Raw genomic sequence first — 57671 nt, 5'->3', positions numbered from 1 at the left:
GCACATGACATCGATCGTTCCGACATGCGCATGTTCCTCCGGCGTCTCCATGCCGCCGCCGAATCGCACCATGATTCCGGTGCACGCCTGGATCAGATCGTCGTAGCCAAGGTAGTCGGTCCGCGGCCCGCGTCGAGGACCGCCGAAGCAGTCGAGCTGGCAGAAGATCACGCCGGGATTGATGGAACGGAGGCTCGCCTCGTCCAGCCCCAGCGGCTCAAGCTGACGATCCGGGGCATTCATGACGATCACATCGACAGCCCGGGCGAGTCGAGCGAACACCTCGCGTCCATCCGGATGGTTCAGATCGACGAGCACGCTCCGCTTCCCACGCGCCGACGACATCCCGAAGACCACGGTATTCCACGGATCATAATTCGGCACGACGGGGTCGAGTTTGATGACATCGGCGCCAAACCGGCCGAGAAACGACGCCGAATGGGGTCCGGCAATCACGTTCGTCAGGTCGAGCACACGCACCCCGTCGAGCCACCCCTGTGTTGGCGCCCCCGACGGAGCAGGCAGTTCAGTACGCTCCTGCGCATCCAGAATGGTTAACGCATCCCGGAAGGTCACCGGATGGCGGGACGCCGGCGAGAGCATGGATTCGGCACAGTCTTCAAGCCACGCGACCGGCCCGGGCTGTTTCATCACACCATATTCGAGATCGTCGACATTCACGACCAGGCCGGCAGTATTCGCGTGGTCGTCATGCAGCCACTCCCGCGTGGTCCGGTGTGCCGCTCCAGGGAAACCTCCTTCACCGAAAATCTTTTCCCATTCGGCTGCTGTTTTCGTACGAAAAACTTCCTTCATACGCGCGGAAATGCGCTTCGCCCACTCTTCAGGTAACGGATAAACCCCTAGCGACGCGTTCCCTTCCCATTCGGAAATCGGCAGGTACGGATCATCGACCCGTGGCAAACCGGCCTCCAGCATTTCCTCGTACAGTCCCATCGCCTGCAGACAGCGGCGTGCGTGCGAGCGATGTGACGGGCATACCGTATAAAACTTGCGGCCGTCGGCACACTCGTAGGTCCGGTAGAACGGATCCAGATATTCCTGCAGCGCTTCGTACGACAGATCCATCGGTAGATTGTTGGAGCGCCGCCGCTCGATTTCCTTTTCGCGCAGGGTCTTGTATCGCTCGGGGTAGTTCTCGATATGGATCGAGTTGTAGGAGAGCCCCTCCATCACAGCCGACGCCAGCGGGACCTCGATTTCATCTCCCATGCCGGTTCGTTGCCGTGCCTGCAACGCAAGCGCAACAGCCGAGACGGCCAGCATGGTGCCGTAGGCAGACGCGAGCGGCAACGGCGAGAAACTCGGGTTGATGCCCATCAGCACGCGGTTCTGCCCCATGTCCGTAAAAACGCCCGAAGCTGCCGCGATGATCGGCTCGAACGCGCGCCATTCGCGACGTAACTGGTCGTTGCTGGCAAAGCCGGGCATCGAGAGCGTGATTAGCTCCGGGCGTGCTTCACGCAACTTCGCGAAATCAAGGCCCAACCGCGCCATCACGCCCGGCCGGAAGTTCTCGATGACAACGTCCGCGCGGCGGATCAGATCTTTGGCTTCTTCCAGGCCTTTGTCGGTCTTCAGATCGATCTGCAGGCAATGCTTGCCGCGGTTGAGCACCGCATTGGCCGGGCTATCCCAAAGCGGCCCGGCTGGAGGATCGACGTGAACGACGGTCGCACCAAGATCCGCGAGGATCATCGCGACGGCTGGCCCCGCAATGTACTGGCCGAAATCGATGACTTTCACACCGCTGAACGGCAATTGATTGCTCTTTCCCATAATCCGCCGAGTCGCCTCCAGACTGGCCGCATCGCGCGACCGTCGATCATCATGTTGTGGACAATCCCCGTCACCGCCGGCCGTCCGCGTCGAGTCGCGGGTGGATGACTGTCAAACGGGATGGAAGCAACTTTCGGTGAGAAGCCGTGGCGGGTAAAGCAATAAAAAAAACGAGGATGGGTACGTTTTTTTTATGAATCGAGCAAATGATGGGCCGGTCGGAGATCGCGTCTCGGCAACGGGACTCGCATACCACGTGCGAGATCAGAATCTCGCGTGTGCCCCCTGAACCTGTGCACTGAGCCATTCGACGAACGCAGCCGCATGAGGATTGACGATGTTGTGCGGGGAATAGACGAGGTAGAACGCCTCACTGGTTGGAAGGCGTGGTTTCAGTGGCGCGATCAACTGGCCGGAGATCAGCATGTGCTCGACGAGGGACGACCTTGCAAGCGCAACGCCCTGACCGAGTTCAGCCGCCTTCAGGGCCGAAATCAGCGTGTCGAATTGCATTCCCTTCGACGAATCGACCTTCGACGCACCCGCTTTTTTGAGCCAGTATCCCCAACCTTCCTCGTAGCCGAGCACATGGAGAAGTTCGAAATGCGCGAGGTCCTTCGGCACCGAAAGCGGCGCTTTGGGAGACAGCAACCCGGGAGCACAGACCGGCAGCAGCGTGTCCCAGGTCAGTCGCTCAGCACGCAACCCCGTCCATTTCCCGTGCCCGTAGCGGATCTCCAGATCAGCTTCGACATCGGTGACGCTGCTATCGCCTCCCCAGATATTGCTCGTAATGCGTAGATTGACGTTCGGATACCGCTTGCGAAAGTCCGGTATGCGCCATGCGAGCCAATGCGTGAAAAACACCAGACTCACTCGCACCGTCAACACCTTCAGATGCCCTTGCCCGAAAATCTCGTCGGTGGCGGCAGCAAGCCGCTCTATCGCTTCATGCACGACTGGCAGGTAGGCGAGTCCGGCCTCGGTCAACTCGATGCCTCGCGGCAGGCGCTTGAATAACGCCGTACCGAGCTGAGCTTCAAGTCCTTTCACCTGCTGGCTGATCGCGGCCTGGGTCAGATTCAACTCGGTCGCCGCGTGTGTGAAACTCAGGTGCCGGGCTGACGATTCGAATGCACGTAGCCAATTGAGCGGTGGAAGTCGTTTCATCGTGCGAATCGTTGCAACAGATCGGGTGGGCAAACGAGAATACCGGCATTCTATTGCACCGATGCGATCAGAATCAGTCGCTGGGCGCCGCTGCGGATGTCGAGAGGCGACGACAAGCTAGTCTAGTCGCAAGCGCGACATCATTTGAGGGGTCGGCAATCCACATCGATCGCATTCCGGGCGCCAAGAATCGGGCGCCGCAGTGTCATCAGCATTGAGCCCGCTCTCGATCATCTTGATCGCGGAGAACGCCACCGACGTGCAACGCGATATCGACGCTCGTCTGGAACAACCGGTTGAAGCGGACCGGTTGCGGCGAATCGCTCCCACTCATATCGAAGGTATCAACTTGCGCAGCACCTTCAATTTCCCAGTGCCGCTCTATCCGAAGCGGATCCTGCCAAGTACCGCGGCCGACAACGCCATCGCATCAACAAGCCACCGAGCTTAACAAGGTGGCCGTTCGGGCCAAGTTGCACAGCTGGCGATGGTGGAATTTCGAGCCGACACTACCAACTGACAACGGCCAGCGACCTCCAAGCGAGGGGTAGACAGTATCGCTTTGATTTATATAGGTATTTATTTGGGGTCGCAAGGCAAGGCCTTACTGGGCTTAAAGGCGATTGACCGGAAAAATGGGTGGAAATCAAGGGCACCCCGCACAAAGATACCGTTGAACGGCCCGCCCGACCACGTCCGCATGCAGCGCCTCCTCGGTCACCAAATCGGCGGTCGGCCGAGCATCGCCGGAGAAGGCTCTAGCGTGACCGGCTTCGCGCCGGTGCGCACCGCGTCGATCAGCCGACACGCCAACGGCGGGTTCAGACGAGGCTAGAAATCAGGTGACACCCGCAGGTGGCGCGGTGGCCGTGTCGAGCGATCGGAACACCACCATCCGTCATCGACGCGTCGCCTTCCTCGATGATGTTCGGCGAGATATCGGGATGCTGGGGGCACGACACATGATCGCCCTTGCGGGCGACGTAGCGGCCGTCGAAGCGCATTGTCGTGGAACCAGTTTCGACCTTGCCTCCGTGGTCGGTGTTGTCACCGACGCGAATTAAATTCATCATATCAACCGGCTATTTCGCGAGAAGCGTTTTCAAATAATCAACTCGCTGCTTCGTGATCGTGACGAGACAGTCTTTCGTAATTAGACCGGGGCCGACACCTTGAGATTGCGAGGCCTCCGCCGCAATATAACCATTACACTGCTTCTCCCTATAGTTAAGCCACGCCTTCTGCGACTGCTCAAATTCATCCTTGTATTGCGTGGATGCGTATATTTTCTGGTAAATAGAGTTAAGTTCTTTTTTTGATTTATCCAAGGCGCGCTCAGCGCAAGATAAATCACTATACACATTCCCACCACCAATGCACGCATCGGCAAACGAACTCAGAGGAAGCAACATCAAAGATATGAAAATGATTTTCTTCATAAAACTCTCAATAGATCAGTGATTGTATGAATCAGGGAGCTCGATGGAATAGGGCTCTGGCCTAGAAGGCATTAGTCCCTGCGTTGTTCCATGCACGTGAACCGCGCGCCCCTTTCCATACCGATAACCAGTAATGCTTGCTTGATGGATGACATCCTCAACCCATACTCTAGTTGCGTCCGAAGCTTCATCTAACGCATATGGATTTGCGTAACTAAGGTTATTTCCAACTAGGGAATCCCCTCCATTAGCCCGATCTTGTAAATGAGCGATAACCAAGGATCTTACTCTCGGAGAAACGCGGCTCTCGGGCACATTTTGCACACTTCCATAAGCACTCGCCCTCGGGGCATTAATATCCGAAAATTGCCACCTCTCATTAATTACCCCTCTAATTGTGCTCCAATTTTTTAGACCAGTCATCCGGCGATTTAAAATCGTATCAACAACCGCGCCGGCTTGTTTTCCCAAATCGTCATCATCCAAGCTCAACGCAACCTCAGTTGCCGTAACTTTAATTAGGTCATCGACATCCTGCTCAGACAATCGAAGCATTTTTCCAACAACTTCCGAGTTAATGAAATTGCCGATAATCCCGATCGGATGGAAATGCCATGGACTCGGCTCATTCGGGAAGCCATCTACCTTTTTTTCGGCGACCTGCTCCCACCACTGCAATTTTCCGATCCGTTCGATCTCGGCCTTCCACAGCCACAGCAGTTTCTTCATGAGTGGCGACAACGCCTCCCACTTACCTATGCCGCCACCCCATTCGCTTTCGCAGCGTACTACGAGATGGGAGAGGGCGGTCTCAAGAATCAAGTGCAACGTTTAGCTAAGCCGGCTGCGGCCAGTTCCATGGCCATAGCCTCTTCCGGCGTTTTCCAATTCAGGGTTTGGCGAGGACGGCCATTCATCAATTTGGCGATGTCGTTCAACTGCATCTGTGTGACCCCAGACAGATCCATGCCCTTGGGCAGGAACTGGCGCAGCAGGCCATTGGTGTTCTCGTTGCTACCGCGTTGCCAAGGGGCATAGGGATCGGCAAACCAGATGTCCAGGTTCAGTCGCTCGGCCAGTTCTACATGACACGTCATTTCCGATCCGCGATCGTAGGTCAGGCTCTCGCGCAGAAAGGCCGGCACCTTTTTCATCTGGCGCGTGAAGCCTTCCAGCGCATCCTGGGCCGTGCAACCGTCCATCCGGCACAGCACCACGAAGCGCGTTTTGCGCTCGACCAGCGTGCCGACGCAGGAACGATTAAAGGCGCCCTTGATCAGGTCGCCCTCCCAATGACCCGGCCACTTTCGTGTTTCGATCTCTTCGGGACGATGGATGATGCGCAGTTCTTCCGGCACAAAGCTCTTGCGGGCCAGCGTCTTGCGCGTGTTGCCGCGCGCCGGCTTTTCCTGGCGAAGCGCTTCGATCATCGCCTGCTTCAAGCCACCGCGCGGGTGGGTATAAATCGACGCGTAGATCGTTTCGTGACTGACGCGTTGTTCCAGATTCTCGGGGTGCATGTCGCGAAGTCTGGCAGCAATTTGCTGTGGCGACCAGCGCCGATAAACCAGATCGTGATGCACCTGCCAGTACAACGCGTTTCCAGCCGCCAGCTTTCGTGGCCGCCGACTTCGTTCACGTCGCCTGCGATATCCCTGGGCCACCGCCGTGGCGTCATAACGGCACGACGACTCCCCGAGGTTGCGCGTCAGTTCGCGCGCAATGGTCGACGCACTGCGATTGAGCAGCCGGCCTATCGCTCGGACGCTTGTATTTCTGGCCCGCTCGATCATGATGGCCGCGCGCTCTTCGGCACTCAAATGCTTGTATTTCGTCATCACAACACCCTACCTCATGACGGGTGTTGCACTTGAAACTAGACTCTAAGAGGCCCGTATCGCTCGCCGCGACGAGGAAAGCAGTGAGCGGCTCGGGCGACATCGATGGGTCGTCGAGCGCACGCATGCATGGTTTGCGGGTTTCGGAAAACTTCGTATTTGCTTCGAGCGCCGACTCTATATTCAAGTCGCGCTTCTCTTCCCGGCCACCGCCGTCATCTGCTCGCGCTTCGTGGGTGACTTGTGCTAGCGACTCGTAATTGCCGCTCACGACGCGCCAGACCGACTGCCTCCGGCATTTTGAATATCCCATGCGTCAAAAAAGTTGACAGGATTGGGTATAGTTACGCATCCGCCCCACGTAACGAGATCGCAACATTCCAAATGGGCTCTATCGCTCGCCGCCGGCCGGAAAATAACGGACGAACCTGTTTTTTCGTCTTCCAGAATAACTAAACTCTTCCGATTATCGAGGGACTATGGATTTGCTGGCGGCCATGCGAATATTCGTGCGGGTTGTCGAGCGTGGCAATTTATCGAGGGCCGCGAAAGATCTCGGTCTGGGCCAACCTACCGTTAGCGACCGCGTCGATCGGCTCGAGCGGTTTCTCGGCGTCAAATTGCTGCTCCGGAACACGCGTGCGGTGTCGTGCACCGATGAAGGCATTCTGTTCTATCAGCGAAGCAAGATCGTGCTCGACGCGGCCGACGAGGCGCGGGCCGTCGTCACGCTGGGCAACAAGATCGTGCGTGGGCGCATTCGCATTGCCGCGCCACATGGCTTGGGCGACGTCGTGCTGCCGGAAATCCTCGCGGTAATCCGCGAACATAATCCGCAGCTCTATATCGATCTCGTCCTGAATGACGAAATCACCGACCCCGTCACCGAGGGCGTCGATATTTCATTGCGGCTCGGCCAGATCGGCGATGGCAATTTCGTCGCGCGTCGATTGGGTTACGTACGACGCGTACTGGTCGCGTCGCCGCTTTATATCGAAAAGCACGGGCTGCCGGAGGAACCGACCGACATCGTCGGGCACCCATTCATTCGCGTCACGGGGCTCTTCAACGACGGCCAGCTTCGCCTGATGAGCCCGTCGAAATCGGTGCGGCCGACGCCGATCAACGTGGTCATCAGCACCAGCCACTGGCGGCCGGTCTACGAGCTACTGTTGAACGGCGCGGGTATCGGCGTCCTTCAGGAACACGTCTGCATCGACGCCCTGGAATCCGGCCGGCTCGTCAGGCTGCTGCCGGATTACACGGTACCGGGATTCGACCTGCATGCGCTGCTGCCGGTCACGCGGCCCGTCCCTTCGAAGACACAGGTCGTGGTGAAGATCATCGAGGAGTATCTGCCACAGGCGATGGCGCGGGCTGCGGACGGCGCGCTCGACATGTAGCGTGCCGCGCCGGATCGATCGGCAGCACATCGCGCGCGGCAGGCAGGCGACGGCACCGACCGCGATTCCGCCGGGCGGATGCCGCAACAAGGACGGTCAGGTGAGCTGACGACATCAAAACGGAGCAAGAGCCGATGCAGCATGTACAGGCCGGCTACGCCGGCGCCGACGATGACCATATCGAATGCGGCGTCCTCGTCTCTTGATGCGATATTCACCATGTCAGTCCTTCAATATGAACGTGTTGCTGGATTGATCGGGTACTTCCGTTTCGATACAGGGAGAGCATGCGCCGGCCTGGAATCCGGCTGGCGCCCGGGCGGCATCGCGGCAGCGATGCGCGCGCCGGGAGAAGACACATCAGTCGTAGGCGCGGGAGCCGACGGACACGGTCGGCGCGGACCACTTTCGGCCATACGCCAGCATCATCACGAAGCTGAGGACGAAACTCAGGCCGCCGACCATCAGCAGGCCGAGCTCGCCGAGCACGGGCAACAGGTTGGTGAGGAAGCCCGTCACGACCCAGGCAATCGCCATCACGGAGCCGGCGACGCCGAGCGCCCAGCCCTGGCGATCCTCGGCCACCGCATCCGAATACGCGGTGTACATGGTGGTGTATGCAACCATGTCGAAGCAGCCGACCACCATGCCGAGCACCCAGAGCGTGTTTTCGTGCGGAAACAGCGCCGACAGCACTTGCCCGATGCCCGCGATCAGCAGGCCCGTCTTCGCGATGTCGACCACGCTCCAGATTTTCAGCATCAGCCGCACGATCACCATCAGCCCGAACACGAAGGACAGGCCGATCAGGCCGCTGAACAGGCCGAGCTGCGAGCTCGTGTACTGGAATTTCGTCTGCAGCACCAGCATGATCGTCTGCAGATACAGCCCGTAGCCGACCTGCATCAGGAAGAACACGATCGACAGGAACGCGATGCGGCGGTGCGTGCCGGCCTGATAGATGATCCGCAGCGGCATCAGCAGGTCCACACGCGTGTTGCCGGTCGGCGCGACCGCGTTGCGATATGACCAGAACGTCCAGAGCCCGCAGACGACCGACAGCGCGGCGACCAACAGGAACGGCGTGCCGTAGTTGAAGAACGGTGCGATCGTGCGGTCCGACGTGACGCCGCCGAGCACGGGGCCGACGATGACGCCCGCGCTGAACGCGATCGACATGATGCTCATGTTGTACGCCTTGGTTTCCGGCGTGCTCATGTCCGTGATCGCGGCCTGCGCGATCCCTTGGCAACCGGCCATCAGGCCGCTCAGGCCGCGTCCGACCAGCAACAGCGCGATACTCGGCAGCAGCGCGCCGAGCGCCATCAGGAAGTAGCTGAGAGCCAGGCCGAACACGCACAGCAGCATGATCTTCCGCCGGCCGTAGCCGTCGGACAGCTCACCCATCAGCGAGGAGCCGAAGAACATGCAGAACGGATAGACACCGTACCCGAGCCCCAGGTAGAAATTGCGGAGTTGCGGACTCGTATCGGCCCCGATGATGCCGGATTGGGGATCGGAGAAGATCGCCGCCATGATCGGGTACACGAGCCCGAACCCCATCGCGTCGATCGCAATGGCGAGCAGGCATGGACCCAGTAGTTTGATATTGAGTTTGGACATGTATGGCCTCGGTAGTAACGTGACAGCTACAGTAGTCGAAGGCCGGATTTGCGAGTAGAGACGTATCTGCAATAGAAATTATCGTAGTTACTGATAACCGACGACTTCCTTTCGGAAATGTAAGGAATGGCTGATGGCGGCGGGTTTGCGGCCCGGCCGGGCGTTGGTGCACGGACGGGAATTCAATAGGACGACGTAATAGATGGACAGATCGACGAAGACTTTCCGGGACTCTGTCGCAATAGGGACGGCCGGCGATGCGGGGTGTCGGGATGCTTATTGACGACTACGCGACGGTGCCTGCCGCCCTGAAGCCGTTCGAATCCGCGTCTTACCCCCGCAGCCGCCGGTGCCATTACACCGCCCCATCCCCGGCTCCTTTACGCCGCCCATCGACACGCCGAGCTGGCAACGCGGCGAGCCCGCGCACCGCCGCCGCGTTCTCGGCGCCATCCTCGCTGCGGCCGGCGATCTCGTCCAGCGCCCGGTTGTTGGTGTTCGGCCCGAACACCCCTATCGACACCATCACGATCAGCATGCTGCCGCCGATCAGCACGAACACCGCGGACACCCCGGCGCGCTCGAGCAGCAGCGCGACGATGAAACTGCTCGCGATTCCCGTCAAGCGGCCGATCGAATGCACGAAACCGAGCGCGCGCCCGCGGATCTCGGTCGGAAACACTTCCGACTGATACGCGGTGCCGTTGCTCGCGAGCACCGTGTTGGACAGCGTGACGAGCAGGCCGAACGCAATCACGAACGGCGCCTGCGCCGACATCGCGAACGCGGTGCCGAACAGCCCGACGCCGAACGCCGACGCGACGATCAGCCACTTGCGCTCGATCCGGTCGGCGAGCAGGCCGGCGACGAACGGCGACACCGGATACGCGAAAGCGATCACGAACGCATACCAGAGGCTCTTCGTGACGGTCGCGCCCTGCGCGGCGAGCAGCGTCGGCAGCCACTGGCTGAAGCCGAAGAAGCCGATGCTCAGGAATGCATTGAACACGATCAGCATCGCCGTGCGGCCGCGATGCTGCGCATCCCACATCGACGGCGCGCGCCGTGCGGCCGGCGTTGCGACGGCCGGCATCCGGACCGCGGGCAGCGGCCGGCCGGATTCCCGCTCGACCGCCTGCTCGAGCCGCTGCAGCACGGCTTCGGCCTCGGCCTCGCGGCCGGTGCGGGCGAGCCAGCGCGGCGACTCCGGCAGCCGCGACTGCAGCCACCAGACGACGACCGCGCCGCTGCCGCCGAGCAGCACGACCCAGCGCCACCCGGACATGCCCAGCGGATCGTGCGGCATCCACAGCCACGACACCAGCGCGAGCACGGGCATCGCGAGATAGCCGACCGCGAAGCACAGCGCGAACGCACGGCCGCGCACGGCCTTCGGCACCAGCTCGGTCAGGAACGCGCCGATCGTGATCAGCTCCGCGCCGACGCCGCAGCCCGCGATGAAGCGGCACACGAGAATGCCGAGCGCATGCGTCTGCACGCACATCGCAAGGCTCGCCGCCGTGTAGAGCAGCAGCGCGCCGGTGAACAGCGCGCGCCGCCCGAAGCGGTCCGCGAGGCGCGACACGAACATCTCGCCGACGAACAATCCGGCGAACGTCGCCGCACCGAGCGCGCCCTGGTCCGACATGCCGAGCACGCCGTGCGAGCCCGCGTGAAAGATGCCGTCGCGAATCAGCCCCGGCGGCAGGTAGGTCATCTGGAACAGGTCGTAGACCTCGAAAAACCCGCCGACGCTCAGGAACAGCACGAGCATCCAGATGCTGGCCGTCGCGGGCAGGCGGTCGATGCGCGCGGCAATCGACGCCGCATGGGAATGGGACATGGCGACTCCTCGATGATCCGCCCGCGCAGCGTGCACGAAGCGGCGGACAAGGCGCCGGCGCGGCGTGCGCGCGGCGCCGGCGTTCAGACGGTGGCAACCGGATTGACCGGCGATCCGACGAGCCCGCGCAGGTGCAGCGGCGGCGCGGTCAGCAGGAAACGGTTACGCCGGTGCGCGCGCAACCAGTCGGCGAGCGGCGTCAGGTGCCACAGCTCGCCGAGATGAATGCCGAGCTTGAACAGGCACAGCTCGTGCAGCGGCATCAGCGCGCCGGGCCGCTCGCGCGCCGACGGATGGCGCGGGCGCTCCTCCACCGCGTGGTTGTCCGCCGCGAGCGCGGCGAGCCCCGATGCGTCGATCCATTCGAGCAGGCGCGGGTCGTTGCCGTCGAGCACGCAGCACACGTCCGGCGCGCCGGGCTCGCCGCGCGCGTCGGCGTCGAGCAGGCGATCGGCGAAGCCCGTATGCACGCACACGATGTCGCCGCGCTCGACGACCACGTCGTCCTCGCGCAGCACCGCCATCCATTCCGCGTAGCCGATCTTGCGCCGCTCGTCGCCGAAGTGGCGGCGCAGGTCGACCAGCACGCCGCGCCCCTGCACGCCGGTTTGCGCCATCACCTCGATGCCGAGTGCGCGCGCACCGCCGCGCGGCGCGCCCGCTTCGGGCACCTGGATGTGCTCGTCCATCCGGTAGCCGTTGTAGAACACGCGGGATCGCTCGCCGTCGCCCGCCGGATCGAACAGCGAGCCGACGTGCGACAGCGCATCCCATTGCGTCGAGAACTGCGAGTGCATGCAGAACGAATCGTCGCAGACCACGTCGGTTGCGTTGGCAACCTGTTCGTCCGCCCGATAGCCGAAGTACGGCTTGTCGCCGAGCAGCGCCGGCATGATCGCCGGCGGCCGGCGCCGCGCGTTCAGCCCGCCGCCGCGCGGCACGTCGAGCGGCAGGCTCAGCGAAAACACGCGGCCTTCGCGCACCTCCGCAACGCCGCGCAGCACCGCGTCGGCCGTCAGCCAGTTCAAGCGCCCTTTCTGATCGTCCGGGCCGAAATCCCCCCAGTTCGAGCCGGGCGGCCGATGGGTCCAGCGTGGCTTCATGGCGTCTCCTCCATGCAATGTCCAGGGTGCGGCGGCCGTCGATCGCGGCCGCGTCGCACGTCGCGCCTAGCGCGTGCGGATCACGCCCAGCCCGGCGAGCCGCTCGTATTCGCGTTCGCCGAGCAGCGGCAGCAGGATCTCGCGATTGTTCTCGCCGAGCGCGGGCGCCGGCCGGCGGAACGTGCCGGGCGTGGCCGACAGGCGCGGCGTGATGTTGTGCATCGGCAGGCTGCCGACGTCGTCGTCCGGCAGCTCGACGAGCGCTTCTCGCTCGATCACATAGTGATCCTGAACGATTTGCGCGATGTCCTGGATCGGCCCGACCGTCACGCCGGCATCCTCGAAGAACGCGAGATTGGCGTCGAGATCGCGCGCGGCGATGAATTCGCCGACGATCGCATCGAGCGCGTCCGCGTGCTGCACGCGCTGCACGTTGGTCGTGTAGCGCGGATCGTCGATCAGGTCCGCGCGGCCGATCGCGCGGAACAGGCGCTCGGCCATCGCCTGCGTCGAGCTCGACAGGCACAGCCACTTGCCGTCGCGGGTCCGATACGCGTTGCGCGGCGCGGTGTTCGACGAGCGGCTGCCGGTGCGCGCCTTGATCTCGCCGGTCATCACGTAGTTCGCGGCGGCCGGCCCTAGGATCGACAGCAGCGGCTCGAACAGCGACACGTCGATCACCTGCCCCGCCGCGCCGTGCGCGTCGCGCGCATGCAGCGCGACCAGCACGGCGATTGCGCCGGACAGCCCGGCCGTCATGTCGCCGAGGAACATCGGCGGCAGCACCGGCTCGCGATCGGCGAAGCCGTTGATCGCCGCGAACCCCGCGTACCCTTCCGCGAGCGTGCCGAAGCCCGGCTTGTGGCGGTACGGCCCCGTCTGCCCCCAGCCGGAAATCCGCGCGATCACCAGTTCCGGCCGGATCGCGAGCAGGTCGTCCGGGCCGAGCCCCATCTTCTCGGCGACACCGGGCTTGAAGCTCTCGACGAACACGTCCGCGTCGCGCGCCAGCCGGCGGACGATGTCGATCCCCTCGGGCGCGCGCAGGTCGACGCACACGCTGCGCTTGTTGCGCCCGTACACCTTCCAGTTCGTGCTGATCCCGCCCGCGCCGACCGCGCGCAGCGTATCGCCGCGCTCGCTCTCGACCTTCACGACGTCCGCGCCGAAATCGGCGAGCTGCACGCTCAGCATGTTGCCCGCCATCAGGCGCGACAGGTCGACGACGCGCACGCCCGCGAGCGGCCCCTGCGCGCCGGCGTCGAACGGTTTCGGATGGATCGGGCCGGTGGACGCGCGACGGCGCGCGCCGGTCGCGTGAGCGGCCTGCGGGTCGGGAACGAACATGCTTGTCTCCTGGTTGGTGTGTGTGTCGTTCGATGCGGACTTCGAAGTGCGCGCGCTCGGCCGCGCACCGCGTTACTCGAGCAGCACGCCGAGCTGGTCGGCCGCGCGGAACGCCGCGCCCGCGGCGGGCAGATCGCCGCCCAGCGCATGCGTCAGCTCGGCTGCGGCCGCCTGCACGCGCGGCAGGTAGTCGGCCAGCACCTTCTTGTTGAAGCGATAGCGCGGCACGCCGAGCGAGATCGCGCCGCTCAGCACGCGGCCGACGCCGAACGCCGGGCATGCGATCGCCGCGCTTTCCGGGTCGCGCTCGGCGATCGACACCGCGTAGCCCTGCTCGGCCGTCTTCTCGTAGTCGCCGCCGCGCGTGCCGCTGAACGCGAGCAGCACGCGCCCGGCCGCACCGACGTCGAGCGGGAAGCGGTCGCCCTCGCGCAGGTGCGTGCGCACCGAGCGCTGCGCCTGGATGCGGAACAGGCACACGCGCTGGTCGCCTTCGCGCACGTAGAACGCGGCCGTCTCGCCGGTTTCCGCCGACAGCTTCGACAGGATCGGCATCACGTACTCGCGCAGCTGGAACGACTCGCGATACATCATCCCGAGCTGGAACACGGCGGGCCCCAGCACGTAGCGCCCGTCCGGCAGGCGCTTGATGAAGCGGAACTGCTCGAGCGACTCGAACATCCGCAACAGCGTGCTCATGTTGAGCCCCGTCTCCTCGCTGACCTGCGCGAGCATCAGCCCGCCGGGCGCGTTGCCGAACGCCAGCAGCGCCGTCAGCGCGCGGTTGACCGCGGCCACGCCGCCCTCTGCGGGATTGCTTGTCTCCACCTTGTTCATGTCCACCTCGTGCGAGACCGGCAGAGTCGTGCCGCGTCGCGGCTGCCGGCATCAAAAAATGAAAGTCACTTTCATTATACGCAGATCATCGATGACATCAACATGAATCCGCGCGGCTTCGGTCGCTCATCTTCTTGAAACAGCCTTTGAAACTAGGCGTTAACGATAATCTTGACGAATGCCCTCATCCATCACAAAAATGAAAGTGACTTTCATTTTTAGAGATCAACGATGAATTCGTCGCCTCAATCCGTCTGGTCCTCGCTGCTGTACGTCCCCGCCCACGTCCCCCGTTTCGTCGCATCGGCCGCCGAGAGCGACGCCGATGCGCTGATCCTCGACCTCGAGGACAGCGTCCCGCCCGCGTGCAAGGAGGCCGCCCGCGACGGGCTGGCCGACGCCGTGCCGGCGCTGCGCGCGCCGGGCCGCGACGTGCTGGTGCGCGCCAACGGCCCGCTCGACCTGCTGGTGCCCGACCTGCGCGCGGCCGTCCGGGCCGGCGTGGACGGCGTCGTGCTGCCGAAGGTGCGCGGCGGCTCGCACGTCGAGGCGATCGACGAACTGCTGGCCGCGCTCGAAGAGGAAACCGGCGCGCCGCCCGGCGGCACGCGAATCGTCGCGATCGTCGAGACGCCGCGCGCGTTCCAGGCGATGGACCGGATCGCGCGGGCATCGCCGCGCGTCGTCGCGATGATGCTGGGCGGCGGCGACTTCGCGCTGAACTGCGAAAGCGGCGCGAGCGCCGACGTGCTGCGCGTGCCGAAGCAGCTGCTGATCATCGCCGCGCGCGCCGCCGGCATCCTGCCGCTCGGCCTCATCGGCGGCCTCGACGAGCTGCGCGATCTCGACGCGTTCGAGCGCCTCGCGCGCGCGTCCGCGGAACTCGGCTATGCGGGCGCGACCTGCATCCATCCACGGCAGGTCGGCGCGCTCAACCGCGCGTTCCGGCCCGACGACGACGCGGTGCGCGACGCGAACGCGGTGCTGGCCGCCTACGACGACGCGCGCGCGAACGGGCGCGGCGCGCTGCGCGTCGACGGCAGGATGGTCGACGCACCCGGCGTCGCCCGCGCGAAGCGTGTGCTCGCGCGTCACGCGGCCGTGCAGGCGCGTGCCGACGGCGTGCCCCGGTGATGCGCGCGCCGCCCTTCATCGCCGTGCTTCATCCCTGCGCACGCGCGCGTCGCGCGGTGCACGCGTGCGTTCCACCGCGCCGCTGCCCGTTCGCTGCCCGGCCCGGATAGCGTCGCCCCGCAGCACCGCCGCGCCGCTCGACCGGTGCGGCGCCGCATTCAAATAAATAACAAACCCTGGAAGGAGACAAGCCATGGGCAAGCGGATGTCCGCACTGTGCGGACTGGGCCTCGTATCGGCCGGCGCCTGCGCGCAGAGCACGATCACGCTGTACGGCGTGGCCGACATCTATACGGAATTCCTCACCCACCAGGCCGCGCCCGGCGACAAGTCGTCGGCATCGCTCGTGCGGCTGGCGTCGGGCGGCAAGAGCGGCTCGCGCTGGGGCCTGAAGGGCGTCGAGGAGCTCGGCGGCGGCTGGCAGGCCGCGTTCCGGCTCGAAAGCGGCATCAACCTGAACAACGGCACCGGCACCGGCGCGGGCGGCTTCGACCGCTCCGCGTGGGTCGGGCTGCAGCACGAACGCTGGGGCGCGCTGCGGCTCGGCCACCAGTACTCGACGCTGTTCGACGTGATGGAGCGCTATTCGCCGACGGGGGCGTACTCGACGTTGTACGAGCCGGCCGGCGCGATCGTCGGCGTCAACTTCCGCGAGAACAACGTCGCCAAGTACCTGGCGAAGATCGGCTCGCTGACGCTCGAAACGCACTATTCGTTCGGCGGCACGCCCGGCGCGTTCCAGTCGAACGCCGCCTACGGTGCCGGCTTCGACTATGCCGGCGGCGCGTTCTCGTTCGCCGCGGCGTTCGACAACGTCAACACGCCGCAGCCGGGCGGCTTCGCGCATTTCCGCCGCTACGCCGCCGCCGCGATCGTGTCCGTCGACCGCGCGCAGCTGCTGGCCGGCGTCACGCACGGCCAGAGCGGCGTCGCCGCGCCGTCGGTCGTGACGAACTACACGTTCTGGTGGGCCGGCGTGCGCTACATGATCACCCCTTACCTGCAGGCGATCGGCGCGTTCTATTACGAGGACATCCGCGCGCAGAATCCGCCGAACGCGCAGGCGCCCGCGCCGCACCCGGCCAACCCGCAGCAGGTCACGTTGCAGCTGAACTACTTGCTGTCGAAAGCCGTCACGCTGTACCTGGCGGCCGGCTACGCGCGCCGCGCCGCGCTCGATTTCGACAATTACAACTACAACTTCCTCCACTACACGCTGGCCGCCGACCGCGCGAGCAGCGCGGGCGCGGCGCTCGGCCTGCGCAAGCTGTTCTGAGCCCGCCTCTCCCCCCGTTTCAGGAACCTTCGGAGCAACTGATGAACCGCCGCCACTTCCTTTCCACGCTGACCGGCGCGGCGCTCGCGCTGCCGCTCGCCCATGCCCGCGCCGGCGCCCTGCCGGCCGCCGGCGCAACCGCCGACCGCCCGGATCTCGCGCAACAGCTCGCCGACTACGCGGCCGGGCTGCAGTATCGCGACCTCGACGCCGAGACCATCGAGACGATCAAGGCGCACCTGATCGACGCGCTCGGCTGCGCGATCGCCGCACACGACGAACGCCCGGTGCGGATCGCGCGCGACGCGGCGCTCGCGTCGCCAGGCGGCGTGTCGACGATCGTCGGCACGAACCGGCGCACGAGCCCCGATCTCGCCGCGTTCGCGACCGGCACCGCGCTGCGCTACTACGATTTCAACGACGCGTACGCCGGCAAGGAGACCGGCCATCCGAGCGACAACATGTCCGCGTGCCTCGCCGTCGCCGAAGCGCAGCATGCGAACGGCCGCGACCTGATCCTGTCGATCGCGATCGCGTACGAGATCGCGTGCCGGCTGATGGACGCCGCCGCGATCAGCCCGCGCGGCTGGGACCACACGTGCTACAGCCTGCCCGCGGTCGCGCTCGCCGCCGGCAAGCTGATGCGCATGCCCGCGCCGCAGCTGGTGCAGGCGGTGAACCTGTCGATCAACAGCCATCTCGCGCTGAACCAGACGCGCGTCCAGCAGCTGTCGAACTGGAAGGCGCTCGCCGATGCGGACGCGGCGCGCAACGCGGTGTTCTCGACGCAGCTCGCGCGCGCCGGGCTGACCGGCCCGTCACCGATCTTCGAAGGCATGGCGGGGTTCTTTCCGCAGGTGTCCGGGCCGTTCGCCGTCGACACGCGCGAATTCGGCGGGCGCGGCGGCGCGTTCCGGATCGGCAAGTGCTTCGTGAAGTTCTATCCCGCGCAAGGGCTCACGCAAACCGCGATTCCGGCCGCGCTCGACGTCGCCGCGCAGGTCGGCGACCTGCGCCGCATCCGGCGCATCGAGATCCACACGACCGAAGTGGGCTACGTGACGGCCGGCCGCGACCGCGAAAAATGGGCGCCGTCGACCCACGAGACCGCCGATCACAGCCTGCCGTACATCGTGGCGCGCGCGATGCTCGACGGCGACATCACGACCGAGAGCTACCGGCACGACGCGCTGCGCGATCCGGCGCTGCGCGCGCTGATCGAGCGGATCACGGTGCACGAGGACCCGGCGCTGACCGCCCGCTATCCGGCGCAGGCGCCGAACCGGGTGACGGCCGTATGCGAAGACGGCACGACCTGCGCGAAGCAGGTGGACGACCTGCCCGGCTCGCCGACGCGGCCGATGCGGCGCGACGACTACGACGCGAAGTTCGCGAAGAACTGCCGGCGACACTGGAGCCCGACGCAGATCCGCGCGGCGCTCGATTATCTGTGGCGGCTCGACGAGCAGCCCGACGTCGCCGCGCTGCCGCCGCTGCTCGTCGTCGGCTGACCCGCATGAACGGCCGCGGGGCGGCTCACGCTAAGCCTCCGCCGCGACGCCGTGCCGTTCGAGCGCTTCCGCGACCTCGACGATGCGGCCGCGCAGCCACGCATGCGCGTTGCTGCCGTCGTAGCGGCGGTGCCAGTACAGCGACCACGCGACGGGCTCCATCGCGAGCGGCAGCTCGCGGATCACGAGCCGCGCATCGTCGAGGCTCACCGCATGCCGCTCCGACATGATCACCGCGTACGGCAGCGCATCCAGCATGTTCGGCACGACGAGCCAGTGCGGCACGTTGAGCACGATGCGCCGCGTGCAGTTCATGTTCGCGAGCAGGTTGTCGACCAGACTGTGGTCGACCGGGTTGATCGTCACGTTGAGGAAGTCGAGCGCGAGGAACCGTTCGAGCGTCAGCGGCCTGCCCGCGTCCGGATGGCTGCGGCTCATCACGCAGACCATCCGGTCATGAAACACGGTTTGCGACGACAGCGTGCCCGAATGTTCGAGGCCCGCGCTGACCGCCAGGTCGAGCAGCCCCGATTCGAGCGCGTCGGCGGTCTTGGCGGCGCTCATGTGCACGACGTCCATGCCGATATTCGGGCTGGCCAGGCGCATGCAGCGCAGCAGGGCCGGCAGCAAAAGCAATTCGGTGAGATCCGACATGCGCACCGTAAAATGGCGCTCGGACGTAATAGGATTGAATTGATAATCCGATTCAAATAATTCCTCGATTTGTTGCATGATCTGTCGAATCGGCATGGCCAGCGCCTGCGCGCGCGGTGTCAGTTCCATGCCGACCGCGGTGCGCGCCAGGATCTCGTCCTTGAACACGAACCGCAGCCGCGCCAGCGCGTTGCTGACGGCCGGCTGCGTGAGGCCGACCTTCTGGCCGGCCCGCGTGACCTGTTTCTCCGTCAGCAGCGCATCGAGTATGACCAGCAGGTTCAAATCGATCGAACGTAGATTCATGTTTGCGACCATCCACTAAACAGGTTAATCACCGCCTCCGATCACGATTGCGAAATTCCGCAATCGGAGCAATCCCCTGATATTTAGTGCAATGCACAAGAATAGTCCAATCTTGACTTGTCGATATTTTTTAGATAACGGCCGATATTATTTATGGTTTTAAATTAAATTGCCCGTTTCGCGTCGATTCTTCTGAATACCTTGTCAATCGGCAATTGAATTCGCACTTTGCGCAAGCCGGTCTCGCTGCAAAAAAAGTGCGTGCGGCCGCCGCCACGGCCGCACGCACGCTCAAACGGTCGCGACGGGATTCACCGGCGCGCCGACCAGGCCGCGGATATGCAGCGGCGGCGCGGTCAGCAGAAACCGGTTCCGACGGTGCGCATGCAGCCAGTTCGCGAGCGGCGTCAGGTGCCACAGCTCGCCGAGGTGAATGCCGAGCTTGAACAGGCACAGCTCGTGCAGCGGCATCAGTGCGCCCGGTTGCGCGAGCGGCTGCGCATGCTGCGGACGTTCCTCGATCGCATGGTTGTCGGCCACGAGCGCGGCCAGCCCCGATTCGTCGATCCATTGCAGCAGTCCCGCATCGCTGCTGTCCAGCACGCACGCGCTCGCAACCGTCGCCGGCGATCCGCCGCCGTCGTTCAGCAGCAGATCCGCGAAGCCCGTGTGTATGCAGACGATGTCGCCGCGGTCGACCTGCACGCGGTCCGCGTCCATCACCTGCATCAGCTGCGCGAAGCCGACCTTCGTGCGCGCGTCGCCGAAATGACGCCGCAGGTCGATCAGCACGCCGCGCCCCTGCACGCCCGTCTGCGCCATCACCTCGATGCCGAGCGCGCGCGCGCCGCCCGTCGCGTCGCCTTCCTGCGGCACCCGCAGATGCTCGCCCATCCGGAAGCCGTTGTAGAACACGATTTCAGGCACGCCGTCGTCGTCCGCGTCGAACAGGCCGCCCACGTGCGACAGGCCGTCCCACTGCGTCGAGAACTGCGAGTGCATGCAGAATGAATCGTCGCAGACCACATCGGTTGCGTTCGCAACCTGTTGGTCCGCGCGATAGCCGAAGTACGGCTTGTCGCCGAGCAGCGCCGGCATGATCGCCGGCGGCCGGCGCCGCGCGTTCAGCCCGCCGCCGCGCGGTACGTCGAGCGGCAGGCTCAGCGAGAACGACAGCCCTTCCCGGACCTCGGCTGCGCCCTGCCGCACCTTGTCCGGCGTCAGCCAGTTCAGCCGCCCCTTCTGATCGTCGGGACCGAAATCGCCCCAGTTCGAGCCGGGCGGCCGCTTTTTCCAGCGCGGTGCATTCAAGATCGGTGCCCTCCTTCAGTGCCTGACGTCAGCGCCGCGAGCGCGTCGAGCGGCGCATCGTCGGCGAGCGCCTGCACGGCATCGCGCAGCGCGAGCGCGCGCGTCATGCCGAGCGCCGAACTCGCCGCCAGCACGAATTTCGCGGTGAGCTCCTGTTCGGTCAGCGGCCGCGAATTCGTGCCCTTGCTCGACTCGATCCGCGCCTCGCGCACCTGCCCGTCACGCAGCTCGACGCGCAGCACGGCCGGCAGGAAGTTCGGGAAGCGCGCGTCGCACCACGGATCGGCCACGCAGCGCACCTTCGCGGCCAGCGCGCGCCGGGCGGGGTCCTGCGCGAGCGCATCGCCGAAATCGTCGAACCAGACGCCGAGCCCGCCGCCGCCGAGCAGCGCCGCCGCGACCGTGTACGGCCCTGAGAACGCCGCCGCATAACCGTTCGGCGGATTCGCCTTCAGCTCCGCCGGCTCGCCGATCGTGCGCAGCGTCGACGTCGCGACCCGCAGCTCGGCCGACACCACGTCGTCCGCCGTCACGCCTTGCGCCTTCAGTCGCAGCGCCGCGTCGATGCCCGGATGCGTGAAGTGGTTGCACGGATACGGCTTGAAGATGATCCGGCTCGTCTCCCATTCGTCGCCCAGGTCGCGCAGCACCGCGTCGACGTCGGCGAGGTCGCCGCACCACGCGTGGAAGAAGCCGAAGCGGCCTTCGAGCGCGGTCGGCGGCGCGGTCACGCCCGCGCCCGCCAGCTCCGCCGCGCTCACGCCCGCGTGCGCCGCCCAGCCGCAGTGAACCCGCTTCACCGAGCCGCCGGTGCGGTTCGCTTCGAGCAGGCCCGCGCCCATGCTCGCGGCAATGCCGAGCGCCGCCGCGATCTGCGCGGCGTCGAGCCCGAGCAGCATCGCCGCGGCCGCCGCCGCGCCGACCGTGCCGCAGATCGACGTCGCGTGCTGGCCGCGCTCGAAGAACACCGAATTGCCGAGCCGCTCGTTGTAAGCGGCGACGCCGAGCCGGATGCATATCTCGGTGCCGACCGTGATCGCATCGAGCAGCGCCGCGCCCGACGCGCCGCTCGCCTGCGCGGCGGCGAGCGCGGCCGGAATCACGGACGCGCTCGGATGCAGCACCGACCGCATGTGCGAATCGTCGAAATCCATCGCATGCGCGAGCGTGCCGTTGACCAGCGCGGCGCTCGCGGCCGGCAGCCGGTCGGGCGCGCCGATCACGCTCGCCGGGCCGGTACCGGCCCAGCGCCGCGCGACCTGCAGCACCGACTGCGCGACCGGTTCGTCGTGCGCGATCAGGCTGTTGCCGACCACGTCGAGCACGCGCGCGGCGGCCTCGACGCGCAGCCTGCGATCCAGCCCTTCGGCGCGCACCTCCGCCGCGAAGCGGCCGAGCGCGCCGACGATGCCGTCGGGCGGCGCGGGCCGGTTCGGTGCGGCCGGATCAGCGGCCACCGCCGGAGCGGAAAGCGTGTCGGGTGTGCTCATGCCAGTGCTCCACTGAGTCGAAGATTGTTCGCGAGCGCGAGCGTCACGCGCGCGTTGGCGATCAGCGGCGGCGCGACCACGCGGCCGTCCGGCAGCACGAACACCGACGACGCCGAGGCCTTGCCCGCCGCCGCATCGACCGCCTCGAGCACACGCTCGGCCGCGCGGATCTCGTCGTCCGACGGCGTGAACACCTCGTTGATCACCGAAAGCTGCGACGGATGGATCGCGAAGCGGCCGAGGAACCCCATCGATTTCGCGCGCAGCGTCGATTCCTTCAGGCCGTCGAGATCGGGCAGCGTGTGATAGACGGTCTGGATCGGCCCGTTCAGCCCCGCCGCGCGCGACGCGACCACGCAGCGCGCACGGCACACCTCGAGCGTGAAGTTGTCGACGCCGATCTGCAGATCCGCGCGCAGGTCGCTCTCGCCGAGCCCGATCCGTTCGAGCCGCGGCGACGCGGTCGCGAGCTGGTAAGCCGTCTCTACGCCGTACGCCGACTCGATCAGGATCTGGATGCCCGCATCGCAGCCGAGCGCGTCGAGCCAGCCCGCGACTTCCTGGATCTGCTGCGGCAGGTCGCATTTCGGCAGGCGCAGCGCCTGCAGCGCGGGCTGCGCGATCGCTTCGACGTCGTCGCGGCACCACGGGCTGCCGATCGGGTTGATCCGCACGTACGTCGGCTTCGGCGGACCTTCCGCGAGAATCGCGGCGGCCGCCTCGCGTGCTTCGGCCTTGTGGCTGGCCGGCACGGCATCCTCGAGGTCGAGCACGACGGCATCGGCTTCGCTTGCATACGCCTTTTCCACTACCTGCGCCTTGTGCGCGGGCACGTAAAGGTAACTGCGGTAAGTTGCGCTGGTTTTCATATGATTCCCCGCTCGGTCAAATCGGCGATCTCGCGCCGCTCCAGTCCCAATGCGCCGAATACTTCGTCGTTGTGCGTGCCGCGCGCCGGCCCGCCCCAGCGGATCGCGCCGGGCGTGTCGGACAGCCGGAACGGCACGTTGTGCGTGCGGAACGCGCCGAGCTCCGCGTCGGGCACCGACACGATCGAGCCGAGCGCCGCGTACTGCGGATCGCGCAGCACGTCGGCGACGTCGTAGATCGGCGCGACCGCCGCCTGCGCGCGCTCGAATTCGGCGATCACGTCGTCGCGCGTGCGCTGCCCGATCCAGCCGCCGACCGCCGCATCCAGCTCGTCCGCATGCTTCGCGCGTTCGGCGCCGTTCGCGAACCACGGTTCGTCGATCAGGTCCGCGCGGCCGACGAGGCGCATCACGCGCTCGGCGATGCTGTGCGCCGACGTCGACAGCGCGACCCATTTGCCGTCCGACGTGCGGTAGACGCCGCGCGGCGAATTGTTCGGCGAGCGATTGCCGGTGCGCTCGGGCACCCGGCCCGTCTGGTCGTAGCTCGCGACCTGCGCGCCCATCGCCGCGAGCATCGTCTCGATGATCGCGAGATCGACGACCTGGCCGCGCCCGGTGCGCTCGCGCGCCTTCAGCGCGGTCATGATCGCGAACGCGGCGGTCAGCCCCGCGACCGTGTCGGCGAGCGGGAACGACGGCAGCAGCGGCGGCCCGTCCGCGTCGCCGGTGATCGACGCGAGCCCGCTCATCGCCTCGGCCAGCGTGCCGAAGCCCGGGCGGCTCGCATACGGGCCGAACTGGCCGAAGCCCGTCACCCGCACGAGCACGAGCCGCGGGTTGAGCGCGGACAGCACGTCGTAGCCGAGCCCCCAGCGTTCGAGCGTGCCGGGCCGGAAATTCTCGACGACCACGTCCGCCTGCGCCGCCAGCTCGCGGAAGATCCGCTGGCCGTCGGCCGTGCCGAGATTCAGCGTGACCGCCCGCTTGTTGCGCGCGAGCACCTTCCACCACAACGGCACGTCGTCGCGGCGCGCGCCGTACTTGCGCGCCGGATCGCCGTCCGGATGCTCGACCTTGATCACGTCGGCGCCGTAGTCCGCGAGCATCGTTGCCGCGAGCGGGCCCGCGAACAACGTCGCGGCGTCGATCACGCGAATGCCGTCAAGCGGCGCCGGTCTGGAGGCGTCCGGCGCCGCGCCGGCGTCGACGTCCCCGATTTCCACAGTGGCCATGCCGTTCTCCAGTCAGATGGATTGCACGGCGCGCCGCGCGCCGATATCGTCTGCATGACTAAGCGTCGTGCAGCGATGCGGGCGCGGCGCGCGACCTGCCGCTCAGACGGCGTTGATCCGGTAGATCGGGAAATACGTCTGGATCTTCCCGTTCAGGTAGTCGGACGCGAGCTTCGGCACCTCGTCGAAATCGAAGATCTCGGTCGGCTCCTGGCCGATCCAGCCGCTCGTTTCCTGGAAGTCGCGGATCGTGATGCTGTCGTCATAGCGCCACGCATGCGTGTGGATGTGCAGGCGGCGGTTGATGCATTCCGTCGCGCGCAGGTTCCACAGGCGCATCCCGGTCTTCCAGCCGACCGTCGTGACGATGCCGGTGCGGCCGACCACGCGCATCGTCGCGCGATACAGTGCGCCGCCGAGGTTGTCGAGGAAGATCGCGACGCCGCGGCCGCCGCTCAGTTCCGCGATCGTCTCCGCGAACACGCGCTCCGACTCGCGATAGCTCGCCTGGTACTCGGGATCGGTCTTGTAGCGCTCGTCGTCATACGCGAGATTCGGGAACTTGCGGCGATCGACCGGCGTGATGCCGAGCTTCGCGAGTTCCTCGAGGCGCCGGTCGTTGCTCGCCGTCATCGCGACGCGAAAACCCTCGCGCTTCGCGAGCTGCAGTTCGGCGAGCGTCGTGCCGCCGCCCCAGCCGAACACCAGGTAGTCGGCCGGATCGACGTCCGGCAGCTGCGAGCGCCAGCACGCCGACGCCACCTTCCAGTTGTCCCACGCGGTGAAGTAGCGGCCGTACGTCGCCCATTGCAGCAGCGAATGACGGCTGTCGGTCGGCACCGCCACGAGGTTGTCGGCGCGCATCTTGGTCCGCTGCGCCATCACGCCGATCGTGCCCGGCGCGTCGTACGCGTAGACGAGCTCGGCGAACCCGTATTCGTCGCGCTTGCCGAACGGCATCACCATGCAGATCTCGCCTTCCTTCAGCGTCTTCACGCCGCTGCCGCGCTCGACGATGCGCACCAGCGCACCGTTGCCGAGCACGATCTTGTCCTCGCGGCGCTGCCGGCAGATGTCGACCGGATTGCGCGACAGCGCGTGGTCGAGGTTCGCTTCCCACGATCCGTACAGCGGCTCGACCAGCACCTCGTCGGCTTCCAGATCGGAGAATTCGAAGGTCTCGCGACGCAGCTCGCCCGCCACGGGCGCCTGCTTCCTGCTCGGTTCCGGTCCTGCGTAGAGAACCCATGCATCGGTCTTGATCATCGTCATGCCTCGTTGAATGACTCTATATGAATGTGCACGCCGAACCCGCCGCCTCGTTCAGCGCGAATACGCCTGCTCCAGTGCCGCCTCCACGTCGGCCGTCGCGGCGACCTGCCCGAGCTTCGGGAAGATCTGCGTCAGCGCGAAGTGCTGCGCGTCGGTGGACGACGTGCTGACCGCGTCGCTGACGACGACGACGTTGTAGTTGTTCTCGTATGCCTGGCGCGCCGTCGATTCGACGCCGATGTTGGTCGCGATTCCCGTCAGCACGATGTCCGTGATGCCGCGTCGGCGCAGCTGCACGTCGAGATCGGTGCCGGTGAACGCGCCCCACTGGTGCTTCGTCACGACGAGGTCGGACGGCCCCACGCCGAGCGCCGGCGCGAACGCGCTCCATTCGGGATCGAGATTCGGCGGCGCCGACGGCGCATCCGTCCTGACCTTCAGCGCCACGCCGCCGTCCGGCTGGTAGCTCGTGTGCACGTAGATGACGGGCAGCTGCAGCGCGCGGAACGCGGTCGCGAGCTCGACCGTCTTCGCCACCACCTGCGCGCCGGTGTAGGGCACGACCGGCAGCGACACGATGCCGTTCTGCAGATCGATGGCGACCAGCGCGACCGTGCGATTGAGCGTCGGAATGGACATGTAGAAACCTCACTTCTGTTGGGAGATGGAAGAAGCGGCGGCATCCAGGTGCCGGCTCGATGCCGCGTTGAGCAGCAGCAGCACGCTGACGACCACCAGGACGATGGCCAGCTCGCGCAGGCCGCGATCGCTCGCCGGATGGCCGAGCGCCAGCCCGACGAGCGCAAACGACAGGCTGCCGCCGACGTACTGCGCGGTGCGGTACAGCCCCGAGGCCGTGCCGATCCGGTCGTGCGGCGCGCTCTGGTAGAGCGCCGCCTGGTTGCCGAGATTGTTGAAGCCGTTCGGCACACCGAACACGATCGACAGCAGCACGATCGACCAGACCGGCATCGCGCTGGTGAGGAGGCTCATCACGGCGCTGCCGATGCACAGCATCGCGGAGCCGATGATCAGCACCGGCCGCGAGCCGTGACGGTGCGCGACGCGGGTCGCGAGCATCGTCGCCACCGTGCCGACCGCGGCGATCGGCAGCATCACGAGGCCGGCATCGGCGGCGGACAGGCGCTTGGCCTCCTGCAGCCATATCGGCAGCGCATAGAAGATCGCGTAGAACACCGCGTAGGTGCCGACGCAGCGCAGGTACGTGCTCGTGAGCGCACGGTTGTCGCTCAGCATGCGGATGTCGATCAGCGGCGTCGCGGCCAGCCGCTCGCGCCGGACCAGCAGCGGGCACAGCACCAGCGTCGCGACGAGCAGCAGCCAGTCGGGCTCGCGCGACACCGATTGCAGGAACAGCAGCAGGCTCGTGAGCGTCAGGATGAACAGCACGACGCCCGGCAGGTCCAGCTCCTTCAACGTGCCCCGCAGCGTGCGGCGTTGCCGCGCGCCGCGCGGGACGACGTCGGCCGGAATCCACCGCCACGCGAGCACGAAGGCCAGCAGCACGATCGGCACGTTGATCCAGAAGATCGCGCGCCAGCCGGCGAACTGCACGAGCGCGCCGCCGAGCGGCGGCCCGAACGCGACGGCCACCTGCGCCGCGACCGAGATCGCACCGAGGCCGCCCGTCGGCGTCGCGCCGTTCGCGTGCCGCTGCGACCACGTGCGGATCATCGCCATGCCGGCCGGATACGCGGCGGACGTGCCGATGCCGAGCGCGACGCGCGACACAATCAGCCACCCGAGCGACGGCGCGAACGGCGCGAGCGCGGACGCGATCAAGACGATCGCGAGGCCGATGCAGAAGATCCGCTTCGCGCCGAACCGGTCGGCGAGCCGCCCCATCGTCGGCTGGCCGACGGCCGTCGCGAGATAAAGGCCCGACACGAGCCACATCGTATCGATGCGTTCATGCGCGGCGCCCTGCGGGTTGAACGCCTGCTGGATGCTGACGAGCGCGACCGCGATCATCGACGAGTTCAGCGCGTTGAGCAGCGTGCCGAGCACGATCGGGCCTACCAGCCTGCCCGGCAGGCGCAGGCCCGCCCCGCGCGCATTGCCGCCGCGCTCCGGCGTGCCGCCGGGGGACGAGGAGGTTGCTTGCGCAAGTCGATCGTGGTTCGTTTTCATGGCATCGTCACGTGGTGAATTCGCATCGCCCGATCAAATTCGAACGTGCGTTCACCTTACCGTTACGATTGCCGTGAATGAAATGGATTGTTGCGATGCACACATTCGTCGCTTGAATGCAGATCGCGAGCCGGATGCTCGAAGGCGGCCCCGGCAAACCTGGAACGACATCGGCAAACAAACCGCGTCCCTTGCCGGACGGGCGTATCCCGGGAGCGCGGCGGATCTTTCGGAGTGCATACGAAATTATTTGCGCCGTGTGCCTCCACCGGCCGACGACTGTTTTATGCGGCGGTGCAACGGGGATTCAGAGCGATAGCTCTAGACCGGCGTGACGGTTCTGCAATGCAGCTCGTCCTGACCGCGCTGAAGCACCGATCAACCACGCGCTGTCGACCGTTATCGACGACGCGTTGCGGAAATCGCGCGATACACGACGATCCGCTCGATCGCGCCCGGATCTATTGCGTGCGCGTCGACACGCTGCCGCGATCGAGCGACGCCGCACGCAGCGCCTCCCCCGGCTCCGTGAAGTAGCGCTGCCGCAACTGCGCGATCTGCGCATCGCGATCCTGTGTCGACAGGTTCTGCGCATCGATCTGCGCACGCTGTGCCGCATATTCGTTGTACTTGGCATGCCACGCGTTGTCCGCCTGCTGCATCTTCGCGACTCGCTCGGCAGCCTCCGGTCCGAGCGTTTGCGCGAGCTGTGCGCGCATTTCATCGGGCGTCGCGTTTGATTTCTGCACTTTGTCGATCTGCGCGATCGCGTTGTTCTGCTCCTTTTGCTGCTCCAGCTCGGCGCGCCGATCGGGCGGCAGTTGCTGCTCGAGCGCGGCAAGACCTGCCGCCTTCTGGCCGTCGGTCAGCGACGGATCGCGGATGATCTTCAATCGCGCGAGATCGTCACGCTGCAGCTGCTGCTCGGCGCCGAAGAACGGCTCGCTCCAGTCGCCAAGCGTGCGGCTCGCGATCGTCGCGCGCCGGTCGAGCGCGAGCTGCAGTGCCGGGAGGTCGAGCTTGTCGTCCGCCGCGCCGCCGCCCGGCAGCTTCGCGAGTTCGGCGAAATACGCGCGGTAGCGCTGCCAGACGTCGAGCGCCTCGCGTTGCGCAACCGTACCGTCGAGCTGCGCGGCGATCGCGCGCGCGACGAGCGCATCGAGTTCCGCGGCGCGCACCTGGTTTTGCGCGGTCAGGAAATAGTCGAAGAAGCCGCGCACGGCCACGACCTTGGCGAGATGGCCGTGCGCATCGAGCGGCAGGCGCGGCGCAGTCGAGCCGGCGAGTGCCGGGGGCAGCCCGCTTGCGCCGAAACCGGGCACGGTGCTCGCCGCCGTGCCGCCTGCCGACGCGGACAACATGGCCCCGCCAGGCGCGACGCCGGACATGCCGGCGTCGCGCGTCTTCCGAGCGTCGATCCCGTACCAGGCTGCGCCGGCCGCAACGACGCCCGCTACCCCGTAAAGCGCGATGCGTCGCGCGATGCCGCTCTTGCTACCTGTCATCGATTACACGCCTTGCGTTTTCAGCCGGTTCGCGTGCGTGCGGATCGCCGCCACCGGATCCTCCGCATTCGCGCCGTGCACGCCGAGAATCTGGTTGATCGCATCGGTGTGATTCCAGTGATACGTACCAAGCACCTGGCCAAACAGCGCACTGCATTGCGACACGACGCCGTCGTTCGGACCGGAGCCGCGATTGATCATCACCGTGCCGCTGCCGAGCAGCGCCAGCGTTGCCGGATTGAGCACGTTCGCCGGATCGGTGGCCCCGCTCACGCTCGTATCGACGGCACCCGTCACGCCGGCCACCGTCGTCGTCGGCTGGATCGCCGTGCCGCCCCACGAATAAAGCAGGTGCGTATTGCCGTTGACCGTCTCGGTCGACGCGCCCGCACGACACGAGCCCGGCGCACCGAGACCCGCGCTCGGAAATTTCTGGTTGTATTCGGCGGCCTTCGCCGTCGTCAGCACCGACAGCGCCTGAATCGCATTCTGGTTCGTATTGAAGTTGCTGCTCGTCAACGTGCCGAGCGCATTCGCGAACGCGCTGAGCACAGTCGACGACAGGCCGGTCGGGTCCGCCTGCAACAGCTGCTGAACGAAGTCCGCGAATTGCGAACCCCAGTGCGGCGTGCTGATCGTCGTCACCGATGCGACCAGCTCCGGCGCGACGGATGCGACATAACGCGATGTCAGGCCGCCCTGGCTATGGCCGATCAGATTCACTTTCTGCGCGCCCGTCGCCGCGAGCACCTGCTTCACGTAGGCAAGCAACTGCTCGCCGCGCCCGTTAGGGCCATCGTCGCTCTGATAGCCGGACAGATTCGCAACGTACACCTTCGCGCCGTGCGCCTGCAGATCCGCCGGAACGTGATACCAGTACTCGACGAGGCCGCCATACTTGTCGGTGCCGGTCAGCCCGTGCACGAGAATGATCGGGTACCTGGTCGCCGCATAATCGTCGACGGCGGTCGTCGCGGCGGAAGCGGCCTGCGCGCCGGCCAACGACAGAAGAGTTCCAACACTCGCGGCGGGTGCCGCGTTCATTGCGAATGCGACCACGGCCGCCGCAGTCTTCGCTCGTATCGATCTGCTCATCTTGCTCTCCATTTTTTACGTGCATGTCAGTTGCTTGAGGATGAGGACGCGAGAATCGCTGATGCAGCGACGCTTCCGGTACTGAAGCGTCGCCCGCGCGCGGGATGTCGGCCGTACCGGCCTCGACGGCTTGGCACGACACACACCGATGCCCGAAAACGAAGAAAAACGAACACAAACGAACGTTTTCGCACCAGCAGGCGAAGTGAATCACGTTCGACAAGACTGCGGAGACGGTTAGACAGGGCCCTCCAGTCAGTTGACAACGAGGGCATCAACCGCTAAACCCGGCGCTCTTCCTCGATGTCTTGCGATCCCGGCCGTTGCGGCTTTGCGCGGACGCGCACCAAACGGATCAATCGCGCCCGGGTCACTTGTGCTGGAATGTTCGGAACTGGCGGCAGCATGTCGGCGGTCTGGCGGCGGCCGACGTCAAGCGGCTCGAGCAACTCGGGCAACTCGAGCAGAAGAACGCGCGGCGGAAGAAGATGCTGGCGGAGCGTGCGCTGAAGCGGGCCGCGCACAACGGCATGGAGATGGCGCCCGACGAGCCCGGCAAGCCCTGGCAGAACGGCGCCGGCGTGGAAGAAAGCTTCAACGGCGAGTTTCGGGATGAATCAAGTCCCCCTACACACGCCCCGCCAGATGAAACCGCGACGCCGGATGCCACAACCGCACCGACGTCGCGATGTGCTCGCCGACCCACGTGCGGCGGCTCAACAACAGACACGGCTCGCCGATTTCCATCACGAGATGCCGGCGCACCTGCGCATTGGGTTTTTCAGCGTAGATCCGGAACTCCGCACGCTGGATCGGCGCGAGCCGCACCATGTAGTGATTCGGCGTCTCGATCGTGAAGTCCTGTTCCAGATACGCGGGAAACAGCGCCGGATTGACGTAGCGATCCTCGAACTGGATCGGCTCGTCTTCCTCGTAATGCACGATGCGCGAATGAAACACGGGCCCCGAACGCAGCCCTAGCGCTTCGACCGCCTCCTGATCGTCGCTGCTTTCGAGCAGCAATACGCGCGCGCTGTGCCGATGGCCGCGCTCCGCGATCTCGTCCGCGATGTTGCGGATTTCCAGCACCGTCGATTCGTAATGCCGCCGTTCGACGAACGTGCCGGCGCCCTGGATCCGGGTCAGCACGCGCTCGGTGGTCAGCTCGCGCAGCGCGCGCGACACCGTCATCCGCGCGACGCCGAACTCCTTGACCAGTTCGGCCTCGGTCGGAATCGCGCCGCCGGGCTTCCAGTCGCCGCTCGCGATCCGCTCGACGACGTAGCGCTTGATCTGCTGGTAGGCCGGCAACGCGCGCGCCGGCACGTCGCCACCCGGTGCGCCGGCCTGCCGGCCGGCAAGTTGTCGTTCCGCTTCGTTCATGCGCCCTCGATCGAATGAATGATGGATCGCCCACCGGCCGCCGCGTCGCTCGGCGGTCGGACTCCCGTCGTTACATCACGGGCGGCGGCACGCTCGCGACGATGCCGGCGGCGATCGCGATGTCGTCCGCGAGCGGCCGGTCGTCCCGGTACACCGGCACGCGTTCGCGCACATGCCGCCACAGCGCGTCGGTGGGTGCGGCCCGCGATGCGCCGTCCGCCCGCAGATCGTAGGCCTGCGCAGCGGCCAGCAGCTCGATCGCCAGCACGCGCGTCGTGTTCTCGATGATGTCTAGCGCCTTCAGCGCCGCCGGCGTCGCATGGCACAGATGATCTTCCTGCAGGCCCGACGTGATGCCGCCGTCGAGGCTCGCCGGCGCCGCGAGCCGCTGGTTCTGCGCGACGAGCGCGACCGCCGTGTACTGCGCGATCATGAAGCCCGAACAGGTGCCGCCCGGCGTGGCGAGAAACGCCGGCAGCCCGCTCACGAGCGGATTAACGAGCCGGTCGAGACGCCGTTCGGCGATTGCCGCGACCTGGGCCATCGCCGCCGCGAGGCTGTCCATCGCCAGCGCGATGCCCGCGCCGACCGCATGCGCCTGCGAATGGACGGCCGGCGCGTCGCGCGTGCCGGCCACGATCGGATTGTCGGTCACCGACGCGAGTTCCCGATCGACCACCTCCGCCGTCACGTCGAACACGTCGCGCGCCGCGCCGTGCACGTGCGGAATCGTGCGCAGGCTGAGCGGATCCTGCGTATGCCGGCCGCTTGCCGCCGCGAGCATCCCGCTGTCGGCGAGCAGCGCACGCAAGCGCGCGCCGACGTGCCCGATGCCGGGCGAGATCCGCAACGCAAGCGACGCCGGATCGAACGCGGCGAGCTGGCCGCCGAGATTCTCGAAGCTCATCGCCGAAACCCAGTCGGCCCAGTCGAGCAGCCGTTCCGCGCGGGCGAGCGCGAGCGCGGCCAACCCCGTCACGCACGGCGTGCCGTTGACGAGGCTCAGCCCTTCCTTCGCGCCGAGCACGAGCGGCTCGCGGCCGATGCGGCGCAACGCCTCGTCGCCGCGAATCCGCTCGCCGCGATGGCGCGCATGACCATGGCCGATGCAGACGAGCGCGACATGCGCCATGTGGGTCAGATAACCGACGGAGCCGTGCGCCGGCACTTCCGGCAGGCAATCGTGTTCCAGCAACGCGACGAGCTGGTCGACGACGTCGGCACGCACGCCCGAATGCCCGTGCGCGTAATTGTTGATCGCAGCGGCCATGATCGCGCGCGTTTCCGGCCCGCCGAGCGGTGCGCCCACGCCGACCGCGTGGCTCATCAGGATGTTGCGCGACAGCGTGCTCTGCTGCGCCGGCGACACGATCACGTCGCACAGCGCGCCGACGCCCGTATTGACGCCATACGCGCGGATGCCGCGCGCGACGATTTCGTCGACGAGCTCACGGGCCGCGACGACGCGTACGCGCGCCTCATCGGCCAGCGCGAGCGGCTCGCCGGCGGCCACTGCCGCGACCTGCCGCCAGTCGAGCGGTTTTGCCGAACGGAATACGGTCATGGCGGCCTCAGTTCGCGGAACGGTCGTGGTGGCTCGACACGAACTGCCGGAAGCGCTCCGAGCACTGGCCGCCGAACAGATCGCCGGGCGTGCCGTCCGAATCGACCTCGCCCTGATGCAGGAACATCACGCGGTTCGACACGTGCCGCGCAAAACCCATCTCGTGCGTGACGACCAGCATCGTGCGCCCTTCCTCCGCGAGCGAGCGCATCACGCGCAGCACCTCGCCGACCAGTTCCGGATCGAGCGCCGACGTCGGTTCGTCGAACAGCATCACCTTCGGATGCATCGCGAGCGCACGCGCAATCGCGACGCGCTGCTGCTGGCCGCCCGACAGGTGCGCCGGATAGTAGCCGCGCTTGTCCGCGAGGCCGACGCGCGCGAGCAGCGCCTCGGCTTCCTCGACCGCTTCCGCGCGGCTGCGCTTCTGCACGCGCAGCGGGCCTTCGACGAGGTTGTCGAGCACCGTCATGTGCGACCACAGGTTGAAGTTCTGGAACACCATCCCGAGCTGCGAACGGATCCGGTCGACCTGGCGCCGGTCGCCCGGATGCAGCTTGCCGTCGCGCGTGCGCTTCATCTTCAGTTCCTCGCCGGCGAGCGCAACGGTGCCGTCGTCGGGCGTCTCGAGCAGGTTCAGGCAGCGCAGGAACGTGCTCTTGCCCGAGCCGCTCGCGCCGAGGATCGAGATGACGTCGCCCTCGTGCGCGTCGAGCGAAATGCCCTTCAGCACATGGTGATCGCCGAACGACTTGTGGATGTTCCTGACCGACAGGGCAACGGGAGCAGCGGTGTTCATCGGATTCTCCGGAAGGGATGGATGCGCTCAGGGCGCGACGCGCCGGGCGTTGCGCGCCGCCGCGGCGGGCGGGCCGGCCGGCTTCGGCGCACGCAGGTGGGCCGACAGCCGCCACTCGAGCGCGCCGAGCACGCGCACGACGATGAAGTTCAGGCCGAGGTAGATGAGGGCCGCGCACACGAACACCTCGGTCGTGCGGTAGGTCTGCTGGATGATCTGCTGCGCGACGCCCGTCACTTCCCACACGGTGACGAGGCTGGCCAGCGCGGTCGACTTGACGAGCAGCACGGCTTCGGTCGAATACGCGGGCAGGCACTGGCGCAGCGCGATCGGGCCGATCACGCGCCGCAGCAGCGCGAAGCCCGACAGGCCGATCGAATAACCGGCCTCGATCTGCCCGACCGGCACGGCCATCAGCCCGCCGCGCACGATCTCGGCCGTATAGCCGGCCGTGCACAACGCCAGCGACAGCACCGCGCACACATACGGCTCGCGCAGCAGCGGCCACACGAAGCTCTCGCGAATCACGCCGAACTGGCCGAGCCCGTAATACACAAGGAACATCTGGATCAGCAGCGGCGAACCGCGAAACACGAGGATGTACGCGCGCGCGAAGCGGTTCGGCAGCCAGCGCGGCGACACGCGCATCGTGACGATCACGAGCGACAGCAGGCCGCCGAGCACGAGCGACGCGAAGAACAGGCCGAGCGTGGTCGGCACGGCCGCGAGCAACTGGCGCAGCGTGTCGAGGAGGAAATCGAAATCGATGGACATGCGTGCTCTCCGTCAGTTGCGCGCGAAATTGCGGCGGAACGAGCGGCCGACGATCGCTTCCGCCCGGTTGAACACGCGGTTCGACAGGCCCGTCATCACGAGGTAGAGCGCGCCGCCCGCGACGAAGAACACGAAGTACTGGTGCGTCGAGTTCGCGGCGATCTGGCTCGTGCGCAGCAGCTCGGCGAGCCCGGTGACCGAGATCAATGCGGAGTCCTTGAGGCTCAGTTGCCACACGTTGCCGATTCCCGGCAGCGCGAAGCGCAGCACCTGCGGAATCAGGATGCGGCGCAGCACCATGCCGCGCGACATGCCGACCGAGCGCGCCGCCTCGAGTTCGCCCTTCGACACGGCCAGCACGGCCGCGCGGTACACCTCGGCCTGATACGCGCCCGAGATCATCCCGACCGCCAGCGCACCGACCACGAACGGCGGCACGCCGACGAAGCCTTCCGCGCCGAACCACTGGCCGACGGTCGTGACGAGCGTCGAGCCGCCGAAATAGAACAGGTAGATGACGAGCAGTTCGGGCACACCGCGAAACACCGTCGTGTAGAGATCGCCGAGCAGGCGCGCGCTGCGGTGGCGCGACAGTTTCGCGGCCGCGATCGCGGCGCCGATCACGGCGCCGACCGCGAGCGCGGCGAGCGTCAGCGCGACCGTCATCAGTGCGGCGAGCAGCAGCACGCCGCCCCAGCCTTCGGTTCCGAAGCCGAGCATTTCGAGAATCGCCATGCGTGCCTCCCGGCAAGCGTTGAATGTATCTGCAGGATGCGCGCCGCCGCGCGTCGCCGTGTCGTTGCGCCGTGACGTCAACTACGCGGCGGCGGCCGGACGTGCGCTTACGGCGTGACGTCGGTCTTGAACCACTTGTCGGCAAGCTTCTTCACGGTGCCGTCCGCGAGCGCAGCGCCGATCGCCGCATCGAACTTGGTCTTCAGGTCGGCATCCTGCTTGCGGAATGCGAGACCTTCGCCCGGCCCCCAGATCGGCCCGCCGAGCTTCGGGCCCGCTAGCACGATCGACGCGTTTTCCTTCTTCTCGATGTTCGCCGCGTAGTACGTGACGTCGTCGAACGACGCATCGATGCGCCCGGCGACGAGGTCGAGATCGCGCTCGGGCGAGGTCTTGTACACGCGGATCGACGCGATGTCCTTGAAGCTGTCGTTGATGAACTTCGTATAGACGGTGCCCGACTGGATGCCGATCGTCTTGCCCTTCAACTGCTTGCGCAGCGCGTCGACGGTCGGCTTGTCGGCGTTCGCGTCGCCGGTCAGCTTGACGGCCGGCGCGCCGGCCGCGGCCTTCGGCAGAATCTTCGTGTCGGTGACGGCGAACGTCGCCGGCGTGGCCGCATAGGGGCGCGAGAACAGCAGGATCTTCTCGCGCTCCGGCGTGATCGAGATCGCATCCATCAGGACATCGAACTTGCCGGCCTGCAGGCCGGGAATCATCCCGTCCCAGTCCTGCGCGACCATGTTGCACTGGACCTTGATCCGGCCGCACACGTTGGCGAGCAGTTCCGGCTCGAAGCCGCCGAGCTTGCCGCCCGGCAGCGTGAGGTTCCACGGCGCGTAGCCGCCTTCGAGCGCCACCGTCACCGTCTTCCATTCCTTCGCCTGCACCGGCGCGGCGAGCGTTGCCGCCGCGGCCGCGATGGCGCCGATCGTCTTGATTGCCCACTTGATGCGCTTGCCGTTCACGAGATTTCTCCTTGCGTTGAAGTTCGTCATCCCCTCGGTCATGCAAGCCGCCTCAGGAATTTGTCTATACAAGCATGCAAGAAGAAAAACGGCGGGACAAGCGTTGATCAAAAAAAACCGAGTAAACGCGGGAAATCCCCTAAATACAGGGCTCCAGCGCGCCTCATTGCGGGGAATCCGGGCACGGATTTGGTGCAATCGACATGGACAACTCGCTAGGATGACTAGACAAATTTCGAATTGGATCGCCGGGGCGCCGACCATTCGACATGCGGAGACGGGAAGGTCGGACTGACCCGCATAAGGTCTGCGGATTGGATCGCCGGTCGATGCTCGATCGAGTATTGCGGGCCACGCTTCGACATCACGCGCGTGCCGATCCGGCGGTGCGTTCGCGTTCTTCGGAAGTCGACGCGAGCGCGACCGATCGGATCGGGGAACGTGTCGACGCCCCCATCCGCGCCATGCTCGCGCGCCCATGGCCGAGTCCACGTCGGCCCCATGAGGTAGCCCCTACGCGCCGCTTCGAGTGGCCAGGGGATCGGTGTCTTGCAGCAGAACGCGGAAATCGTGCCGGACGGCGTAAGGACGAGCTGAGACAGGGCGCGACCGGGTGTCGGCATCACCTGGAAGACACCTGCTTCGACTTGCTGCCGCCAAACGTCGCGACGACGCTGTCGGTGAAACGGTCGAAATCGTCGGGGGCGACGCACACGTGCGTCGTGCGGATGGCAGACCTGCCGCGAGCGAAGGCGTAGCGGCGGGCTTGAGAGGCGTCGCGCACGCAGCGGGAGCGACGACGAAGCCGTTCGCCAGCATCAGCGCAAGCAATGCTGCACGAACGTGCTCCAGGATTGAATTTTCTTCCTGCTTCAATGCGCCGGAAAAAAGATCAGGCGCGACCGTCCCCTTCCCCGCGTTGAACATCGCCAAGCATGGTGACGAGGACGAGCGCGGCGATCAGCCCCAGGTGCTCGAAAAAGCTGTTGAGCGCCATGAAGCGCGCCACGCCCGTCTGGTTCCAGAAGTCGTTCGCCACCAGCATCGCGACGACGGTCAGCACGCCGAGTCCACCCGCGCCAATCCAGGTGAACCGGCGAAATACCACGCACAGCGAACCGCCGATCTCGACCACAACCGCCAGTGCAGCCCAGAACGCGGGCGGGTGCAGGCCGAAATGCGCCTGCTCCGCGATCGCGTCGCCGAAGTGCATCGCCTTGTTGACGCCGCCGATCAGAAAGGCGGACACCAGCGCAAGTCGTACCAGCACGCCGACCCACGGCTGCGCCAGCAGCACACGAATCCACCCGGGGCTGTACCGGCCGGTTGTCGTCGACATGTCAGATCGCCCAGCAGGAACAACCGAACGCGCCCCAGAAACCCTTCGCGTCCGACGTCGGCAATGTGCTACCCCATGCGCTCGCGTGCGCATGGGCGTGCACGTTGCATGCGCTCGCGCAGCCGCACATCGCGGCGGCGGCCGCACGCTGCAGCGGTGCACCGTTGCGCTGCGTCGCGCCCCAGCCGCCGTAGCCGCCGTACTCGCGCACCGGCGACCAGTCCGGCATCGCCGGCGGAATCGGCGCATCGTGCGATGCGAACGGCCCCGCGCCCCATACGATCTTGCCGCCGACCACCGTCAGCAACGCGGTCGTGCCCGCGATATCGTCTTCCGCGCATGCGAAGAAATCGCGATCCGGGACCACCAGGTCGGCGAGCTGCCCGACCGATACACGCCCTTTCTTCCCTTCCTCGTTCGAGAACCAGGTCACGTATTCGGTCCACATCCGCAGTGCGGTCTCGCGATCGAGCAGGTTGCGTTGCGGGTACATGCGCAGCCCGCCGACCGTCTTGCCCGTCACGAGCCATGCGAGCGACACCCACGGGTTGTACGACGCGACGCGCGTTGCGTCGGTGCCGGCCGACACCTTGATGCCCTTCGAGAGCATCTTCGCGACGGGCGGCGTCGCTTCGGCCGCCTGTGCGCCGTAGCGCTCGACGAAGTATTCGCCCTGGTACGCCATGCGGTGCTGCACCGCGATGCCGCCGCCCAGCGCCGCGATACGATCCATCGATTTTTCGGTGATCGTTTCAGCGTGATCGAAGAACCAGTTCAGGCCTTCGAGCGGGATGTCCTGGTTGACCTTCTCGAACACGTCGAGCGCGCGGCTGATCGTTTCGTCGTAGGTCGCATGCATGCGCCACGGCCAGCGGTTCTGTGCGAGCACGCGCACGACGCCTTCGAGATCGTCCTCCATCTGCGCCGGCAGGTCCGGGCGCGCGACGCGGAAATCCTCGAAGTCGGCCGCCGAGAACACCAGCATCTCGCCCGCGCCGTTGTTGCGGAAATAGTCGGTGCCGTCGTGATACTTGACGCTCTTGGTCCAGTTCACGAAGTCTTCCTTCTCCGCGTTCGGCTTCTGCGTGAACAGGTTGTACGCGATCCGGATCGTCATCTCGCCCGCGTCGTGCAGCTTGCGGATCACTTCGTAATCGTCGGGATAATTCTGCGACCCGCCGCCCGCATCGATCACGCCGGTCACGCCGAGACGGTTCAGTTCGCGCATGAAGTGGCGCGTCGAGTTGTACTGGTATTCGAACGGCAGCTTCGGCCCCTTCGCGAGCGTCGCATAGAGGATCGTCGCGTTCGGGTTCGCGAGCAGCAGCCCGGTCGGGTTGCCCGCGGCGTCGCGCAGGATCGTGCCGCCCGGCGGCTCCGGCGTGTCCTTCGTGTAGCCCACCACGCGCAGCGCGGCCGCGTTCAGCAGCGCACGATCGTACAGGTGCAGGATGAACACCGGCGTGTCGGGCGCGACCGCGTTGAGTTCCTCGATCGTCGGCAGCCGCTTCTCGGCGAACTGGTGCTCGGTGAAGCCGCCGACCACGCGCACCCACTGCGGTGCGGGCGTGATCGCGACCTGCCGCCTGAGCATGTCCATCGCGACCGCGAGCGACGGCACGCCGTCCCAGCGCAGCTCCATGTTGTAGTTCAAACCGCCGCGAATTACGTGGCAGTGGTTGTCGATCAGGCCCGGCAGCACGGCACGGCCGCCGAGATCGACGACCTTCGTCGCGCGCCCGGCGAGCGACATGACGTCCGCTTCGGTGCCGACCGCGACGAAGCGGCCAGCGGCTATCGCCACCGCGGTCGCGGTGGGGTTTGCGCGGTCCAGGGTCGTGAACCTTCCGTTATGGAGGATCAGATCCGGTTGGGACTCGGTTGCGGTCATATACGTCACCTCGATTCGATCAGAAGCCAAAGAGCTGTTTGAGGGTGGGGATGGCCTGCACGCCGATCAACATGCCGAGCAACCCGACAAGGGCAATCAGCGGAGGCGCCGGAGAACGGACCTTGATTGCGCTGTAAATGACACCGATCAGCAAGCCCGCACCAAGGGAAACCAGATAAGGTTCCATACGATCAATTTCTCGGACAGGTTGGAATGCAGGTCGTAACGTCCTGGCAAACACGCTGCGGGCGGCATCCGTGAATCGACCACGTACGCCGCCCGCGATTTCATGTTGCCGATGCCGCGTGTTCGCAGGGAACACGCCGCATCGGCATGCGACAGTCGCAACGGCCGGCGGTTACTTCGCCGGCACGGGCGGGATCGACTCGTGCGGCGTCTGCGTACGCTCGGCAGCCTTGTGGACCATCGTGTACGCGTAATCGACGCCCATCCCGTACGCGCCCGAGTGCTCCTTCGCGATCGCCATCACCGCGTCGTAGCTGTCGCGGCGCGCCCAGTCGCGCTGCCATTCGAGCAGGACCTGCTGCCACGTGACGGGCACCACTCCCGCCTGCACCATGCGCTGCATCGCGAAGTCGTGCGCGGCCTGCGACGTGCCGCCCGATGCGTCGGCGACCATGTAGATTTCGTAGTCGCCTTCGAGCATCGCGCACAGCGCGAACGTCGTATTGCAGACTTCCGTCCACAGGCCCGACACGACCACCTTCTTGCGGCCGTTCGCGGCAAGCGCGTCGCGCACCTTCTGGTCGTCCCACGAGTTCATCGACGTGCGTTCGAGCGTCTTCTGGTTCGGGAACACGTCGAGCAGCTCGGGATAGGTGTGGCCCGAGAAGCTCTCGGATTCCACCGTCGTGATCGTGGTCGGGATGTTGAACACCTTCGCGGCCTTCGCAAGCCCGACGACGTTGTTCTTCAGCACCTGACGATCGATCGACTGCACGCCGAACGCCATCTGCGGCTGCTGGTCGATGAAGATCAACTGGCTGTTCTGCGGGGTGAGTACTTCAAGCTTCGGATTGCTCATGGCGGTCATGTCCTTTGACGCGGAGAAAAAAGAGGGGCTGCCTCGCCGGCAAGCCGGGGCCACCCAATGCGCTGTGCCGGCAGGTTTTCCTGCCAGCCGGTGTCATTCAACACGCTGTTTCATGGTAACGCCACTTAATCAAATCGATTAATAAAATCCCTAAAACCAGCCCTTAAAAGATCTTAAAACCATCGAATTGAATGATCACATCAAAAAAGACCTGCTACGCTATCGAATGAATTCGGGAACGTCCGCGGATCAGTAGTTATCCGTATATTTCACACGGTTGTCATTCACTTGTATCCGAATCATGAAGCCGTATATTTCATCGCTGCTTGCCGGCATTCTCGCTGGCGCCGTCTACTACCTGATCGGCGTGCAATCGCCCGCTCCGCCCACGATCGCGCTGGCCGGCCTGCTGGGCATCCTTGCCGGCGAACAGATCCTGCCGATCGCACGGAGGATGCTTGCGGGGATTCATCTGAAAACCGCGTGGAGCGAGGCGAAGTGCAGCCAGCACATGTTCGGCTCCCTGCCCGGTGCCCAGGCATCCGATGGCGCCGCGAAGAAACGTTGATCGACGGCATCGTGACCCGCGTTGATTGACCGCATTCCAGCGGCCGATCGACGGGCCAACCGATCTGCCGACGCCGACGACACGCGGGCAAGCGGAACGCGAAGCACCCTCGAAAGCCGGGCCCGGCCGGCACGGCTCCCCGTGCGCCGACGCTCCGGAAATGGCGCACATCGCCAATACCGATCGGACGCTGCAATCGCGCGACGCAGTCTTGCCCGGAACCGGATGGCGCTCCGGCTCCGGCTCCCGCGGCCGGATGATTTGTTCCAGATCGTGTTGGACTCGGCGGCGCTTGGCGATAACATGACAGCCCGACGTCCGCGTGGAACTCATCATGAAGCTGTCATTCGAAGCGCTCGAAGCCCTGGACGCGATCGACCGCACCGGCACGTTCGCCGAAGCGGCGGAACTCCTGCACCGCGTACCGTCCGCGCTGACGTATCTCGTACAAAAACTCGAAAGCGACCTCGACGTCGCACTGTTTGACCGCAGCGGGCGCCGTGCGAAGCTCACGCACGCGGGCCGCGTGGTCGTCGAAGAGGGCCGCCGGCTGCTGCATGCCGCCCAACAGCTCGAACTCAAGGCGCTGCGTGCACAGCAAGGCTGGGAAACCGAGGTTCGCATCTGCATCGACGAGATCCTGCCGTTCGAGGCGCTGTGGCCGTACGTGCATACGTTCTACGGACTCGATATGAACACGCGGCTGCGCCTGTCGACCGAAGTGCTCGGCGGTACCTGGGATGCGCTGATTTCGCGCCGCGCGGATCTCGTCGTCGGCGCGGCGGGCGAGCCGCCGGATCTGCCGGACATCGTCGCGCGGCCGATCGGCACGCTCAAGCACGTGTTCGCCGTCGCCCCCAACCATCCGCTCGCGGCGCTGCCCGAACCGCTGTCGATGGCGTCGGTCGTCGAGTATCGCGGCGCCGTCATCAGCGACACCTCTCGCGAACTGCAACCTCGCTCGGTCGCCGTCGATGCCGGGCAGCCGTATCTCGCGGTCCCCACCCTTGCCGCGAAACTGGCCGCGCAGTGCGAAGGACTCGCGGTGGGCACGCTCCCGGACTGCATCGCGGCACGCGCGATCGAGCAAGGCAAGCTCGTCGCACGCCAGGTGACCGGCATGCGCGACACGACACATTGCTATATCGCGTGGCGCGGCGACGAGGCCGGCCGCGCGCTGCACTGGTGGGTCGATCAGCTCGCCCGCCCCGATCTCGTCGACCGCTTCACCGCGCTCGGCTGATTCCGCCGTTCGGCGGCCGCGCTGCTCGATCGAACGTTTCCCCGCGATCTCCCGCCGCGTCAGCCGAACGCATCGTGCAGGCGCTTCATCTCCTTCTCGAGCCATTCGAACAGGTTGAACGACGCGTGCGCGTTCGCGGCCGGCGGGATCATCATCTTCTCCTCGGTCGCGATGTGTTCGGTCAGGGATTCGCACATCAACCGTCCGAGCTCGGGTTTCCTCGCGATCAGCGGCGACAGGTCGCGGCTGCTCAACTGATAGGCCGTCACGGCGGTCACCGCGTAGACACTCGCATGAAGCTGCGTGCCGGCCAGCACGACGGACTGGCCGATCGCGTCGCCGGGCGCCATCCGCCTGACCTCCATGTCGCCGGTCGCGCCCGGCACGAACACCGACGCGACACCGGCCCCGACGATCGTCAGCATGCGCGTATCGGAATTCGACGCGTAGATCACCTCCCCTTTGTGGAACACGCGCGACGCCAGCGCATCGGCCAGCACCGCCAGATCCTCGTCACCGAGCTGCCGGAAGAGTTCGACCGCGCGCAGCAGCCGTTGGCCGCGCGACACCGGCCGGTGCGCCGCGGCCGTCCCGCCGAGCGGGCGCAGCGCGATGTCCGCGGCGGCCAGATGCCGGTGGGCCAGATCGTAGAGCCGGTTACGCACCGCCGCCTTTTTTTGCAGCGCGTCGACGTAACAGACGAGTTCGTATTCGACGGAGTTGGTCCTGAATGCCTTGACGACCGAGACCGGCGCGGGACTGGCCAGCACGTCCAGCGAACTGGCGGCAGCGCGGTCGAGCGCATCGATGACGACGGCCGGCCGCACTTCCGGATCGATCTCGATCGTCAGCGTCACGCCGTGCACGCTCGCGGGTTCGCTCAGGTTGACGATCGTCGCCTTCGCCGCCGTGCTGTTCGGCACGACGACCAGGTTGCCGAGGCTATTGATCATCTTGGTCGCACGCCAGTTGCTTTCGACTATCCGCCCTTCCAGTTCGCCGATGGCCACCGTATCGCCCAGGCGAAACGGCTGGGTGGTATTCAGGACGAGGCCCGAGAACACGTCGTTCAGCGTGTTCTGGACGGCCAGGCCGAGGATCACGGCCACGGCGCCCGAGGTCGCGACCAGGCCGCTCAGCGGCAGGCCCAGCACGTAGCCCAGCGCGGCCACCGCGGCCGCACCGAACACGGCGCCCGCGGCGATGTCGTGAAACAGCCGCTGGTTGCGCCACGCGCGCGGCAGCAGCAGATGGTCGAGCATCAGGCTGAACACCAGCGCGCACTGCAGCCACCACGCGACGCCGATCGCCTGGATGGCCAGCCGATCGAACCGGTCGGGCGAAGTCGGCACCGCGAGCGGGCTCACGCCGGTTGCGAACAGCACATAGGTCAGCGCGGCGAACGACGCACAGCGCCAGACCGCTTTCGTCGTCGAACGGCCAGGCCCGAGCAACCGCCATGCGACGAGGTCGGCAACGATGATCGGCGCGCCGTAAGCGACCGTGACGGACAGGTTCAGCATGCTGGAATGGGCCGCGTGCGCGCGTTGCGACTGGCGGGGAACCCGGGCGATCGCATGGCTCGCGCTAGCCGATCCGGCGAGCGGCCGCCGGCAGCGAATCGTGGCGGGAAAGGCCGGACTGGACAGGTTGCATGCGGTAGTCGCTCGATGACGCGCGAAGCCGCCGCGGCAACGCATGTGCCGACGGCCGCCCCACACTGGCATTCAATGGCGTCGCGACCTCGATGAGCGGCGGGGCGAGCCGGTCTGCTGCCCGCACGCCTGCGAATCGCCGACGGTCTCCGTCCATGCAATGTAGACGCACCGGCCGACCAGGTCCTGAGTTCAGGCTGAAACGTTCTGAATTCGGCAGCGGCGCGCGCCGTTACGGTTCGCGCGGCCGCAACCCGGCGTCGCCCGCCTCGAACCCGAGCGCGTTCAGTTCGGACCAGGCGTCGTGCACGACCTGCGTCGCCCCCGAGGTATGGGCGAGCGCGGCGGCATAGGCGGCCAGCAGGCGCACGCGCGCATCCTCGCGCACCCGTGTCTCGTCCATATTCCGCATCGCATCGAGCGCCGCGCGCGCCCGTGCGCGACATTCGTCCACCAGCGACAGTTCGAACAGGCACGGAACCGCGACCGCCGCCAGCGCGATGCCGACCTCCGCATCGCCGTTCGGCGAAAACGCCCAGTCGAGCGCCGCGCGCAGATTGCCGAGTTCGCGCCGGATCGCGTCGAGCCGCGATTCGGCCCGCGGCACGTCGTCGCCACCGGGCGCAAGCCTGAACAACGTATGGAAGTAGTTCGCATGCGCGCGGGCCGCGGCCGCGCATTCGCCGTTGTTCTCGAGCTGCTGCAGCGCATAGGCGCGCGTCGTGGTCAGCAGCCGGTAGCGCGGCGCGCCGTGCGTGCTCTCGAGGCTCAGCAGCGACTTCGAAACGAGGCCGGCGATCGTATCGAGCAGGTCCGCACCGGCCAACCCCTTCGTGCCGACGATGTCTCGCACCGCGTCGATCGAGAAGCTGTCGCGGAACACGCCGAGCCATCGCAACAGCAGGCGCTCCGCATCGCCGAGCAAGCGGTAGCTCCAGTCGTACATCGCCTGCAGCGTCTGATGACGCGGCAAGGCCGTGCGAAAACCGCCGGTCAGCAACCTGAAATGATCGTCGAGATGCGCGGCCAGCACATCGATGCCGAGCACGGCCGCTCGCGCCGCTGCCAGTTCGATGGCCAGCGGGAGACCGTCGAGACGCCGGCACACCGACGCCATCAGGGACAGGCTGCGCCCGTGGAGCGGAAAGCGGGGATCGGCGGCACGCGCGCGCGCCGAGAACAGTTGCACCGCGCTTGCGCCCAGGATTCCGGCATCGTCGGCGCCCTCGCGGGGCACGTCGAGCGGCGGAATCGGACACAGCCGCTCGCCCTGGATACGCAGCGCCTCGCGGCTGGTCGCGAGGACGCACAATCCGGTGTCCGACTCGGTCAGTGCAGTCGCGATCCGCGCGGCGGCGTCGAGCAGATGTTCGCAATTGTCGAGCACCAGCAACATCCGACGGTTCGCCACGCTGGCCAGCACCGCTTCGAGCGTCAGCGATCCGGCCGGCTGCACGATGCCGAACGCACCGGCCAGCGCGGCGGGCACGAATTGCGGACACGCAACCGTGGCCAGCGACACGAACGCGGCGCCATCCGGAAAGCTCGCCTCGGCCCGCATGGCCGCTTCGAGCGCGACCCGCGTCTTGCCGATGCCGCCCGCGCCGACCAGCGTCACGATGCGTGCGGTGTCGAGCGCCGCGAGGACGTCGGCGACGGTCTGCTCGCGGCCGACCAGCGCGGTCGGCGCGGCTGTCAGCCGCGACGCCGCGGGACGCACGGACGCCACGCCTTCGGCCCGCGCGCCGACCAGCCGATAGCCGCGCCCCGGCACCGTGACGATCAGGTTCCGGTCGCCGGCCAGCGCCTTGCGCAACGCGGCGACATGCACCTGCAGGTTGTTTTCCTCCACGATCGTGTGCGGCCACACGCGCTGCATGATCTCGTCTTTCGACACCAATGCGCCGTTCGCCCGAATCAGGAGTTCGAGAATTTCGAATGCGCGGCTGCCGATGCGCAGCAGTTTGCCGTTCGAGCGAATTTCACGTCTGTCGAGAAAAACGTGAAGCGTTCCAATCCTGATCATGGGAATTCTTAATCGATTTCTTTCATTGATGCCCTGTCAGAAATGACACCGGTTCGACGCCATGCTACGGCATTTGCGTCGAGAAATGATTCAAATTATCAGAACAGGAAGAGCAAATTTTTTGAATCGACAAGAACCACGATAGCCGTGCTGTCTCCCGGTATGCGCCGCGCCCCGCCCCGCCCGGCACGGTGCACCACGGCACCCTGGATTTTCAATGTGCGAAACATTCGTTCATCCGCGAACCCGCTTCACCGGATAAAACGGCCGATTGTCCCAAATCAGTTTCGCGATTTCGTTAATTGAAATCGCAGTTCGCATGGCTTGCGAAAAAACCTGGTAAAAGCGACGTGCAAAGCACAGCGAAATCGATGTCGGGCGTGAGAACCGGTCGGATTTTCCTTTCAGAACGATTCAGGCGCCGCTCAGGACATTCAGCGGCGCGGCGCGCGACGATGGTTCGACGGCGCCACCGTCGAGCGCCCGCCGTCACGCCGCGAGGAACACGACCATGGGCAACCGTATCGCCGACATCCGGATTCCCGACGGCCCGATCGCACGGGAGGCCGCCGCGACCGTGCGCGCCGGCGCACCGGAACTCCTGTTCCGGCACGCGATGCGCGTGTTCGCGTTTGCGTCGATCATCGGGTTGCGTCGCGGCATCGCCTTCGACGCCGAACTGCTGTACGTCGCCGCGCTGTTCCATCACTTCGGGCTGACGGAGCGCTACCGGCATTCGCGCCGGCGCTTCGAAATCGACGGCGCGAACGCCGCACACGCGTTCCTCGGCGGATACGGCGTCGCCGCCGACGATGCGGAGGAGGTCTGGCGCGCGATCGCGCTGCACACGAGCTTCGGCATTCACCCGTACATGACGCCGTTGACGGCGCTGCTTGGCGCAGGCATCGAGACGGATCTCTTCGCGCGTCATTTCGACGACGTGGGCCGATCCGAACGCGACGAGATTCTGAACGCGTGGCCGCGCGGCCCGTGTTTCAAGGAACTGTTCCTCGAGGCGCTCGCCGCGGGCACCGCACATCGCCCTGCCGCTGCGTTCGGCAACGTCGGCGCCGACGTGCTCGAGCGTTGCGACCCGGACTATCGTCGTATGAATTTCTGCGGCCTGGTGCTCGGATCGAAATGGGCGGAATGAGCCGGCCGGTCGGCCGGGCCCGCACCGCCACGTCACGGCCGCCGCCAGGTCATGCGCGGGCGAACGCCAGCAGTTCGTCGTTCAATCGTTGCGCATGCGTCAGATACAGCGCATGCGGCCCGCCCTCGTAGACGCTCAGCGTCGCGTGCGGCACGCGCTTCGCCGTGGCCGCGCCCGTGAGCGCGAGCGGCACCGTCTGGTCGTCGTCGCCGTGAATCACGAGCGTCGGCACGTCAAACTTGTCGAGATCCGCCCTGAAATCGGTTTCGGAGAACGCGCCGACGCAATCGAGCGTGCCCTTCAATCCGGCCTGCAGCGCCATGAACGAGGTCCAGTCGAGCGCGGCGCGCGAGATCGTCGAAGCGGCCCGGTTCGAACCGGTGAACAGCGGCCAGAATTGCTCGAAAAATGCCGCGCGATCGGCCACGATGCCCGCGCGAATACCGTCGAACACGGCCACGTCGACGCCGTCCGGATGGTCGTCTCGCCGCGCGACCAGCGGCGTCACCGCCCCCATCAGGACGACCTTCGCGATGTGTCGCGTGCCGTGCCGGCCGATGTAGCGCGCCACTTCGCCGCCGCCCATCGAAAAACCGACGAGCGTCACGTCGCGCAGCGCGAGCGTCTCGATCAGCGTCGCGAGATCGTCCGCCAGCGTGTCGTAGTCGTACCCCGTCCACGGCTGGCCGGATCGGCCGAAGCCGCGCCGGTCGTAGGCGATGCAGCGAAAACCGTTCGATGCGAGATGATGCATCTGGACGTCCCACATGTCCGCATTCAGCGGCCAGCCGTGAATGAACACGACCGGGCGCCCTGCGCCCCAGTCCTTGTAGTGGATCGAAACGCCGTCGCGTGTCGTGAACGTGCTCATGAAGATTCCTCAGCGGTGAAAATGCAGCGGTCGCCAGCGATGGCCGACGGACAGGGCGCACCGTCCCGGGTCATGAACGGGACAGCCTGACGATGAACCGCTCCAGTTCGGACGCGAGGATCACCTCGCGGTAGTTCGCGGGGCGCTTCGCGCCGCGCCACTGCGGCTTGTAGATCGCATCGCCGGTATGAATCGTGATGCCGGTCAGCGCGCAGCGGCCGAGGGCGCGGGACTTTGCGCTGATCCAGCGCTGCTCGTCGTAGCGGCAGCGCGTCGGATCGCTCCACGACACCAGGACCGACGAATCGGTCTGCCGCTCGGCGGCGACGATCGCGCAACGGCGCCGCACGCCGCCGATGCACGCGGGCGGCGCGTCGTCACGATGGCGACGGCGCGCGGCGTCCGGGTCGCGAAGATGCGACGGCGCACAGCGGCTCGCGGCCGGCGACGGGTCGAGCAGCGTCATCACGTGCTCCCAGCGATTGAATTCGTCCATGGCGGGTACCCAGGCAAGTGGCAAAGGGTGCGGATGGTTCGCACCCGCCCGCATTGCGGTCGTCATCCGCCGGCACGAACTGGCAAGATCCGCGACGGGATGACCTGATGCTGACGATAACGAGCCGCCGCTGAAGAATCTTGATTCCACGCTTAATTTTTCTGGCCGGCGCGGCGCGCGGCGTGCGCCGCGACCGGCTTCATGAAAATTCAGCGCGATTTCAGTACAGGCCGCATGACCCCGCGATAGGCTCCTGTCGGCGTTCGTTCGCGGTCGCGCGCCTGCCGGCCCGCGACCGCGAACGCACGCCGGCTGCCGGCGCGATTGCCGCATGCGGGCAGGTCCGAACCATCCATCCAACGCGGCATCGTTCCACCGCACGTTCAAGGAGTCCCAATGCGTCCAGCAGACATCGACGCCGTTCCCTCGGCGCGTCGCCGAGACATGCTGCTTGCCGGCGCGACCGCCGTTGCAGCCGCCGCGCTGCCGGCCGCCGCCGCAGCCGCCCCCAAACACGCCGCTTCCGCCCATCAAGGAGCCTATGCGATGAACACGATCACCACCAAAGACGGTACGCAGATCTACTACAAGGACTGGGGCAGCGGCCGCCCGGTCGTCTTCTCGCACGGCTGGCCGCTGTGCGCCGATGCGTGGGACGCGCAGATGCTGTTCCTCGTGCAGCACGGCTACCGCGTGATCGCGCACGACCGCCGCGGTCACGGCCGCTCGAGCCAGCCGTCGCAAGGCAACGACATGGACACGTATGCCGACGATCTGGCGGCGCTGATGAATGCGCTCGACCTGCGCGAAGCCACGCTCGTCGGCCATTCCACCGGCGGCGGCGAAGTCGCGCACTACATCGGGCGCCACGGCACGAAGCGCGTGTCGAAGGCCGTGCTGATCGGCGCCGTGCCGCCGCAGATGGTGAAATCGGCGTCCAATCCCGGCGGCCTGCCGATGGACGTATTCGACGGGATCCGCAAGAACGTCGCCGAGAACCGTTCGCAGTTCTACAAGGATCTCGCCGTGCCGTTCTTCGGCTTCAACCGTCCGGGTGCCAAGGTGTCGCAGGGCACGATCGACGCGTTCTGGGCACAGGGCATGATGGGCGGCATCCATGGCCAGTATCTGTGCGTCAAGGAATTCTCCGAGGTCGACTACACCGAAGACCTGAAGAAGATCGACGTCCCGACGCTGATCCTGCACGGCGACGACGACCAGATCGTGCCGATCGACGATTCGGCCCGCCTGTCCGCGAAGATCGTGAAGCACGCGCAACTCAAGGTGATCCCCGGCGGCGCGCACGGGATGTGCGTCGTCAACGCCGACCGGATCAATGCCGAACTGCTCGCGTTCCTGAAGGCGTAAGCATCGCGGCAAGGCGCGCCCGGCCTTCAGGCTTTCAGGCCGGCGCGCCCTTCAGCACGTTTCAGGAATTTTCAGGTCGTCGCGATGCCGTTGCGGCGTACGCGATCGCCAGGATCGTCGAAGCGCAAGATCCGCCGATCCGGCGTCGCACGCTCACGGCGCACGCGCCGGCCTGAGCAGCATGCCGATCAACACCCCCGCGACCGCGAAAGCCGTCGCGACACGGAAATTGTCGGCCAGTGCGAGCGTGGTTGCCTGGATGCGAACCGCCCGGTCGAGCAGCGCATAAGCTGCCTGGTCGCCGGTCGCGAAGGTCGCGCCGTGCGACACGAGCGACGCCGCGCCGGCCCGCAGGCGCTCCAGCGTTTGCGGATCCGACAGCGTGACATGCAGACCGACGAGATTCGAATGGGTAGCCTCCATGATGCGCTGGATCACCGTGATCGACGTCGTGCCGAGCTGCCCGCTCAGCAGGCGCGTCGTCTGCACGACGGCACCGAACGTCAGCGCGTGCTCGGCCGTCATATGCTTGCCGAAAAAGAACACGACCGACGTGAGCGCCATCGTCTGCCCCAACGCCTGGAGCAGTTGCGACGGGATGAAATCGGGTTCGGCCCAGACGGGCGTGAGTTGCGCGCCGAGCGCGAACGCGACCGCCACCATCGCGAAGCCGGCCACGATCAGCCGGCGCGGATCGACGCGTTGCAGCAGCCACGCCACGCACGGTGCGAACAGCAGCTGCGGCATCGCGATCCAGCGCAGCGTATCGCCGATCTGCAGCGGGCGCAGCCCGTAGGTGCTCGCGAGAAACGCCGACGGAATGAAGCTCGTGTTGAGCACGGTAAAGCGCACGAGGCCGACGAGCAGGATCAGCAACGCGACGTTGGGCAGCGCGAGGTAGCCGAGATCGAGCCCGGCCCGTCGCGACGTCAGTTCGTGGATCAGGAACGCGGCCACCATCACGATGCCGATGCACAGCAGCGTGACGATCAGCGGCGACTGGAACCAGAACAGCCGTTCGCCCTGATCGAGCGCGATGCACAGGCATGCGAACCCGCCGGCGCCGAGCAGCATGCCGCGCGTATCGATACCGGACGCGATGCGCTTGATCGGCTCGGTGGACAGCGACAGCATCAGGCAGACGATGAACGGCACGGTCAGCAGCGCGTTCTGCCAGAACAGCCAGCGCCAGCTCAGGTGTTCGCTGTACCACCCTTCGAGCGTCGCCGACAGGTTGAGCGACATCTCGAGGTTCATCGCATACGCGGCGATGCCGAACGGAATCAGCCGCGGCGGCAGCGTGCGGACGACGAACCCGACGGTCAGCGGCACGAACACGCCGGACGCGAAACCGGCCAGGCTCTGGAACACGATGAACGTGCCGAAGTTCGTGCACAGCGGCAGCACGCTTTCGACGACCAGGAATACCGCGGCGCCCGCCAGCAGCACGCGGCGCGTGCCGAACACGAAGGCCGCCGCGATCGCGAGCGGCCCGACGAACATCTGCGACGCGATGAACGCGGTGTTGATCCACGCGCCCTCGTCGAACCCGACGCCGAGCGCGCCGCGTATGTCGGCGAGCCCGAGCGACGTGATGCGCGACGTCAGTGTCGAGATGATCGCGCCGAGCAGCACGGCCGCGATCGCGGCGATCGAACGAAACGTCGGTATGTCGGAGGCCGGCGCTGCGGCCGGCCCCGGTGTCGCGCCATCGTGGGCGAACGTGGTGTTCATCGTCGAGCGGCTCCCGCACAAAAAGCTCGCGCAAGCATAGCGCGATGTGAAGAATCCCGTCTGTTCCATGGAGTATCCCGATCGTGACCACGAACTCGCCGGACACACCGCCCACTTCCACCGCGCGCTCGCGCAAGTGGCCGGCGGTATTGATCGCCGGATGCGCGCTGCTGCTCGTCGCATTGCTGGTGTACGAATTCGATGCGCATGACCGCGGCACCGACGACGCGTACGTGACGGGCCACCTGCACGTGATCTCGCCGCGCGTGGCCGGCACGGTCGAGCGCGTGCTGGTGAACGACAACCAGTTCGTGCACGCGGGCGACCCGCTCGTGCGGCTCGACCCGCGCGATTTCGACGTGCGCGTCGCGCTGCAGCGGGCCCGCGTCGCGCAGGCGCGCTCCGATGCGAGCCGCGCGAAGGCGCTGGTCGAGCAAGCCGAAGCGACGCTCGTGTCGGCGCATGCCGACGCCGAGAAGGCCGAGCTCGACTACGCGCGGGCACGCGAACTGACCCGCGAAACGCCGCGCGGGCTGTCGCAGCAGGAATTCGATGCCGCCAACGCGGCACGCAAGTCCGCCCGCGCACGCATCGAGGCGCCCGAAGCGCAGCGGCGCAGCGCACAGGCCGCGCAGCAGGCTGCCGATGCCGTGTCGAACCAGAACGATGCCGAGTTGCGCGATGCGGAGCTCCAGCGCCAATACACGACCGTCGTGGCGCCGTCGGAAGGCTACGTCGGCAAGAAGACCGTCGAGACCGGCGAGCATGTCGCGCCCGGCCAGGCGCTGCTCACGCTCGTCGAACCGCACCCGTGGGTGGTCGCGAACTTCCGCGAAACCCAGCTCCGGCACGTTCGCGCCGGCGACGTCGTGCAGTTGCGCTTCGACGCGCTGCCGGACCGGACCTTCAGCGGACACGTCGACAGCCTGTCGCCCGCGACGGGCGGGCAATTCTCGCTGTTGCCGCCCGACAACGCGACCGGCAATTTCACGAAGATCACGCAGCGGGTGCCCGTCAAGATCCTGCTCGACGGCCCGGCCTCGAGCGAACCGCGCATTCGGCCCGGCCTGTCGGTCGTCGTCTCGCTGCAACGCAGCCGAGAGCAGCCATGACCCGCATCGCCGCCCTGCTCGCCGCCGCCCTGCTCGCCGCCGGCCTGCTGAGCGCGTGCACGATCGCGCCACAGCCGCTCGCCCCCGTCGCGGTCGGAGCCGACCGGTTCCGCCATGCGGCTGCGCCCGACGAACCCGCACCGTCGCTGGTCGAATGGCCCGCAACGTTCGGCGCTCCGCCGCTCGTCGCGCTCGTCGATGCCGCGCTCGCCGGCAACCACGACATCCGCGCCGCCGCGGCGCGCGTCGCCCAGGCGCAGGCGCTGCTCGGCGTGCGCGAAGCCGCACTCGCGCCCACCGTCGGCGTCGATCCGTCGTTCAGTCGCTCGCGCGTATCGGGCACGGTCGACAACGCGTTACCGAAACGCACGATGCACAACTGGTCGGTGCCGTTCAACGCCGGCTATGAAGTCGATTTGTGGGGTCGCCTGCGCGGCAATGCGGAGATCGGCAGGCAGAACGTGCTGCAGGCAGACGCGGATCGTGCGGCCGTTCGCCTGCGCGTCGCGACCGACGTCGCGAGCGACTACCTGACGCTCCATTTCGTCGAGCAGGATCTCGCGACGCTGGCCCGCGCGATCGAGCTGCGACGCACCGCACTCGACGTGATCGCCGCGCGCGTGCGGGCCGGCGCGGCGAGCGATCTCGATGCGCTGCGCGCGGCGGCCGATCTCGATACGGCTCGCGCCGATCTCGCGGACAGCCGGCGGCTGCGCGAAAACCTCGTCGACGCGCTCGCCGTGCTGACCGGCGTCTCGCCGACCGCATTCTCGGTTGCACCGACCGCGTCCGCCATGCGCGTGCCGGAGGTGCCGCCCGGCCTGCCGTCCGCGCTGCTCGCGCAACGGCCGGACGTCTATGCGGCGGTGCGCCGCGTCGACGCGGCATCGCTCGAAATCGGCGTCGCCCGCACCGCGTGGCTTCCGACCTTGACGCTGACCGCCCAGGGCGGGTTCGCCAGCCGCGACCTCGGCGCGTTTCTCGATCGCAACAGTTCGCTGTGGGGCCTCGGCGCGAGCGTGGCCGAAACGGTGTTCGACGGCGGCAAGCGCGAAGCCGCGGTGGCCGCCGCGACGGCCGGCGCGGACCTCGCCGACGCGAACTATCGCGCGACCGCGCTGGGTGCGCTACGCGAGGTTCAGGACGCGCTCAACGACATCGCCGCGCAAAAAGAGCGGATCGTGCGCTACGACAGCGCTGCGCGCGCCACCGAAGCGGCGGCGCGGTTGTCGCTGAGCCGTTACGGGCACGGCTACGTCAGTTATCTCGAGGTCATCGACGCGGACCGGGACGCACTGAATGCACGACGTCAGCTGATTCATAGCCGCCAGGCACTCGCGATCGCGACGGTCAATCTGGTGCGCGCGCTGGGCGGCGGGTGGACGCCGCCTGCGTCGACACCGACGAGCGACGCGAAACACGCTGATCGATTCTGAAAAAACGCGCCCTCCGTCTCCGCTCGAACGGCCTCGCGCATCTTCATATCCATCGTAAGCTTACCTAACGTTTTTTGCGTTGCCCGGTGCCAGCGTGCCGCACGGATTGGTCATGCCAGCTTCCACCGAAGCGAGACCTGTCATGGATCGCCTGAAAATGGCGCGTCGAGCGCATCCCGCCGGGCGTATACGCGAGCCCGCGGCATTGCGCCGAAGCCGAAGCCGGCGCCGTTGCATCGAACGCGCCGGCACGCCCGCTCAGTCGCGTGCGCCGGCCGGGCCCACACCCAGCGCTTCGGCTTGCCGCACGAGATCCGGCAGCGTGCGGACCTGCATCTTCTTCATCACCTGGGCCCGATGCACCTTCACCGTGATTTCCTGCAGGCCGAGATTCGCCGCGATCTGCTTGTTCATCAGGCCCGCGACCACCTGGCTCATCACTTCGCGCTCACGTGGCGTCAACGACGCATAGGCCCCACGCACCGCGTCCAGTGCACGGTCGCGCGCAAGGCGCTCGCGGTCGCGGGCCAGTGCGCGGCCGACGGCATCGAGCATCGTTTCGTCGTCGAACGGCTTCGTCAGGAAGTCGAGCGCGCCGCCCTTCATCGCCTTGACCGTCGTGGCCACGTCGCCGTAACCCGTCATGAACAGGATCGGCACGTTCAGGCCCGCACGCACCGCTTCCTCCTGAAGGGCCAGCCCGCTCTCGTCGGCGAGGCGCACGTCGAGGATCAGGCAGCTCGGCACGGCGGGCCGCTCGAACGCGAGAAATGCCCGCGACGACGCGAACGTCTCGACGCGCCATCCCGCCGAACGCAACAGCGAACTCAACGCGCGCCGCAGCGTGTCGTCGTCGTCGACCACATAGACGATCGGGGCGGAGTCGCCTCCGCCCCGGTTGCTGATCGACGTCATATCCGGCGTGCTCGCCATGGCATTTCCTGTGTAGGCATTCGCTTCATTATCGAATGATAAACTAAGAAGCGACCGAACGAAACCGCCTCGCCGCACGCGGCTCGGCCGGCCGACGGGCCGCCGCTCAGGCAGGCGGCGCGCCGGATGCGACGTGATCGATCAGGTTGAGCATATCGTCAGACGGAAACGGCTTGCGCAGGAACGCGACCGCGCCTTGCGCAAGCGCGCGACGGACCGACTCGTCGTCGCCGTGCGACGACATGAAGATGACCGGAAGCGTCGGCTTGCGCTGAGCCAGCAGACGCTGGACGTCGAGGCCGCTCATCCCCTTCATCTTCAGATCGACCAGCACGCAAGCCGCGTCGTCCGGCGGGCCGGCCGCCAGGAATTCCTCGCCCGACGCGAACGGCAATGCGGTATGACCAGCCGATTTCAGCAGGCTGGCAAGACTCTTACGGACCGACGCATCGTCATCGATGATGCAAACAAGGGCCATGAAATGGGAACCTGAAAATTGTGTCAATCCGGAACATCGCGACGCAGCCTGCGCCGCATCGACAGGCGCAACCGCCGCGCGCCATGCCCGCGCGACCCGTGTGTCATGCCCACGGCCCTGCCGCCAGCAGCGGTTGCGCGGACGCTGCCGGCGCCTCCGCGCGCGCCTCGCCGGCGAAGGACCCACACCGGGCATGGACGCGGCCGGCTTCGCCCGACTCCGCCAGTTTCTCGAGCGCATACGCGCGCACGACCTCGAGCAGCGAATAACGCTTCGAGAGTCCGACCGAATGAACGACCAGCAGCGATTTCGACGCAAGGCTGACCAGGCAGTCGAGCACCCGAGCGGCGCACAGTTCGTCGCAGGCCGCCAGCGTGCATGCCGCATCGAGCCGGAACGCATCCGGAAACACCGCGAGGCGGCACAGCACGGTGCGCTCCGCCTCGCCGAGCAGCCGATAGCTCCACTCGATGGTGGCCCGCAGGTTCTGCTGGCGCGGATGGGCCGTACGCAGGCCGCCGGACAACGACAGCACGGACTTGTCGAGATCGGCCGCCAGCCCCTGGATCCCGAGCAGCGCGACGCGGGCCGCGCCGAGCTCGAGCGCGAGCGGCAGGCCGCTCAGGCGGCGGCAGATGGTCGCGATCGCGTCCAGCGTCTTCGCATCCGCGGGAATGTCGGTGCCCATCGCGCGCGCCCGGGCCAGAAACATGCGGACGGCACCGCACGCGACGATCTCGCCGTCGTCCGCGCCGGCCGGCGGCACGGCCAGCGGCCCGACGCGATACACGCGCTCGCCGGCGACACGCAGCGGTTCGCGGCTGGTCACGACCAGTAGCGCGCCGGCATTTGCCTCGGCGATCGCTTCGCAGAGGTCCGCCAGCTCGTCGACATGCTGCTCGGCGTTATCGAGCACCAGCATGACGCGCTGCCCGGCAATTGCGCGCACGACATCGGCCGGCCCGGCATCCGGGCCGCCCGGCAGGTCGAGCGCGTCCAGCACCGCGGACTCCAGCGTCGCGCCGCCCTGCCAACCGGCAAGATCGATCCGGACCATCTCGATGCCGCGCACCGTCGAACAGGCGGTCGCGACCTCCAGCGCGAGATGCGTCTTGCCGACGCCGCCGGGGCCGACCAGCGTGACGAGCGCCTCGCGCTCGAGCAGCGCGTGCAGCTCGGCCACTTCCTGCTCGCGGCCGATCAGCGGACATTTGCGCGGTGCGGTGCCCGCCCGGGCGCCGCGCGCCGGTTCGACCCCGTCCGGCTGACGGTCGGCATAGGCCAGGTCGGCCGGCGGCGCGAGCCGATAGCCACGGCCCGATTCGGTCCGTATCCAGCCGTGCTTGCCGCCGAACAGCTTGCGCAGCGTCGAGATGTGCACCTGGATGTTGTTCTCGACCACGATCGTGTTCGGCCACACCGCTTGCATGATCTCGTCCTTCGACACGAGCCTGCCGGCCGCCTTCACCAGCAGCTCGAGAATCTCGAATGCGCGGGCGCCGATATACCGGGGCTGCCCGTCGACGCAGACTTCCCGGCATTCAAGGGAAACCGTCACCCGCCCGAACGTGTACATGATCCGCACTCGGTTATGCTGCTCCGCACCTTGCGCCGCCTCGTGAGGCGACACCCTCTGTTTCGCCCGTCCGGCCGCATCGATGCGTGCCGGAAGGCTTGAACCTATCGTATGGCGCGGCGGGCGCGCCGGCCATTATCTATAGGTTTAGTCGGGTACCGGCCGGCCCGGTCGTCGGGAACGGCGTGGGGCGGGTACTGCAAATTTCCTCAGGCTGGCGGACAATGCACGGAACATGCCCAGACGTGCGCAACCCGGCCTTGCCGCCCCCGTTTTACGAACCGCTTTCACCCCGCTCCACCC

48 protein-coding genes and 4 pseudogenes (1 of these 52 running past the window's edge) are annotated in these 57671 nt (G+C 66.5%); 12 read left to right on the top strand and 40 right to left on the bottom strand.

The window, feature by feature from the left end:
• Positions 1–1800: the 5' portion of a CoA transferase gene (locus GD429_RS23345; protein WP_152860335.1), read on the bottom strand. 699 nt of this gene lie to the left of the window's left edge; 1800 of the gene's 2499 nt are visible here — the first part of the coding sequence; the start codon lies at positions 1798–1800; its stop codon lies beyond the left edge, outside the window.
• 264 nt (positions 1801–2064) lie between these two features.
• Positions 2065–2970: a transcriptional regulator GcvA gene (gcvA, locus tag GD429_RS23340; protein WP_105393585.1), complete on the bottom strand. Its 906-nt coding sequence runs from the start codon at positions 2968–2970 to the stop codon at positions 2065–2067.
• A gap of 181 nt (positions 2971–3151) precedes the next feature.
• Here gcvA and GD429_RS23335 point away from each other — a divergent pair.
• Positions 3152–3421, top strand: a pseudogene (locus tag GD429_RS23335) (hypothetical protein); the annotation flags it as partial.
• 370 nt (positions 3422–3791) lie between these two features.
• Here GD429_RS23335 and GD429_RS23330 read toward each other — a convergent pair.
• From GD429_RS23330 to GD429_RS23315, 4 genes and pseudogenes are all read right to left on the bottom strand, one after another.
• On the bottom strand, positions 3792–4043 hold the full coding sequence (locus GD429_RS23330) for a PAAR domain-containing protein (RefSeq protein WP_152860333.1): 252 nt from the start codon (positions 4041–4043) through the stop codon (positions 3792–3794).
• 9 nt (positions 4044–4052) lie between these two features.
• Positions 4053–4409, bottom strand: a complete 357-nt coding sequence (locus tag GD429_RS23325) for a lysozyme inhibitor LprI family protein (RefSeq protein ID WP_152860331.1) — start codon at positions 4407–4409, stop codon at positions 4053–4055.
• A 15-nt stretch (positions 4410–4424) separates the two neighbouring features.
• Positions 4425–5216, bottom strand: a pseudogene (locus tag GD429_RS23320) (hypothetical protein); the annotation flags it as partial.
• 11 nt (positions 5217–5227) lie between these two features.
• The gene (locus GD429_RS23315) at positions 5228–6247 is read right to left on the bottom strand and encodes an IS30 family transposase (protein ID WP_152860329.1); all 1020 of its coding nucleotides are present in this window, start codon (positions 6245–6247) and stop codon (positions 5228–5230) included.
• 55 nt (positions 6248–6302) lie between these two features.
• Here GD429_RS23315 and GD429_RS23310 point away from each other — a divergent pair.
• Both GD429_RS23310 and GD429_RS23305 read left to right on the top strand, forming a co-directional pair.
• Positions 6303–6497 (top strand): annotated as a pseudogene (locus GD429_RS23310) (IS5/IS1182 family transposase); the annotation flags it as partial.
• A gap of 229 nt (positions 6498–6726) precedes the next feature.
• Entirely contained in the window at positions 6727–7650 is a 924-nt protein-coding gene (locus GD429_RS23305; protein WP_152860327.1) for a LysR family transcriptional regulator, read from the top strand.
• A gap of 360 nt (positions 7651–8010) precedes the next feature.
• Here the strand turns inward: GD429_RS23305 and GD429_RS23300 are convergent, their stop codons facing one another.
• The 5 genes from GD429_RS23300 to GD429_RS23280 form a co-directional block, all read right to left on the bottom strand.
• Entirely contained in the window at positions 8011–9273 is a 1263-nt protein-coding gene (locus GD429_RS23300; protein WP_034184338.1) for an MFS transporter, read from the bottom strand.
• Positions 9274–9628: 355 nt separating this feature from the next.
• Complete coding sequence (locus GD429_RS23295) at positions 9629–11116, bottom strand: MFS transporter (RefSeq protein WP_152860325.1); 1488 nt, start codon at positions 11114–11116, stop codon at positions 9629–9631.
• Between the two features lie 83 nt (positions 11117–11199).
• Positions 11200–12219, bottom strand: coding sequence for a cyclase family protein (locus GD429_RS23290; protein WP_152860323.1), 1020 nt, complete (start codon positions 12217–12219; stop codon positions 11200–11202).
• Between the two features lie 66 nt (positions 12220–12285).
• The gene (locus GD429_RS23285) at positions 12286–13566 is read right to left on the bottom strand and encodes a CaiB/BaiF CoA transferase family protein (protein ID WP_152860321.1); all 1281 of its coding nucleotides are present in this window, start codon (positions 13564–13566) and stop codon (positions 12286–12288) included.
• 72 nt (positions 13567–13638) lie between these two features.
• Positions 13639–14403, bottom strand: a complete 765-nt coding sequence (locus tag GD429_RS23280; RefSeq protein ID WP_034184341.1) for an IclR family transcriptional regulator — start codon at positions 14401–14403, stop codon at positions 13639–13641.
• A gap of 231 nt (positions 14404–14634) precedes the next feature.
• Here GD429_RS23280 and GD429_RS23275 point away from each other — a divergent pair, with 231 nt between their 5' ends.
• The 3 genes from GD429_RS23275 to GD429_RS23265 all read left to right on the top strand — a co-directional run bounded on the left by GD429_RS23275 (position 14635) and on the right by GD429_RS23265 (position 18324).
• Complete coding sequence (locus GD429_RS23275) at positions 14635–15537, top strand: HpcH/HpaI aldolase/citrate lyase family protein (protein WP_152860319.1); 903 nt, start codon at positions 14635–14637, stop codon at positions 15535–15537.
• A gap of 193 nt (positions 15538–15730) precedes the next feature.
• Positions 15731–16813: a porin gene (locus tag GD429_RS23270; RefSeq protein WP_152860317.1), complete on the top strand. Its 1083-nt coding sequence runs from the start codon at positions 15731–15733 to the stop codon at positions 16811–16813.
• Positions 16814–16854: 41 nt separating this feature from the next.
• Positions 16855–18324 (top strand): MmgE/PrpD family protein, encoded by a 1470-nt coding sequence (locus tag GD429_RS23265; protein ID WP_152860315.1) that lies wholly within the window; start codon positions 16855–16857, stop codon positions 18322–18324.
• Positions 18325–18354: 30 nt separating this feature from the next.
• On the opposite strand, the gene GD429_RS23260 is transcribed toward GD429_RS23265, so the two are convergent.
• The 21 genes and pseudogenes from GD429_RS23260 to GD429_RS23165 all read right to left on the bottom strand — a co-directional run bounded on the left by GD429_RS23260 (position 18355) and on the right by GD429_RS23165 (position 40710).
• A complete protein-coding gene (locus tag GD429_RS23260) occupies positions 18355–19284 on the bottom strand; it encodes a LysR family transcriptional regulator (RefSeq protein WP_152860313.1) in 930 nt (309 codons plus the stop codon).
• A 291-nt stretch (positions 19285–19575) separates the two neighbouring features.
• On the bottom strand, positions 19576–20595 hold the full coding sequence (locus GD429_RS23255; RefSeq protein ID WP_152860311.1) for a cyclase family protein: 1020 nt from the start codon (positions 20593–20595) through the stop codon (positions 19576–19578).
• Entirely contained in the window at positions 20592–22085 is a 1494-nt protein-coding gene (locus GD429_RS23250) for an MmgE/PrpD family protein (protein ID WP_152860309.1), read from the bottom strand. The genes GD429_RS23255 and GD429_RS23250 overlap by 4 nt, the downstream gene beginning before the upstream one ends.
• Positions 22082–22954: an HpcH/HpaI aldolase/citrate lyase family protein gene (locus GD429_RS23245; RefSeq protein ID WP_152860307.1), complete on the bottom strand. Its 873-nt coding sequence runs from the start codon at positions 22952–22954 to the stop codon at positions 22082–22084. The genes GD429_RS23250 and GD429_RS23245 overlap by 4 nt, the downstream gene beginning before the upstream one ends.
• A complete protein-coding gene (locus GD429_RS23240; RefSeq protein ID WP_152860305.1) occupies positions 22951–24189 on the bottom strand; it encodes a CoA transferase in 1239 nt (412 codons plus the stop codon). The genes GD429_RS23245 and GD429_RS23240 overlap by 4 nt, the downstream gene beginning before the upstream one ends.
• Before the next feature lie 102 nt (positions 24190–24291).
• A complete protein-coding gene (locus GD429_RS23235) occupies positions 24292–25455 on the bottom strand; it encodes a quinone oxidoreductase family protein (RefSeq protein ID WP_072445218.1) in 1164 nt (387 codons plus the stop codon).
• 57 nt (positions 25456–25512) lie between these two features.
• Entirely contained in the window at positions 25513–26100 is a 588-nt protein-coding gene (locus GD429_RS23230; protein WP_152860303.1) for a hydrolase, read from the bottom strand.
• Positions 26101–26109: 9 nt separating this feature from the next.
• Complete coding sequence (locus GD429_RS23225; RefSeq protein ID WP_152860301.1) at positions 26110–27612, bottom strand: MFS transporter; 1503 nt, start codon at positions 27610–27612, stop codon at positions 26110–26112.
• A 461-nt stretch (positions 27613–28073) separates the two neighbouring features.
• Positions 28074–29117: a lipase secretion chaperone gene (locus GD429_RS23220; protein WP_152860299.1), complete on the bottom strand. Its 1044-nt coding sequence runs from the start codon at positions 29115–29117 to the stop codon at positions 28074–28076.
• Positions 29118–29120: 3 nt separating this feature from the next.
• The gene (locus GD429_RS23215) at positions 29121–30212 is read right to left on the bottom strand and encodes a triacylglycerol lipase (protein WP_152860297.1); all 1092 of its coding nucleotides are present in this window, start codon (positions 30210–30212) and stop codon (positions 29121–29123) included.
• A 627-nt stretch (positions 30213–30839) separates the two neighbouring features.
• The gene (gene hutC / locus GD429_RS23210; protein ID WP_152860295.1) at positions 30840–31595 is read right to left on the bottom strand and encodes a histidine utilization repressor; all 756 of its coding nucleotides are present in this window, start codon (positions 31593–31595) and stop codon (positions 30840–30842) included.
• Positions 31596–31665: 70 nt separating this feature from the next.
• The gene (locus GD429_RS23205; RefSeq protein ID WP_152860293.1) at positions 31666–33159 is read right to left on the bottom strand and encodes an HAL/PAL/TAL family ammonia-lyase; all 1494 of its coding nucleotides are present in this window, start codon (positions 33157–33159) and stop codon (positions 31666–31668) included.
• A 7-nt stretch (positions 33160–33166) separates the two neighbouring features.
• The gene (locus GD429_RS23200; protein WP_034184353.1) at positions 33167–33958 is read right to left on the bottom strand and encodes an ABC transporter ATP-binding protein; all 792 of its coding nucleotides are present in this window, start codon (positions 33956–33958) and stop codon (positions 33167–33169) included.
• A gap of 27 nt (positions 33959–33985) precedes the next feature.
• Positions 33986–34732 carry an ABC transporter permease gene (locus GD429_RS23195; RefSeq protein WP_152860291.1) on the bottom strand — a complete coding sequence of 249 codons (747 nt, stop codon included), beginning with the start codon at positions 34730–34732 and terminating at the stop codon, positions 33986–33988.
• 12 nt (positions 34733–34744) lie between these two features.
• Complete coding sequence (locus tag GD429_RS23190) at positions 34745–35467, bottom strand: ABC transporter permease (RefSeq protein ID WP_152860289.1); 723 nt, start codon at positions 35465–35467, stop codon at positions 34745–34747.
• Positions 35468–35574: 107 nt separating this feature from the next.
• Positions 35575–36465 (bottom strand): transporter substrate-binding domain-containing protein, encoded by an 891-nt coding sequence (locus GD429_RS23185; protein WP_152860417.1) that lies wholly within the window; start codon positions 36463–36465, stop codon positions 35575–35577.
• A 389-nt stretch (positions 36466–36854) separates the two neighbouring features.
• Positions 36855–37287, bottom strand: a pseudogene (locus GD429_RS41225) (glyoxalase); the annotation flags it as partial.
• A gap of 40 nt (positions 37288–37327) precedes the next feature.
• A complete protein-coding gene (locus GD429_RS23180; protein WP_152860287.1) occupies positions 37328–37774 on the bottom strand; it encodes a DoxX family protein in 447 nt (148 codons plus the stop codon).
• Position 37775: 1 nt separating this feature from the next.
• Positions 37776–39665 carry an amidohydrolase gene (locus tag GD429_RS23175; RefSeq protein ID WP_152860285.1) on the bottom strand — a complete coding sequence of 630 codons (1890 nt, stop codon included), beginning with the start codon at positions 39663–39665 and terminating at the stop codon, positions 37776–37778.
• Positions 39666–39684: 19 nt separating this feature from the next.
• On the bottom strand, positions 39685–39852 hold the full coding sequence (locus GD429_RS23170) for a DUF1427 family protein (protein ID WP_034184358.1): 168 nt from the start codon (positions 39850–39852) through the stop codon (positions 39685–39687).
• A 171-nt stretch (positions 39853–40023) separates the two neighbouring features.
• Positions 40024–40710 carry a hydrolase gene (locus GD429_RS23165; protein ID WP_152860283.1) on the bottom strand — a complete coding sequence of 229 codons (687 nt, stop codon included), beginning with the start codon at positions 40708–40710 and terminating at the stop codon, positions 40024–40026.
• A 310-nt stretch (positions 40711–41020) separates the two neighbouring features.
• Between GD429_RS23165 and GD429_RS23160 the strand changes: the two genes are divergently transcribed.
• Both GD429_RS23160 and GD429_RS23155 read left to right on the top strand, forming a co-directional pair.
• A complete protein-coding gene (locus tag GD429_RS23160; RefSeq protein WP_152860281.1) occupies positions 41021–41287 on the top strand; it encodes a XapX domain-containing protein in 267 nt (88 codons plus the stop codon).
• 334 nt (positions 41288–41621) lie between these two features.
• A complete protein-coding gene (locus tag GD429_RS23155; protein ID WP_152860279.1) occupies positions 41622–42530 on the top strand; it encodes a LysR family transcriptional regulator in 909 nt (302 codons plus the stop codon).
• Between the two features lie 59 nt (positions 42531–42589).
• Here GD429_RS23155 and GD429_RS23150 read toward each other — a convergent pair whose 3' ends face one another.
• Positions 42590–44053 (bottom strand): mechanosensitive ion channel family protein, encoded by a 1464-nt coding sequence (locus GD429_RS23150; RefSeq protein ID WP_152860277.1) that lies wholly within the window; start codon positions 44051–44053, stop codon positions 42590–42592.
• Positions 44054–44417: 364 nt separating this feature from the next.
• Complete coding sequence (locus GD429_RS23145) at positions 44418–46211, bottom strand: ATP-binding protein (protein ID WP_152860275.1); 1794 nt, start codon at positions 46209–46211, stop codon at positions 44418–44420.
• Positions 46212–46722: 511 nt separating this feature from the next.
• On the opposite strand from GD429_RS23145, the gene GD429_RS23140 reads away from it, so the two are divergent.
• Positions 46723–47364 carry an HD domain-containing protein gene (locus tag GD429_RS23140; RefSeq protein ID WP_152860273.1) on the top strand — a complete coding sequence of 214 codons (642 nt, stop codon included), beginning with the start codon at positions 46723–46725 and terminating at the stop codon, positions 47362–47364.
• A 49-nt stretch (positions 47365–47413) separates the two neighbouring features.
• Here the strand turns inward: GD429_RS23140 and GD429_RS23135 are convergent, their stop codons facing one another.
• Complete coding sequence (locus GD429_RS23135) at positions 47414–48235, bottom strand: alpha/beta fold hydrolase (protein ID WP_152860271.1); 822 nt, start codon at positions 48233–48235, stop codon at positions 47414–47416.
• Between the two features lie 70 nt (positions 48236–48305).
• Positions 48306–48731 (bottom strand): DUF3331 domain-containing protein, encoded by a 426-nt coding sequence (locus GD429_RS23130; RefSeq protein WP_152860269.1) that lies wholly within the window; start codon positions 48729–48731, stop codon positions 48306–48308.
• Positions 48732–49277: 546 nt separating this feature from the next.
• On the opposite strand from GD429_RS23130, the gene GD429_RS23125 reads away from it, so the two are divergent.
• Complete coding sequence (locus GD429_RS23125; protein WP_152860267.1) at positions 49278–50099, top strand: alpha/beta fold hydrolase; 822 nt, start codon at positions 49278–49280, stop codon at positions 50097–50099.
• Positions 50100–50252: 153 nt separating this feature from the next.
• On the opposite strand, the gene GD429_RS23120 is transcribed toward GD429_RS23125, so the two are convergent.
• Positions 50253–51833 carry an MFS transporter gene (locus GD429_RS23120; RefSeq protein WP_152860265.1) on the bottom strand — a complete coding sequence of 527 codons (1581 nt, stop codon included), beginning with the start codon at positions 51831–51833 and terminating at the stop codon, positions 50253–50255.
• A gap of 83 nt (positions 51834–51916) precedes the next feature.
• Between GD429_RS23120 and GD429_RS23115 the strand changes: the two genes are divergently transcribed.
• The gene (locus GD429_RS23115; protein ID WP_321574804.1) at positions 51917–52945 is read left to right on the top strand and encodes an HlyD family secretion protein; all 1029 of its coding nucleotides are present in this window, start codon (positions 51917–51919) and stop codon (positions 52943–52945) included.
• Positions 52942–54381 (top strand): efflux transporter outer membrane subunit, encoded by a 1440-nt coding sequence (locus GD429_RS23110; protein ID WP_152860263.1) that lies wholly within the window; start codon positions 52942–52944, stop codon positions 54379–54381. Before GD429_RS23115 ends, GD429_RS23110 begins: the two co-directional genes overlap by 4 nt.
• Positions 54382–54639: 258 nt before the next feature.
• On the opposite strand, the gene GD429_RS23105 is transcribed toward GD429_RS23110, so the two are convergent.
• The 3 genes from GD429_RS23105 to GD429_RS23095 all read right to left on the bottom strand — a co-directional run bounded on the left by GD429_RS23105 (position 54640) and on the right by GD429_RS23095 (position 57368).
• On the bottom strand, positions 54640–55314 hold the full coding sequence (locus GD429_RS23105) for a response regulator transcription factor (RefSeq protein ID WP_152860261.1): 675 nt from the start codon (positions 55312–55314) through the stop codon (positions 54640–54642).
• Between the two features lie 106 nt (positions 55315–55420).
• The gene (locus GD429_RS23100; protein WP_152860259.1) at positions 55421–55792 is read right to left on the bottom strand and encodes a response regulator transcription factor; all 372 of its coding nucleotides are present in this window, start codon (positions 55790–55792) and stop codon (positions 55421–55423) included.
• A gap of 103 nt (positions 55793–55895) precedes the next feature.
• Positions 55896–57368: a winged helix-turn-helix domain-containing protein gene (locus tag GD429_RS23095; RefSeq protein WP_152860257.1), complete on the bottom strand. Its 1473-nt coding sequence runs from the start codon at positions 57366–57368 to the stop codon at positions 55896–55898.
• Positions 57369–57671 lie beyond the last annotated feature (303 nt).

The organism is Burkholderia sp. BE17, assembly GCF_009362305.1.
GTDB classification, from domain to species: Bacteria; Pseudomonadota; Gammaproteobacteria; order Burkholderiales; family Burkholderiaceae; genus Burkholderia; species Burkholderia pyrrocinia_C.
This window is presented reverse-complemented; position numbering and strand designations above follow the sequence as displayed.

What these genes read in the sequence shown, in the direction of transcription:
- GD429_RS23140 (WP_152860273.1), top strand. Translation starts at nt 46,723, where the DNA reads ATGGGCAACCGTATCGCCGACATCCGGATTCCCGACGGCCCGATCGCA.
- GD429_RS23155 (WP_152860279.1), top strand. Translation starts at nt 41,622, where the DNA reads ATGAAGCTGTCATTCGAAGCGCTCGAAGCCCTGGACGCGATCGACCGC.
- GD429_RS23290 (WP_152860323.1), bottom strand. Translation starts at nt 12,219, where the DNA reads ATGAAGCCACGCTGGACCCATCGGCCGCCCGGCTCGAACTGGGGGGAT.
- gcvA (WP_105393585.1), bottom strand. Translation starts at nt 2,970, where the DNA reads ATGAAACGACTTCCACCGCTCAATTGGCTACGTGCATTCGAATCGTCA.
- GD429_RS23315 (WP_152860329.1), bottom strand. Translation starts at nt 6,247, where the DNA reads ATGACGAAATACAAGCATTTGAGTGCCGAAGAGCGCGCGGCCATCATG.
- GD429_RS23275 (WP_152860319.1), top strand. Translation starts at nt 14,635, where the DNA reads ATGAATTCGTCGCCTCAATCCGTCTGGTCCTCGCTGCTGTACGTCCCC.
- GD429_RS23330 (WP_152860333.1), bottom strand. Translation starts at nt 4,043, where the DNA reads ATGATGAATTTAATTCGCGTCGGTGACAACACCGACCACGGAGGCAAG.
- GD429_RS23235 (WP_072445218.1), bottom strand. Translation starts at nt 25,455, where the DNA reads ATGATCAAGACCGATGCATGGGTTCTCTACGCAGGACCGGAACCGAGC.
- GD429_RS23215 (WP_152860297.1), bottom strand. Translation starts at nt 30,212, where the DNA reads ATGAGCAGATCGATACGAGCGAAGACTGCGGCGGCCGTGGTCGCATTC.
- GD429_RS23110 (WP_152860263.1), top strand. Translation starts at nt 52,942, where the DNA reads ATGACCCGCATCGCCGCCCTGCTCGCCGCCGCCCTGCTCGCCGCCGGC.
- GD429_RS23180 (WP_152860287.1), bottom strand. Translation starts at nt 37,774, where the DNA reads ATGTCGACGACAACCGGCCGGTACAGCCCCGGGTGGATTCGTGTGCTG.
- GD429_RS23195 (WP_152860291.1), bottom strand. Translation starts at nt 34,732, where the DNA reads ATGTCCATCGATTTCGATTTCCTCCTCGACACGCTGCGCCAGTTGCTC.
- GD429_RS23300 (WP_034184338.1), bottom strand. Translation starts at nt 9,273, where the DNA reads ATGTCCAAACTCAATATCAAACTACTGGGTCCATGCCTGCTCGCCATT.
- GD429_RS23150 (WP_152860277.1), bottom strand. Translation starts at nt 44,053, where the DNA reads ATGCTGAACCTGTCCGTCACGGTCGCTTACGGCGCGCCGATCATCGTT.
- GD429_RS23270 (WP_152860317.1), top strand. Translation starts at nt 15,731, where the DNA reads ATGGGCAAGCGGATGTCCGCACTGTGCGGACTGGGCCTCGTATCGGCC.
- GD429_RS23325 (WP_152860331.1), bottom strand. Translation starts at nt 4,409, where the DNA reads ATGAAGAAAATCATTTTCATATCTTTGATGTTGCTTCCTCTGAGTTCG.
- GD429_RS23260 (WP_152860313.1), bottom strand. Translation starts at nt 19,284, where the DNA reads ATGAATCTACGTTCGATCGATTTGAACCTGCTGGTCATACTCGATGCG.
- GD429_RS23225 (WP_152860301.1), bottom strand. Translation starts at nt 27,612, where the DNA reads ATGAAAACGAACCACGATCGACTTGCGCAAGCAACCTCCTCGTCCCCC.
- GD429_RS23190 (WP_152860289.1), bottom strand. Translation starts at nt 35,467, where the DNA reads ATGGCGATTCTCGAAATGCTCGGCTTCGGAACCGAAGGCTGGGGCGGC.
- GD429_RS23280 (WP_034184341.1), bottom strand. Translation starts at nt 14,403, where the DNA reads ATGAACAAGGTGGAGACAAGCAATCCCGCAGAGGGCGGCGTGGCCGCG.
- GD429_RS23095 (WP_152860257.1), bottom strand. Translation starts at nt 57,368, where the DNA reads ATGTACACGTTCGGGCGGGTGACGGTTTCCCTTGAATGCCGGGAAGTC.
- GD429_RS23295 (WP_152860325.1), bottom strand. Translation starts at nt 11,116, where the DNA reads ATGTCCCATTCCCATGCGGCGTCGATTGCCGCGCGCATCGACCGCCTG.
- GD429_RS23160 (WP_152860281.1), top strand. Translation starts at nt 41,021, where the DNA reads ATGAAGCCGTATATTTCATCGCTGCTTGCCGGCATTCTCGCTGGCGCC.
- GD429_RS23220 (WP_152860299.1), bottom strand. Translation starts at nt 29,117, where the DNA reads ATGACAGGTAGCAAGAGCGGCATCGCGCGACGCATCGCGCTTTACGGG.
- GD429_RS23250 (WP_152860309.1), bottom strand. Translation starts at nt 22,085, where the DNA reads ATGAGCACACCCGACACGCTTTCCGCTCCGGCGGTGGCCGCTGATCCG.
- GD429_RS23105 (WP_152860261.1), bottom strand. Translation starts at nt 55,314, where the DNA reads ATGGCGAGCACGCCGGATATGACGTCGATCAGCAACCGGGGCGGAGGC.
- GD429_RS23170 (WP_034184358.1), bottom strand. Translation starts at nt 39,852, where the DNA reads ATGGAACCTTATCTGGTTTCCCTTGGTGCGGGCTTGCTGATCGGTGTC.
- GD429_RS23130 (WP_152860269.1), bottom strand. Translation starts at nt 48,731, where the DNA reads ATGGACGAATTCAATCGCTGGGAGCACGTGATGACGCTGCTCGACCCG.
- hutC (WP_152860295.1), bottom strand. Translation starts at nt 31,595, where the DNA reads ATGAACGAAGCGGAACGACAACTTGCCGGCCGGCAGGCCGGCGCACCG.
- GD429_RS23165 (WP_152860283.1), bottom strand. Translation starts at nt 40,710, where the DNA reads ATGAGCAATCCGAAGCTTGAAGTACTCACCCCGCAGAACAGCCAGTTG.
- GD429_RS23205 (WP_152860293.1), bottom strand. Translation starts at nt 33,159, where the DNA reads ATGACCGTATTCCGTTCGGCAAAACCGCTCGACTGGCGGCAGGTCGCG.
- GD429_RS23175 (WP_152860285.1), bottom strand. Translation starts at nt 39,665, where the DNA reads ATGACCGCAACCGAGTCCCAACCGGATCTGATCCTCCATAACGGAAGG.
- GD429_RS23135 (WP_152860271.1), bottom strand. Translation starts at nt 48,235, where the DNA reads ATGAGCACGTTCACGACACGCGACGGCGTTTCGATCCACTACAAGGAC.
- GD429_RS23145 (WP_152860275.1), bottom strand. Translation starts at nt 46,211, where the DNA reads ATGATCAGGATTGGAACGCTTCACGTTTTTCTCGACAGACGTGAAATT.
- GD429_RS23125 (WP_152860267.1), top strand. Translation starts at nt 49,278, where the DNA reads ATGAACACGATCACCACCAAAGACGGTACGCAGATCTACTACAAGGAC.
- GD429_RS23240 (WP_152860305.1), bottom strand. Translation starts at nt 24,189, where the DNA reads ATGGCCACTGTGGAAATCGGGGACGTCGACGCCGGCGCGGCGCCGGAC.
- GD429_RS23100 (WP_152860259.1), bottom strand. Translation starts at nt 55,792, where the DNA reads ATGGCCCTTGTTTGCATCATCGATGACGATGCGTCGGTCCGTAAGAGT.
- GD429_RS23285 (WP_152860321.1), bottom strand. Translation starts at nt 13,566, where the DNA reads ATGTTCGTTCCCGACCCGCAGGCCGCTCACGCGACCGGCGCGCGCCGT.
- GD429_RS23245 (WP_152860307.1), bottom strand. Translation starts at nt 22,954, where the DNA reads ATGAAAACCAGCGCAACTTACCGCAGTTACCTTTACGTGCCCGCGCAC.
- GD429_RS23305 (WP_152860327.1), top strand. Translation starts at nt 6,727, where the DNA reads ATGGATTTGCTGGCGGCCATGCGAATATTCGTGCGGGTTGTCGAGCGT.
- GD429_RS23200 (WP_034184353.1), bottom strand. Translation starts at nt 33,958, where the DNA reads ATGAACACCGCTGCTCCCGTTGCCCTGTCGGTCAGGAACATCCACAAG.
- GD429_RS23185 (WP_152860417.1), bottom strand. Translation starts at nt 36,465, where the DNA reads ATGACGAACTTCAACGCAAGGAGAAATCTCGTGAACGGCAAGCGCATC.
- GD429_RS23120 (WP_152860265.1), bottom strand. Translation starts at nt 51,833, where the DNA reads ATGAACACCACGTTCGCCCACGATGGCGCGACACCGGGGCCGGCCGCA.
- GD429_RS23265 (WP_152860315.1), top strand. Translation starts at nt 16,855, where the DNA reads ATGAACCGCCGCCACTTCCTTTCCACGCTGACCGGCGCGGCGCTCGCG.
- GD429_RS23230 (WP_152860303.1), bottom strand. Translation starts at nt 26,100, where the DNA reads ATGTCCATTCCGACGCTCAATCGCACGGTCGCGCTGGTCGCCATCGAT.